The 56,355-nt window shown below is 69.0% G+C and carries 51 protein-coding genes and 1 pseudogene; 27 read left to right on the forward strand and 25 right to left on the reverse strand.

The annotated features are described in order from the left end of the window. Positions 1-549: hypothetical protein (locus AC07N1_RS07565; RefSeq protein WP_494671238.1), on the forward strand; the 549-nt coding region annotated here is incomplete at its 5' end. A gap of 97 nt (positions 550-646) precedes the next feature. On the opposite strand, the gene AC07N1_RS07570 is transcribed toward AC07N1_RS07565, so the two are convergent. Continuing rightward, complete coding sequence (locus AC07N1_RS07570) at positions 647-2,029, reverse strand: aminotransferase-like domain-containing protein (RefSeq protein ID WP_494671239.1); 1,383 nt, start codon at positions 2,027-2,029, stop codon at positions 647-649. Between the two features lie 97 nt (positions 2,030-2,126). Between AC07N1_RS07570 and AC07N1_RS07575 the strand changes: the two genes are divergently transcribed. The 3 genes from AC07N1_RS07575 to AC07N1_RS07585 all read left to right on the forward strand — a co-directional run bounded on the left by AC07N1_RS07575 (position 2,127) and on the right by AC07N1_RS07585 (position 4,248). Next, positions 2,127-2,798: a LysE family translocator gene (locus AC07N1_RS07575; protein ID WP_494671240.1), complete on the forward strand. Its 672-nt coding sequence runs from the start codon at positions 2,127-2,129 to the stop codon at positions 2,796-2,798. A 56-nt stretch (positions 2,799-2,854) separates the two neighbouring features. Next, positions 2,855-3,346 (forward strand): molybdopterin-dependent oxidoreductase, encoded by a 492-nt coding sequence (locus tag AC07N1_RS07580; protein WP_494671241.1) that lies wholly within the window; start codon positions 2,855-2,857, stop codon positions 3,344-3,346. Positions 3,347-3,408: 62 nt separating this feature from the next. Next, positions 3,409-4,248, forward strand: a complete 840-nt coding sequence (locus AC07N1_RS07585; RefSeq protein WP_494671242.1) for an alpha/beta hydrolase family protein — start codon at positions 3,409-3,411, stop codon at positions 4,246-4,248. Positions 4,249-4,255: 7 nt separating this feature from the next. On the opposite strand, the gene AC07N1_RS07590 is transcribed toward AC07N1_RS07585, so the two are convergent. Next, positions 4,256-4,783 (reverse strand): DUF1993 domain-containing protein, encoded by a 528-nt coding sequence (locus AC07N1_RS07590; protein ID WP_494671243.1) that lies wholly within the window; start codon positions 4,781-4,783, stop codon positions 4,256-4,258. Between the two features lie 189 nt (positions 4,784-4,972). Here AC07N1_RS07590 and prfA point away from each other — a divergent pair, with 189 nt between their 5' ends. Then, positions 4,973-6,034, forward strand: coding sequence for a peptide chain release factor 1 (gene prfA / locus AC07N1_RS07595; RefSeq protein ID WP_494671244.1), 1,062 nt, complete (start codon positions 4,973-4,975; stop codon positions 6,032-6,034). A gap of 165 nt (positions 6,035-6,199) precedes the next feature. Here prfA and AC07N1_RS07600 read toward each other — a convergent pair whose 3' ends face one another. Continuing rightward, positions 6,200-6,724, reverse strand: a complete 525-nt coding sequence (locus AC07N1_RS07600) for a GNAT family N-acetyltransferase (protein WP_494671245.1) — start codon at positions 6,722-6,724, stop codon at positions 6,200-6,202. Between the two features lie 47 nt (positions 6,725-6,771). Beyond that, entirely contained in the window at positions 6,772-8,028 is a 1,257-nt protein-coding gene (locus tag AC07N1_RS07605) for a YihY/virulence factor BrkB family protein (protein ID WP_494671246.1), read from the reverse strand. Positions 8,029-8,117: 89 nt separating this feature from the next. Here AC07N1_RS07605 and AC07N1_RS07610 point away from each other — a divergent pair, with 89 nt between their 5' ends. The 9 genes from AC07N1_RS07610 to AC07N1_RS07650 all read left to right on the forward strand — a co-directional run bounded on the left by AC07N1_RS07610 (position 8,118) and on the right by AC07N1_RS07650 (position 18,529). Beyond that, positions 8,118-8,882 (forward strand): MOSC domain-containing protein, encoded by a 765-nt coding sequence (locus AC07N1_RS07610; protein ID WP_494671247.1) that lies wholly within the window; start codon positions 8,118-8,120, stop codon positions 8,880-8,882. 230 nt (positions 8,883-9,112) lie between these two features. After that, the gene (locus tag AC07N1_RS07615) at positions 9,113-10,057 is read left to right on the forward strand and encodes a CPBP family intramembrane glutamic endopeptidase (RefSeq protein WP_494671248.1); all 945 of its coding nucleotides are present in this window, start codon (positions 9,113-9,115) and stop codon (positions 10,055-10,057) included. A 177-nt stretch (positions 10,058-10,234) separates the two neighbouring features. After that, positions 10,235-11,104, forward strand: a complete 870-nt coding sequence (prmC, locus tag AC07N1_RS07620) for a peptide chain release factor N(5)-glutamine methyltransferase (protein WP_494671249.1) — start codon at positions 10,235-10,237, stop codon at positions 11,102-11,104. 254 nt (positions 11,105-11,358) lie between these two features. Beyond that, positions 11,359-12,462: a DUF4167 domain-containing protein gene (locus AC07N1_RS07625; protein WP_494671250.1), complete on the forward strand. Its 1,104-nt coding sequence runs from the start codon at positions 11,359-11,361 to the stop codon at positions 12,460-12,462. Positions 12,463-12,536: 74 nt separating this feature from the next. Beyond that, positions 12,537-13,568, forward strand: a complete 1,032-nt coding sequence (locus AC07N1_RS07630) for a sensor histidine kinase (RefSeq protein WP_494671251.1) — start codon at positions 12,537-12,539, stop codon at positions 13,566-13,568. After that, the gene (locus tag AC07N1_RS07635; RefSeq protein WP_494600894.1) at positions 13,569-13,907 is read left to right on the forward strand and encodes a response regulator; all 339 of its coding nucleotides are present in this window, start codon (positions 13,569-13,571) and stop codon (positions 13,905-13,907) included. 168 nt (positions 13,908-14,075) lie between these two features. Then, a complete protein-coding gene (locus AC07N1_RS07640; RefSeq protein ID WP_494671252.1) occupies positions 14,076-14,825 on the forward strand; it encodes a M48 family metallopeptidase in 750 nt (249 codons plus the stop codon). A gap of 101 nt (positions 14,826-14,926) precedes the next feature. Further along, entirely contained in the window at positions 14,927-17,515 is a 2,589-nt protein-coding gene (gene clpB / locus AC07N1_RS07645; RefSeq protein WP_494671253.1) for an ATP-dependent chaperone ClpB, read from the forward strand. Between the two features lie 435 nt (positions 17,516-17,950). Continuing rightward, positions 17,951-18,529, forward strand: coding sequence for an OmpA family protein (locus AC07N1_RS07650; RefSeq protein ID WP_494671254.1), 579 nt, complete (start codon positions 17,951-17,953; stop codon positions 18,527-18,529). Between the two features lie 133 nt (positions 18,530-18,662). Here AC07N1_RS07650 and AC07N1_RS07655 read toward each other — a convergent pair whose 3' ends face one another. After that, on the reverse strand, positions 18,663-19,127 hold the full coding sequence (locus AC07N1_RS07655) for a tRNA (cytidine(34)-2'-O)-methyltransferase (protein WP_494671255.1): 465 nt from the start codon (positions 19,125-19,127) through the stop codon (positions 18,663-18,665). A 199-nt stretch (positions 19,128-19,326) separates the two neighbouring features. Here AC07N1_RS07655 and petA point away from each other — a divergent pair, with 199 nt between their 5' ends. The 3 genes from petA to AC07N1_RS07670 are packed head-to-tail and all read left to right on the forward strand — an operon-like array spanning position 19,327 to position 22,060. Beyond that, a complete protein-coding gene (gene petA, locus AC07N1_RS07660; RefSeq protein WP_494671256.1) occupies positions 19,327-19,875 on the forward strand; it encodes a ubiquinol-cytochrome c reductase iron-sulfur subunit in 549 nt (182 codons plus the stop codon). Positions 19,876-19,880: 5 nt separating this feature from the next. Then, entirely contained in the window at positions 19,881-21,200 is a 1,320-nt protein-coding gene (locus AC07N1_RS07665; protein ID WP_494671257.1) for a cytochrome b, read from the forward strand. Between the two features lie 5 nt (positions 21,201-21,205). Next, positions 21,206-22,060: a cytochrome c1 gene (locus AC07N1_RS07670; RefSeq protein WP_494671258.1), complete on the forward strand. Its 855-nt coding sequence runs from the start codon at positions 21,206-21,208 to the stop codon at positions 22,058-22,060. 207 nt (positions 22,061-22,267) lie between these two features. Here the strand turns inward: AC07N1_RS07670 and AC07N1_RS07675 are convergent, their stop codons facing one another. From AC07N1_RS07675 to AC07N1_RS07690, 4 genes are all read right to left on the reverse strand, one after another. Continuing rightward, complete coding sequence (locus AC07N1_RS07675; RefSeq protein WP_494671259.1) at positions 22,268-22,669, reverse strand: OsmC family protein; 402 nt, start codon at positions 22,667-22,669, stop codon at positions 22,268-22,270. Positions 22,670-22,701: 32 nt separating this feature from the next. Beyond that, a complete protein-coding gene (locus tag AC07N1_RS07680) occupies positions 22,702-23,445 on the reverse strand; it encodes a hypothetical protein (protein ID WP_494671260.1) in 744 nt (247 codons plus the stop codon). Between the two features lie 223 nt (positions 23,446-23,668). Next, positions 23,669-25,924 carry a beta-glucosidase family protein gene (locus AC07N1_RS07685; protein WP_494671261.1) on the reverse strand — a complete coding sequence of 752 codons (2,256 nt, stop codon included), beginning with the start codon at positions 25,922-25,924 and terminating at the stop codon, positions 23,669-23,671. 66 nt (positions 25,925-25,990) lie between these two features. Further along, positions 25,991-27,028, reverse strand: a complete 1,038-nt coding sequence (locus tag AC07N1_RS07690; RefSeq protein ID WP_494671262.1) for a LacI family DNA-binding transcriptional regulator — start codon at positions 27,026-27,028, stop codon at positions 25,991-25,993. Between the two features lie 665 nt (positions 27,029-27,693). Here AC07N1_RS07690 and AC07N1_RS07695 point away from each other — a divergent pair. The 3 genes from AC07N1_RS07695 (at position 27,694) to AC07N1_RS07705 (ending at position 34,048) form a co-directional block, all read left to right on the forward strand. Continuing rightward, a complete protein-coding gene (locus tag AC07N1_RS07695) occupies positions 27,694-30,816 on the forward strand; it encodes a TonB-dependent receptor (protein ID WP_494671263.1) in 3,123 nt (1,040 codons plus the stop codon). A gap of 126 nt (positions 30,817-30,942) precedes the next feature. Beyond that, entirely contained in the window at positions 30,943-32,481 is a 1,539-nt protein-coding gene (locus tag AC07N1_RS07700) for a tryptophan halogenase family protein (RefSeq protein ID WP_494671264.1), read from the forward strand. Positions 32,482-32,521: 40 nt separating this feature from the next. After that, positions 32,522-34,048 (forward strand): tryptophan halogenase family protein, encoded by a 1,527-nt coding sequence (locus AC07N1_RS07705; RefSeq protein ID WP_494671265.1) that lies wholly within the window; start codon positions 32,522-32,524, stop codon positions 34,046-34,048. Positions 34,049-34,190: 142 nt separating this feature from the next. Here AC07N1_RS07705 and AC07N1_RS07710 read toward each other — a convergent pair whose 3' ends face one another. From AC07N1_RS07710 to groES, 5 genes are all read right to left on the reverse strand, one after another. Beyond that, positions 34,191-34,874 carry a Fe2+-dependent dioxygenase gene (locus tag AC07N1_RS07710; RefSeq protein WP_494671266.1) on the reverse strand — a complete coding sequence of 228 codons (684 nt, stop codon included), beginning with the start codon at positions 34,872-34,874 and terminating at the stop codon, positions 34,191-34,193. Between the two features lie 268 nt (positions 34,875-35,142). Beyond that, the gene (locus AC07N1_RS07715; protein ID WP_494671267.1) at positions 35,143-35,454 is read right to left on the reverse strand and encodes a hypothetical protein; all 312 of its coding nucleotides are present in this window, start codon (positions 35,452-35,454) and stop codon (positions 35,143-35,145) included. Between the two features lie 31 nt (positions 35,455-35,485). Beyond that, on the reverse strand, positions 35,486-36,328 hold the full coding sequence (locus AC07N1_RS07720; protein ID WP_494671268.1) for a TonB family protein: 843 nt from the start codon (positions 36,326-36,328) through the stop codon (positions 35,486-35,488). Positions 36,329-36,573: 245 nt separating this feature from the next. Then, on the reverse strand, positions 36,574-38,217 hold the full coding sequence (gene groL, locus AC07N1_RS07725; protein WP_487288134.1) for a chaperonin GroEL: 1,644 nt from the start codon (positions 38,215-38,217) through the stop codon (positions 36,574-36,576). A 63-nt stretch (positions 38,218-38,280) separates the two neighbouring features. Then, positions 38,281-38,571 (reverse strand): co-chaperone GroES, encoded by a 291-nt coding sequence (gene groES, locus AC07N1_RS07730; protein WP_110119081.1) that lies wholly within the window; start codon positions 38,569-38,571, stop codon positions 38,281-38,283. A gap of 201 nt (positions 38,572-38,772) precedes the next feature. Between groES and AC07N1_RS07735 the strand changes: the two genes are divergently transcribed. After that, positions 38,773-39,156, forward strand: a complete 384-nt coding sequence (locus AC07N1_RS07735; RefSeq protein WP_494671269.1) for a VOC family protein — start codon at positions 38,773-38,775, stop codon at positions 39,154-39,156. 39 nt (positions 39,157-39,195) lie between these two features. Then, a complete protein-coding gene (locus AC07N1_RS07740; protein ID WP_494671270.1) occupies positions 39,196-39,624 on the forward strand; it encodes a DUF4345 family protein in 429 nt (142 codons plus the stop codon). A 36-nt stretch (positions 39,625-39,660) separates the two neighbouring features. Here AC07N1_RS07740 and AC07N1_RS07745 read toward each other — a convergent pair. Together AC07N1_RS07745 and AC07N1_RS07750 are read right to left on the reverse strand one after the other, a co-directional pair. After that, a pseudogene (locus AC07N1_RS07745) lies at positions 39,661-39,855 on the reverse strand (hypothetical protein); the annotation flags it as partial. After that, on the reverse strand, positions 39,816-40,340 hold the full coding sequence (locus AC07N1_RS07750; protein ID WP_494671271.1) for a methylated-DNA--[protein]-cysteine S-methyltransferase: 525 nt from the start codon (positions 40,338-40,340) through the stop codon (positions 39,816-39,818). The gene AC07N1_RS07750 and the pseudogene AC07N1_RS07745, both read right to left, overlap by 40 nt. Positions 40,341-40,642: 302 nt before the next feature. Here AC07N1_RS07750 and AC07N1_RS07755 point away from each other — a divergent pair, with 302 nt between their 5' ends. Both AC07N1_RS07755 and AC07N1_RS07760 read left to right on the forward strand, forming a co-directional pair. Further along, positions 40,643-41,677, forward strand: coding sequence for a hypothetical protein (locus AC07N1_RS07755; protein WP_494671272.1), 1,035 nt, complete (start codon positions 40,643-40,645; stop codon positions 41,675-41,677). Between the two features lie 79 nt (positions 41,678-41,756). After that, positions 41,757-42,836, forward strand: coding sequence for a S1C family serine protease (locus AC07N1_RS07760; RefSeq protein ID WP_494671273.1), 1,080 nt, complete (start codon positions 41,757-41,759; stop codon positions 42,834-42,836). An 8-nt stretch (positions 42,837-42,844) separates the two neighbouring features. On the opposite strand, the gene AC07N1_RS07765 is transcribed toward AC07N1_RS07760, so the two are convergent. Continuing rightward, on the reverse strand, positions 42,845-43,819 hold the full coding sequence (locus AC07N1_RS07765) for a TraB/GumN family protein (protein WP_494671274.1): 975 nt from the start codon (positions 43,817-43,819) through the stop codon (positions 42,845-42,847). 35 nt (positions 43,820-43,854) lie between these two features. Then, complete coding sequence (locus tag AC07N1_RS07770; RefSeq protein ID WP_494671275.1) at positions 43,855-44,853, reverse strand: TraB/GumN family protein; 999 nt, start codon at positions 44,851-44,853, stop codon at positions 43,855-43,857. Positions 44,854-44,982: 129 nt separating this feature from the next. On the opposite strand from AC07N1_RS07770, the gene mutL reads away from it, so the two are divergent. Next, on the forward strand, positions 44,983-46,926 hold the full coding sequence (gene mutL / locus AC07N1_RS07775; protein WP_494671276.1) for a DNA mismatch repair endonuclease MutL: 1,944 nt from the start codon (positions 44,983-44,985) through the stop codon (positions 46,924-46,926). 110 nt (positions 46,927-47,036) lie between these two features. On the opposite strand, the gene AC07N1_RS07780 is transcribed toward mutL, so the two are convergent. Beyond that, positions 47,037-48,245, reverse strand: coding sequence for a hypothetical protein (locus tag AC07N1_RS07780; protein ID WP_494671277.1), 1,209 nt, complete (start codon positions 48,243-48,245; stop codon positions 47,037-47,039). Positions 48,246-48,373: 128 nt separating this feature from the next. Here AC07N1_RS07780 and AC07N1_RS07785 point away from each other — a divergent pair, with 128 nt between their 5' ends. Then, positions 48,374-48,775, forward strand: coding sequence for a VOC family protein (locus tag AC07N1_RS07785; protein ID WP_494671278.1), 402 nt, complete (start codon positions 48,374-48,376; stop codon positions 48,773-48,775). 135 nt (positions 48,776-48,910) lie between these two features. Here AC07N1_RS07785 and AC07N1_RS07790 read toward each other — a convergent pair whose 3' ends face one another. The 3 genes from AC07N1_RS07790 to AC07N1_RS07800 form a co-directional block, all read right to left on the reverse strand. Further along, a complete protein-coding gene (locus AC07N1_RS07790; RefSeq protein WP_494671279.1) occupies positions 48,911-50,104 on the reverse strand; it encodes a hypothetical protein in 1,194 nt (397 codons plus the stop codon). A gap of 85 nt (positions 50,105-50,189) precedes the next feature. Next, the gene (locus tag AC07N1_RS07795; RefSeq protein ID WP_494671280.1) at positions 50,190-51,407 is read right to left on the reverse strand and encodes a hypothetical protein; all 1,218 of its coding nucleotides are present in this window, start codon (positions 51,405-51,407) and stop codon (positions 50,190-50,192) included. Between the two features lie 144 nt (positions 51,408-51,551). Continuing rightward, positions 51,552-52,142, reverse strand: a complete 591-nt coding sequence (locus tag AC07N1_RS07800; RefSeq protein ID WP_494671281.1) for a GNAT family N-acetyltransferase — start codon at positions 52,140-52,142, stop codon at positions 51,552-51,554. A 168-nt stretch (positions 52,143-52,310) separates the two neighbouring features. Between AC07N1_RS07800 and AC07N1_RS07805 the strand changes: the two genes are divergently transcribed. Further along, positions 52,311-53,615: an acyl-CoA dehydrogenase family protein gene (locus AC07N1_RS07805; protein WP_494671282.1), complete on the forward strand. Its 1,305-nt coding sequence runs from the start codon at positions 52,311-52,313 to the stop codon at positions 53,613-53,615. Positions 53,616-53,754: 139 nt separating this feature from the next. On the opposite strand, the gene AC07N1_RS07810 is transcribed toward AC07N1_RS07805, so the two are convergent. The 3 genes from AC07N1_RS07810 to AC07N1_RS07820 form a co-directional block, all read right to left on the reverse strand. Then, entirely contained in the window at positions 53,755-54,696 is a 942-nt protein-coding gene (locus AC07N1_RS07810; RefSeq protein ID WP_494671393.1) for a bifunctional riboflavin kinase/FAD synthetase, read from the reverse strand. Positions 54,697-54,710: 14 nt separating this feature from the next. Beyond that, positions 54,711-55,130 carry a MaoC family dehydratase gene (locus tag AC07N1_RS07815; RefSeq protein ID WP_487288150.1) on the reverse strand — a complete coding sequence of 140 codons (420 nt, stop codon included), beginning with the start codon at positions 55,128-55,130 and terminating at the stop codon, positions 54,711-54,713. A 62-nt stretch (positions 55,131-55,192) separates the two neighbouring features. Then, on the reverse strand, positions 55,193-56,053 hold the full coding sequence (locus tag AC07N1_RS07820; protein ID WP_494671283.1) for a TIGR01459 family HAD-type hydrolase: 861 nt from the start codon (positions 56,051-56,053) through the stop codon (positions 55,193-55,195). Between the last annotated feature and the right edge of the window lie 302 nt (positions 56,054-56,355).

The raw sequence follows: 56,355 nt of genomic DNA on the forward strand, positions 1-56,355 counted from the left end.
GCCCTGGTCGGCGCGGGCCTGCTGACCCTGGCCGCCTGCGCCAGCGCCTCCAAGCCCGAGCAGATGACGATCACCGCCAGCACGGTTCCGGCCGTCGCGCCCGGCGCGCCGGGCTACAAGGCGTTCCGCGTGGCCGCCGTCCAGGGCGGCGGCGAGACCAACCCGCTGTGGATGTCCAACGTCTCTGACAAGGACTTCAAGGTGGCGCTGGAGACCTCGCTGAAGGGGCTGAACTACCTGGCCGACAGCAGCGACAAGGCTTCGCTGGAGCTGAAGGCCAGCATCGTCGACCTGCAGCGGCCGATGGCCGGCATCGACATGTCGGTGACCTCGAAGGTGCGCTACAGCGCCATCCCGGTCGCCGGCGGCGCGCCGGTGTTCGACGACACGGTCGCGGCCACGGGCACGGCTCACTTCGGCGAGTCCCTGCTGGCCGTCGAGCGCCTGCGCAAGGCTAACGAGGCGGCGATGCGGGCCAATATCGAGGCCTTCGTCAAGCGTCTGCAGGAAGGCCTGAAGACCTCCGGCGGCGCCGCCGCCGGCAAGTAGCCTGCGCGATTGGGCCTGTTTTCAGGCTCTTGATCGCTGAGAAACGGACCCCGGCGGCGCCCTGCGTCGTCGGGGTTTTTCGTTCTGGCCTGGCGTTTCAGATCACCGGCCGGGCGCGCTCGTCGACGTCGGCCAGGGCCGCGGCGACGATACGCAGGCCCTCTTCCAGCTCGACCCGGTCGGCCGCCGCGCCCAGCGCCAGGCGCACGCCTGTGACCAGACCCGGCTCGACGATAGGGGCGGCGGGCGGGGTGACCTCGGCGCCGCCGCGAAGGGCGCGGCCGGCCAGGCGCTCGGCCTCCAGTTCGCTCATCGGCAGCCACAGGTGCGGCGCGGTCGGGGTGGCGGGGCCGGCCAGCGCATTGCCCAGGATCGAACGGGCCATGGCGACGCGGGCGGCGGTCTCTTCGCGGATCTCGGCCAGGATGGCGTCGGCCGTGCCGTCCTCGATCCACTGGCCGGCGATCAGCATGCCAAAGCCCGGCGGGGCGTAGGCGATGGCGCGCATGGTCTCGAGGATCCGCTCCAGCGCCGCGTCGTCGGGAGCGATGACGAAGCCGGCCCGCAGGCCCGGGGCCAGGGTCTTGGAGACGCCGGAGACGTGGAACACCCGCTCGGGCGCCAGCATGGCCAGGGGCGGCGGGGCGCTGGGTGCATAGGCGCCGTAGATGTCGTCCTCGATCAGGATCAGGTCGAGGCGCCGGGCCAGAGCGACAATGGCCTCGCGCCGGGCCAGCGACATGATCCGTCCCGTGGGGTTCTGCAGGGTGGGCAGCACGGCGACCACCCGCGCGCCGGTGGCGGCGACGGCGGCCTCCAGCGCGTCGGGCCTCAGGCCCTCGTCGTCCATGGCCACGCCCTTCAGGCGATAGCCGGCGTGGGCGGCCAGGGCGCGGATGCCGTGGAAGGTCGAGGCTTCGCACAGCACCGCGTCGCCCGGCCGCGCCACCGCGCCGAAGGCCAGGGCCAGGCCCTGCTGGGCGCCGGCGCAGCAGGCCAGGCGCGTCCAGTCGGCGGTCTCGAAGCCGGCGCTGCGGGCCAGCCACCCGGCCGCGGCCCGGCGGTGCCGCTCCAGCCCGGCGGCGGGCGAATAGTCCAGGTGGTCGGCGAGGTCGGGCCGCCGGCGCAGGCGCTGCATCGTCTCGCCGATCACCCGCGAGGCCGGCCAGTTGAGGGCGACGTTCTGGGCCAGGTTGATCGGTCCCTCGCGGCGGCGCGGCGAGCCGATCGCGCCCGGCGCATTGACGAAGCTGCCCCTGCCGACATGGGCGCTGACCAGTCCCGCCTTCTCGGCCTCGACATAGGCCCGGGTGACGGTGCCCAGGCCCAGGCCCAGGCGGTGGGCCAGTTCGCGCTGCGGCGGCAGGCGGGTTCCGGCCGGCAGGGCGCCGGAGGCCACATCGGCGCGCAGGGCCTCGACCAGGCGCTCGTAGATCGGCGCGTCGCCGTCGGGCAGGGCGGGGGTCCAGGCGGCGGCCATCAGGCGCTCCAGCTACATTGTCACTGTATCAATATAAGTTTTGACTCATGGATCAATCAAAATCATCACCGTGACATTCCTGTCCAGGGAGGTCCCGATGACCCCGCAACTGATCCTCGCCTTCGTGCTGTTCGCCTTCGCCACCGCCGGCACGCCCGGTCCCAACAACATGATGCTGCTGGCGTCGGGCGCGAACTTCGGGTTCCGCCGCACGATCCTGCACATTCTGGGGATCAGCCTGGGCCTGGGAGCGATGGTGCTGGCCATGGGCTTTGGGCTGTCGGGCGTGTTCAAGGCCTGGCCGGTGCTGCACGAGATCCTGCGCTGGGTGGGCGCGGCCTACATGCTGTGGCTGGCCTGGAAGATCGGTACGGCCAAGGGCGTCTCCGAGCGCGAGGCCGGCGGCAAGCCGATGGGGTTCTGGGCCGCGGCGGCCTTCCAGTGGGTCAATCCCAAGGCCTGGGCCATGGCCCTGGGCGCGGTGACCACCTATGCGCCGGAAGGCGGCTCGATCCTGGTCGTGCCGATGCTGGCGGGCCTGTTCATGCTGGTCGGCGCGCCGTGCAGCGCCGCCTGGGCCGGCTTCGGCATGGCCCTGCGCCGGTTCCTCGACCGGCCGGCGGTCCTGCGCGGCTTCAACATCACCATGGCCGTGCTGCTGGTGATCTCGCTCTATCCGACGATCTTCGGCGGCGGCCATGCGCCCAAGACCGCACCGCGCGACCTCGCGCTGATCAGCAAGCCCCTGGTCTTCGCCTGGCGCGGTTGAGGCTTGCGCGGGGGCGGGCGCCGGCGTCACATCGCGTGGATTTCAAGGAGTCCGCCATGCGCCTCGTCGCCGCCCTCGCCGCAACCGTCCTGGCGCTCGCCCCCGCCGCCTTCGCCTCGTCGGCCTGGGCGCAGGACATCAAGGTCACCGTGCAGGGCCGCGACAGCATCGTGCTGACCCCGGCCGACTTCGCCGCCCTGCCGCGCGGCAAGGCGACCATGGTCGAGGGCGGCAAGAGCGCCGTCTACGAGGGCGTGCTGCTGAACGCCGCCCTGGTCCAGGCAGGCGTGGTGCACGGCGACCGGCTGATGGGCCGCTACCTGAACCAGGTGGTGATCGTGAAGGCCGCCGACGGCTACACCTCGATCCTGTCGTTGGCCGAGACCGACCCGTTCTACCGCGACAATCCGGTGGTCATCGCCGACCGCAAGAACGGCCAGCCGCTGGACGCCCGCGAGGGTCCCTACCGGGTGGTGGTGGACGGCGACAGGAAGCCCTCGCGCTCGGCCAGGCAGGTCAGCGCCATCGAGGTGCGGCCGGCCTACTGAGGCTCGACACCCAGCGTGCATCCGGTCCAGGCTGCGCGCCTGAAGTGTGTAGGGGGATTCCCATGATGATCGATCGTCGCGCCCTGTTGCTGGGCGCCGGCTCGCTGGCCGCCGCGCCGCTGCTCGGGGCGGCCTCGGGGACCGCGAAGGTCGAGACCATCACCCTGAAGGTCCAGGATCGCACGCTGCCCGTCCTGCTGGCGCGACCCGAAAAGCCCAAGGGGCTATTGCTTTTCTCGCACGGCGCCGGCGGCCAGCCGTCCAACTATCAGGCGCTGTTCGACGCCTGGAGCGCGGCCGGCTTCCTCGTGGTCGCGCCGACCCACGTCGACTCCAAGGCCAGTCCCGACAGCGGCAAATACACCCTGCGCCAGGCCTTCGCCCTGCGCCTGCTGGACCTGGCGGCCGCCTCCCTGGAGATCACCGCCGACCTTCCCAGTCTGCCCGTGGCGTCAGCCGGGCACTCCTACGGCAGCCTGATGGCCTTGATGATGGGCGGGGCGCTGGAGACGGTGATCCCGGCGCGCAATCCGGACGTCAAGGCCGTGCTGTGCTTCTCCAGTCCTGGCGTCATCAAGGGCCTGATCGGCCCGACCGCCTACCAGGGCGTCAATGGGCCGATGATGATGATCACCGGCGACAAGGACGTCCTGCCCGGCATGATCGCGGACTGGCATGAGCACCTCTACCCGTTCGACACCAGCGCGCCCGGCGGCAAGTACCTGTGGGTCGGCAAGGGCGTCGGCCACAGCATGTCGTATCATCCCGAGGACCCCGGTTTCGCCGAGGCCTCGGCGCTGAGCACGGCGTTCCTGAAGGCCAAGGTGCTGGGCGACCCGGCCGCCGAGGCGGTGCTGGCCGCCCAGACCTCGACGCCGCTGGCCGACTGGAAGACGCGATAGGGCGGCCCTAAGCCGCCCGCACCCGTTCCGCGCCCAGGTTCAGGTAGTCGCGCTTGCCCAGCGGCACGCCGTGATGGCGCAGGATGTCGTAGGCGGTCACGACGTGGAACTGGAAGTTCGGCAGGGCGAACTCCAGCAGGTAGTCCAGCCCGGAAAAGCCCAGGGTGAGCGGCCCGGCGGGGAACACCACCTCGCGGGTCTCCGCGCCTTCGAAGGCTTCGGCCGGAACGCTTTGCACATAGGCCAGGCTGCGGGCCACGCGATCCTGAAGTTGGGCGAAGGTGGTCTCGTCGTCGGTCATGGGCGGGGCGACGCCGCCGCTTAAGCGGGCCATGCCGCCGCGGGCGGCGTCGGAGGCGCGCTGGATCTGGCCGGCCAGCGGCAGCATGTCTTCGAAAAGGCGGGCCTGGACGAAGGCGTCCGGGTCGGTTCCGGCGGCTTCCGCATGGGCCTTGGCCTTGTCGAGCAGGTTCGACAGCGTGGTCAGGCCGCGCGTGAAGGCGGTGGCCGTGACGTGGTGGATCGAAAAGGACATGGGCGTTTCCCTGGGCAGGCCGCGTAGCGCGGTCGGCTCTTCACCTAGCTAGCCCCAGTCCTGTAAGTTTTCAAACGATACTGATGACGATGGGCGTCAGCAGCCGGCGCCTGGCCGCGCCTCCATTCCCTTCCCCCCGGAAAGGGCCTAGAGAGACCGGCCCATTCTTCAGCCGTGCGATCTCTCCCCTTGCGACTGCCCCAGGCCCGCCTCGACCAGGTTCTCGACCGTTTCCGCGAAGTGGAGGCCCGGATGGGCGCGGCCACCGATGGGACCGAGATCGTCAAGCTCTCCAAGGAGCACGCTGAGCTGCGGCCGGTGGCCGAGGCCGTCGAACGCCTGGCCAAGCTGTCGGCCGAGCGCGCCGAGCTGGACGAGATGGCCGCCGATCCCGAGATGGCCGCCATGGTCCGCGACGAGATCGAGGCCCTCGACGAGCGCCTGCCGATCCTGGAGCGCGAGCTGGCCTTGATGCTGGCCCCGAAGGACAAGGACGAGAACGCTTCGGCCATCCTCGAAGTCCGCGCCGGCACCGGCGGCGACGAGGCGGCCCTGTTCGCCGGCGACCTCTTCCGCATGTACCAGCGCTACGCCGTCACCCAGGGCTGGCGGGTCGAGGTCGACAGCGTCTCCGAAGGCGAGATGGGCGGCTACAAGGAAATCATCGCCTCGATCACCGGCGACGGCGTGTTCGGCCGGCTGAAGTTCGAGAGCGGCGTGCACCGGGTGCAGCGCGTGCCCGAGACCGAGGCCCAAGGCCGCATCCACACCTCGGCCGCCACCGTCGCGGTGCTGCCCGAGGCCGAGGACGTCGAGATCGACATCAAGGAAAGCGATCTGCGGATCGACACCTACCGCTCGTCCGGCGCCGGCGGCCAGCACGTCAACAAGACCGACTCGGCCGTGCGCATCACCCACTTGCCGACGGGCGTGGTGGTGACGTCCTCTGAAAAGAGCCAGCACCAGAACCGCGCCAAGGCGATGAAGAACCTGAAGGCCCGGCTCTACGACATGCAGCGCCAGGCCCTGGACGACGCCCGCTCCGACGCCCGCAAGAGCCAGGTCGGCAGCGGCGATCGGTCGGAACGCATCCGCACCTACAACTTCCCGCAGGGCCGGGTGACGGATCACCGGATCAACCTGACCCTCTACAACCTGGCCAAGGTGATCGAGGGCGAGTCCCTGGACGACGTCATCAATCCGCTGATCGCCGAGGACCAGGCGGCGAGGCTGGCGAGCCTGGAAGACTAAGGCCCTTCTCCCCTTGCGGGAGAAGGTGTCGGCGAAGCCGACGGATGAGGGGTCTCTCAGAAATCAGACGCCGCGACGGCTGATCGGCCGCCGCGGCGTTTCTGTACGTGCGACCCCTCACCCGACCTCCTCCGGAGGCCACCCTCTCCCGCAAGGGGAGAGGGATCAGATGGTTTTCTCCATCACCACGAACGCCAGATCGTCCCGCAGCGGCTTGCCGAAGCGGTCGTCGCCGTGGGGGAAGGGGCGGGTTTCGCCGGTGAGGGCGTAGCCGCGGCGTTCGTACCAGGCGATCAGGGTGTCGCGGATGTGGACCACGGTCATCTGCATGCGGGTCGCGCCGCGCTCGCGGGCGAAGGCCTCGCCGGCCGCCAGCAGGGTGCGGCCCAGCTGCCGGTCCTGCAGGTCGGGGCGGATGGTCAGCATGCCCAGGTACCAGACGCCCGGCTCGGCGGGCTCCAGCCAGACCGAGCCCAGGATCGGCCCGTCTTCGTTGTCGCGGGCGGTCAGGATCACAGCGTCCGGAGCGGCGGCCAGATCGGCCTGCAGGCTTTCCAGGTCGATCCGCTGGCCGTCGATATAGCCGGCCTCGGTGGTCCAGCCGGCCTGGGCGCCTTGTCCGCGATAGGCGGAATTGACCAGGGCGACGAGGGCGTCGTGTTCGGAAGGAAGGGCGGGGGCGAAGATCATGGCGGCGAGCTAAGCCATGGGTCGCGCGCGGCGCCAAGCCTCAGGCTTCAAGTCTCAGATTCGGGTGGCGGCGGCTCCTTGCGGCCCATCCGCGTGGCGTGGCCCCAGTAGCGGCCGCCGATGCGTTTGACCGTGCCGGCCTCGCGCTTGATCATCTCCCAGGGGTGGAAGGCCAGACCGACCGTGTCGGCCATGGCAGCGCCGCGCGCCCCCATCGGTTTTTCGGGGCCGGTGGTGGAGTCGTGGGCGGTCTGGTGCTCGATCTCGGCGTTGAGTTCGGCGCCGACCAGCACGGTCATGATCGAGAACCACACCCAGACCATGAAGGCGATCACCGCCCCCAGTGGTCCGTAGGTGGCGTCGTAGTGGGCGACCTTGTTGACGTAGAGCGAGAAGCCCAGCGAGCCCACCAGCCAGGCGGCCGCGCCGAACAGCGCCCCCAGCACCACCCAGCGCCAGCGCGGCCGCGCCCGGCAGGGGGCGAAGCGGTAGAGCATGGCGAAGGCCAGCGCCGTGACCAGCAGCACCAGCAGCCAGCGCAGCGGAATCCAGAAGGCCGAGATCGCGCCCAGGCCCACGCGTTCCAGCACGATCGGCGCGGCGATCAGCACCGCGGCGATGAACACCGCATAGAGCAGGGCGCACAGGGTGAAGCCGTAGGTCAGCAGGGTCTTGCCGACGAAGTTGCGCTTCTCGTCCTCGTCATAGGCGACGTTCAGGCCGTCGAAGAGCGCCTTCATGCTGGCGTTGGCGCTCCAGATCGACAGCAGCAGGCTGACCACGAAGGCCAGGCCCAGCTTGCCGCCCTCCTGGCCGGCCAGGCGCAGCATCTGCTCGCCGACGATCTGGACGACGCTGGCGGGGAAGACGGTCGCCATCTCCTGCAGCTGCTTCTCCACCGCCCCGACGTCGGCGAACAGGCCGTACAGCGAGACGAAGGCGCCGATGGCCGGGAACAGGGCCAGCAGGGTGTAGAAGGTCACGCCGCCGGCCACCGACGGCAGCTTGTCGACGCTGATCTCGCGAGCTGTGCGCCAGAGGATGTCGCGCCAGCCCAGCAGCGGGATGCCATGGGGGTGGCGAGCGGCGCGGCCGCGCCTGGGCTCGGCGGCGTCGAACTCGTCGGGCGGCATGGTCCGGTCTTCCGACAGGCCGGGCGGCGGGGCGTGGGGTTCCTCGATCGGTTCCAGGCGCTTGGGAAAGGCGAACGGCGCGACCGCCAGCAGCAGGATCCACGGCGCGAGGTGATAGGGCCGCGTGGCCAGCCACGACCGGATGGGGCGTCGCGGCGCGGTGTCGGTCATGAGCGGGCCTCCCTGGTTCGACAAACCATCGGGCGGGCCTTGCGTTCCCCGTCTTGCCAAGCTGGGCGGCCGCGATCACCTTCCGCTTCATGCAAGCCCAGGTCGCCTCGCTCTATCGCCATCCCGTCAAGGGCTTCACGCCCGAGCGCCTGGAGGCCGCGACGCTGAGCGCGGGCGCCTGCTTCCCGTGCGACCGGCTCTATGCGGTCGAGGACGGTCCCAGCGGCTTCGACGCCGACGCGCCGGGGCACCTGTCGAAGATGAAGTTCACCGTGCTGGCCAAGATCCCGCAGGTGGCCAGGGCGCGCACGGCCTATGACGAGGCGACCGGCGTGCTGACCGCCTCGGCCGAAGGGCTGGAAGCCTTCGCCGGCGACCTGCGCGGCGAGGCCGGCCGGCGCGGCTTCGAGGCGTGGTTGGCGGCCCTGCTTGGCGACGAGGCGAGGGGGCCGCTGCGGGTGCTGGAGGGGCCGGGCGCGCACCGGTTCATGGACAGCAAGTCGGGCTTCGTCTCGATCGTGAATCTGGCCAGCGTGCGCGACCTCGCCGAAAAGGTCGGCCGCCCGGTGGATCCCCTGCGCTTCCGCGCCAACCTCTATGTCGAGGGCTGGCCGGCCTGGGCCGAGAACGGCTGGACGGGCCGCACGGTGCGGGTCGGCGCGGCGAGCGCCCAGGTGCTCAAGCCCATCGTCCGCTGCGCGGCCACCCACGTCGACCCGATCACCGCCGAGCGCGACATCGAGGTGGTGAAGGCCCTGTTCGACAACTACGGCCACATGTTCTGCGGCATCTACCTGAACGTCACCGAAGGCGGCGCGGTGGGGCGGGGCGATGCGGTGGTGGTCGAAGGCTAGCCTTTTTCTCGTCATTCCCGCCGCAAGGGCGTGTGTTCGCCGAAATCGACATTTGCTCGATGCGGCCTCGGGGCGGCGACTTGGTCGTCCTGACAAACAATTAATGAAAATTACTGCATCCAAGCGCCTGCCCCGGCGCCTCTACAGCATGTGCCAAAAAATGATCTGCGCATCCCCAATATAGGTGCGCGGCATGTGACCTTGTTTCTTGAGGCAGCCGGAGGGGGAATATGAGTGGAGTCGAGATTTTTGCGCCGCGCGCCGCCAGAAGTCGGCGCACGTGGACCGCTGCGGTACTGATCCTGGTCGTCGTTTTCTTTTTGATCGGGCAGCTGACGACCATCTTCGCCGTATTGAAGCCGATGGGGTACCACAAGGCGGACCTCGATACGCAATGGCAGCCGCTTGCCATCTACTTGGCCGGTGGCGGCGTTACCATACTTCTCATTGTCGCCTGGGCGTTTCTGTTCGAGCGCAGATCACCCGCGGCCTTGGGCTTCAACGCCGGGATGGCCGGCGCCTATTTGCGCGGGCTGCTCGTCGGAGGGCTCTCTCTCGGCGCTGTCGTCGGCGTCATTTTCGCCGCGGGCGGTTACGAGGTCGCCGGGGATTTGTCCTTGGGCTTGCTGGCGCCGGCCGTTCTGACGCCGTTTCTCGCCTTGTTTTGCGGGTATGTGATCCAGGGAGCCGCCGAAGAAACCATGCTGCGTGGTTGGCTGATGCCTCTGGTCGCCTCCAGGCACGGATTGATCGCCGCCGTTCTTCTCAACGCCGGCTTTTTTGCTCTGCTCCATGCGAGCAATATCGATCCATCGAAGGAGCTCGCGCTCGGGCTCTTCAACCTGTTTCTCTTTGCCGTCCTGCTTAGTCTCTACGCCGTCAAGGAAGGATCCTTGTGGGGCGTGTGCGCCTTCCATACGGCCTGGAACGCCCTCCTTAGTACGGGTTTCGGACTGGAGGTCAGCGGCCAGAAGGTCGCCATCACGCCGGTCGTCGTGAGCCTGGCGCCGGTCTCGAGCGCACCGTGGTGGCTTACCGGCGGGGCCTTCGGCCCAGAGGCCAGCGTCGCCACGACGATCGTACTTGCTGGAGGCTCGGCCTATCTGATTGCAACGGGGGCCTTGAAGGCGGCGTCCAAGGCGCAGCCCAAAGCCTTTTCAGAAGCGCTTTCGTAGCCGCGCCCTTGTCGGTTGCGAACACGAAGCGGGCGGGGATGACGGGAGTTGGGTGCGCGCGTCGAGGGTGATCGCGTTGTGATGTCTCATGGCAGCCTCCGACAAGCCGGGGGTAATCGCGATCGGTATCCACCTGCAATCTCGCCCTCGCCGCCGCGACGCGCTATTGGAGCCGCCATGACCCTTACTCTCGTCAAAGCCTGGAACGGCGCCAAGGAGCGCCTGAAGGAAGCCGGCATCGATCAGCCCGCCATCGACGCGCGCCTGATGCTGGAAGTCGCCGCCGGCGTCAGCCGCACCGACATCATCACCGACCCCTATCGCGAGCTGACCGCCGAGCAGGTCGCCACGCTGGACGACTATCTGGAGCGCCGCGCCCGCCGCGAGCCGGTCAGCCACATCATCGGCCGCAAGGGCTTCTGGAAGATCCTGCTGTCGGTGACCAAGGACGTGCTGACCCCGCGTCCCGAGACCGAGGTCATCGTCGACGAGGTGCTGAAGGCCTTCCCCGAGACCATGGCCTTCAACCTGCTGGACCTGGGCGTCGGCTCGGGCTCGATGCTGATGGCCATCCTGGCCGAGCGGCCGGCCGCCAAGGGCCTGGGCATCGACATCTCCGAGGAGGCCCTGGCCGTGGCGCGTGAAAACGCCGCCAACCTGGATCTCGACGGCCGCCTGGCGCTGATGCGCGGCGACTGGACGACGGGCCTGGGCGACGCGTCGTTCGACGTGGTGGTGTCCAACCCGCCCTACATCCCGACCGCCCATATCGACACCCTGGAGCCGGAAGTGCGCGACCACGAGCCGCGCCTGGCGCTGGACGGCGGGACCGACGGCCTGAGCGCCTATCGCGCCCTGGCGCCCGAGATTCTGCGGGTGCTCAAGCCCGGCGGCCTGTTCTGCGTCGAGATCGGTTTCGACCAGTCGGCGGACGTCGAGATCCTGTTCAAGGCGGCCGGCGCGCAGAACGTGCGGACGGTCAAGGACCTCTCCACCCACGACCGCGTTGTCACGGGGTTCAAAAACCCCTTGGAAACGGCGGCGTGAGGCGCTAGACGAATAGGGTCTCCTTCCAAATCGCTGGGTGACGGGAAGAGCGGTCGTTTCGACGGTCGCCAGACGCATCCGGCAGGCGCGAACGGCCGACGAGGCCGAACGCCGCGCCCGATCCGGACGGAGACTCTACGGAAACCCAGGTCTCAAGAACATCGAAGGCGAGCCCTAGACGGGCCCACCCAGTCTCAAGAGACCGAATACCGATCGAGGCAAAGCTTCCCGGTCGGACAGGTTCAGAAGAGAAGATGAGAGATTTCAAGGGCATGAAGCGCCAGCGTGGCCGCAACAACCGCGGGGGCGGTGGTGGCAAGCCACAGCAGCACAACGCCAACCGGGCCTTCGATTCGAACGGTCCCGACGGCGTGAAGGTCCGCGGCGCGGCCCAGAGCGTCTATGAAAAGTACCAGCAGCTGGCCCGCGACGCCTCGTCGTCCGGCGACCGGGTGCTGGCCGAAAACTACCTGCAGCACGCCGAGCACTATTTCCGTGTGCTGCGCGCCATCCAGCCGAATCGGTCGGTCAGCGACATCATCGGCAAGGACGCCTACTCGGCGTACGAGATCGATTTCGAAGCCGAGCCGGAAGAGGTCGTCGAGGCCCCGGCCGCCGTCGAGGCGCCCGCCGAGGGCGCTGAAGGCGGCGAGGGCGGCGAAGGTCAGGGCGAACAACGCCGCGACCGCAACCGCGACCGCTTCGAGAACCGCGACCGTGATCGCAACCGCGACGACCGTCCGCGCGATGGCCAGGGCCAGGGCGAACAGCGCCGCGACCGCTGGCGCGACCGCGACGACCGCGATCGCAACCGCGACGACCGTCCCCGTGACGACCGCCCGCGTGACGACCGGCCTCGCGAAGATCGCTTCCGCGACCGTGACGATCGTCCCCGTGATGATCGGCCGCGCGACGATCGCCCCCGCGAAGAGCGCCAGCCGCGCGAAGAGCGTCCGGCGGCCGAAGGCGGCGAGTTCCAGGGCGAGGCCCGCGAAGGCCGCCGCTCGCGCCGCGACCGGGATCGTGACCGCAATCGCGATCGTGACCGCGGCGAGCGTGATCCGCTGGCCGTAATCGAGCCGGAAGCCGCCCCGCTGGGCGGCGAGGCGCCCGTGAGCGAAAGCTCGCCGGTGCTGCGCGGCCAGGATGGCGCGGTCAGCCACGCCCCGGCGTTCCTCGGCCGCAAGTCCGAGCCGAAGGCCGCCAAGGTCGAGGTCGAAGCCGCTCCGGCGGCCGAAACCCCCGCCGCTCCGGCCCCCGAGGCCGCCGCGGAAGAGGTCAAGAAGCCCCGTCGTCGCCGCGCCCCGCGCAGCTTCGAAGGCGGCGAGGCTCCGGCTTCGGAATCCGAAGAGGCCTGACGCAATCTGCCGTGAGGACTTGGCTAGCGCTAAACCCATAGGCTAGGCTCTTCTGGACCACAGGAGAGCCGGCCATGGGCGGGCGTGGAGCCAAGACCGGCGGCGCGGGCGAAGAGGCCCGCTATCGCGCCATCGTCGATACGGCGGTGGACGCGATCGTCGTGATCGACGAGCACGGCCGCATCGAGGCGTTCAATCCCGCCGCCGAGCGGCTGTTCGGTTATGCCGCCGCCGACATGATCGGGGCCAACGTCAACGCCCTGATGCCCGAGCCGCATCACGCGGGGCACGACGGCTATCTCCAGACCTACCGCGCCACCGGCGAGCGCCGGATCATCGGAATCGGCCGCGAGGTGTTCGGCCGCCGCCAGGACGGCTCGACCTTTCCCCTGGAGCTCTCCATCGCCGAATGGCGCTCGGGCGGGCGGCGGTTCTTCACCGGCGTGATGCGCGACGTCACCGAGCGCAAGCGGACCGAGGAACTGCAGCGCCTTCTGGTCAACGAGCTCAATCACCGGGTCAAGAACACCCTGGCCACCGTGCAGTCGGTGGCCGGCCAGACCCTGCGCAACGCCGCCGACCTGGGCGACGCCCGCGAGTCCCTCACCACCCGCCTGCTGGCCCTGGCCCGCACCCACGACATCCTGACCCGCGAAAGCTGGGAGGGCGCCGACCTGCGCGACATCCTGGCCGGGCTGATCGAATCCCATGGCGACGCCACGCGTTTCGCCCTGGCGGGACCCTCGGTGCGGCTGTCGCCGAAGACGGCCCTGTCGCTGTCGCTGGCCCTGCACGAGCTGACCACCAACGCCACCAAGTACGGCGCCCTGTCCACGTCCGCCGGCCAGGTCACGATCGAGTGGCGCCGGGAAGGCGAGGGCGACGACGAGCGCCTGCGGCTGGGCTGGAAGGAGAGCGGCGGACCGCTGGTCTCGCCGCCCGAGCGCCAGGGCTTCGGCAGCCGCCTGATCACCCGGGGCCTGGCCCTGGAACTCGATGGCGAGGCGACCCTGGACTACCAGCCCGACGGCGTGGCCTGCGCCATCGTCGCCCGGCTTCGTCGCAAACCGGCCGCCAATGCCGTACCGGCCCGAGGAGCCGCCTGAATGCGCGTTCTGATCGTCGAGGACGAGATCATGGTGGCCATGCTGGTCGAGGACCTGCTGACCGACCTGGGCTGCGAGGTCACCGGCCCCGCCGTCTCGGCCGAGACCGCCGTCGAGGCCGCGCGGCGCGAACAGGTCGACTTCGCCCTGCTGGACGTCAACCTGGACGGCGGCACCTCGTTCGCGGCCGCTGACGTGCTGCGCGAGCGCGGGGTACCCTTCGCCTTCGTCACTGGCTATGGCGACCAGGGCGTGCGCGCCGACCTGCGCGACGCTCCGATCCTCAGCAAGCCGGTCGATCCCAGGCACCTGGCGCGGACGATCGCGGCGGCGCGCTGAAGACGGTGCAGAGGGGAAGGGCCGCGAAGTCGGCCAAGGCCCCGGAAGCTGAAACCGCCCCCCCTCCGGCGCTTCGCGCCACCTCCCCCAGAGGGGGAGGATCTTTGTTGCGCGCGGCAGTCTCAGTGACTTAAGTCGAGGCCCCGACAACAATAACGCGTGCCGCCCATGCGCCTTCGCCCGTCGCTTGTCCTGATCGCCGGCCTGATGCTGTCCGGCTGCGCCTACAACGCCGAGCTTGGCCGCGACCAGTTCGCGGTCGTCGACGAGGCGGCCCTGGCCCGTTCGGGCGAGCAGGCGTGGGGCCAGGCGCTGCGCACCGGCAAGATCTCGCAGGACCCGCGCCTGAACGGCCGGGTCGAGCGAGTGGGGCAGCGGGTCGTGACGGCCGCGGGCCTGGCCGACCGGCCGTGGGACTACGTGGTCTTCGACAATCCGACGCCCAACGCCTTCGTACTGCCGGGCGGCCATGTGGGCGTCAATTCGGGGCTGGTGCAGATGGTCGACAACGACGACCAGCTGGCCGCCGTGCTGGGCCACGAGGCCGCGCACGTCGTCGCCCGCCATGCCGCAGAGCGCTATTCGCAGCAGGTGGGCACGCAACTGGTTCTCGCGATCGCCTCGGCGGCGGCCGGAGGCGGCGCCAGCGACGGCGGCAAGGCCGTGGCCTCGCTGGGCGGGGCCGGGGCGCAGGTCGGCTTCCTGCTGCCCTTCTCGCGCAAGCACGAACTGGAGGCCGATCGCCTGGGCGTCGACTTCATGCAGCGCGCCGGCTACCGCCCGCGCGAAGCCGTGGCCCTGTGGCGCAAGATGCAGGCCCAGGGCGGTTCGAACCGCGCCGAGTTCACCTCGACCCACCCGTCGGACGCCACCCGCATCCAGGCCCTGGAAACTTATATCGCCAGCCGGGGCTGGTGACGCCTTGTGTGGCCTGAAGGTCACACTACATCCCCTGACGGACCGGTTCGTGCTTCTCGGAGGCGAGCCGGCCGGATCCGCCTAACAAGGGGACGTTCAGAGTGAAGATCGACATCTATTCCGACCGCGCCAAGCAGGCCGTGCAGTCCGCGCAGAGCCTCGCCCTGGCCCGTGGTCACCAGCAGCTCGGGCCCGAACACCTTCTGAAGGTGCTGCTGGAAGAAAAGGACGGGCTTTCGCGCACCATCATCGCCAACGCCGGCGGTCGCCACGACGCGGCCGACGCCGCCGTGGACGCGATTCTGGCCAAGAACCCGCGCGTCGACGGCGCCGGCGGCCAGCTCTACATGAAGCCCGACACCGCCCGGGTGTTCGCCACCGCCGAGGACGGCGCCAAGAAGGCCGGCGACGCCTTCGTCACCACCGAGCGCCTGCTGGTGGCCATCGCCAAGGACGGGGCGGAAACCGCCAAGGCCCTGAAGGACGCCGGCGTCTCGGCCCAGAGTCTGGAGACCGCCGCCGCCGCCCTGCGCAAGGGCCGCACCGCCGACAGCGCCACGGCCGAGGAAGGCTATGACGCGCTGAAGCGCTACGCCCGCGACCTGACGGCCGCCGCCCGCGACGGCAAGATCGACCCGGTGATCGGCCGCGACGAGGAGATCCGCCGCACCATCCAGGTCCTGTCGCGCCGCACCAAGAACAACCCGGTGCTGATCGGCGAGCCCGGCGTCGGCAAGACCGCCATTGTCGAAGGCCTGGCCCAGCGCATCGTCAACGGCGACGTGCCCGAGAGCCTGAAGGACAAGAAGCTGCTGTCGCTCGACATGGGCAGCCTGATCGCCGGCGCGAAGTATCGCGGCGAGTTCGAGGAGCGGCTGAAGGCCGTGCTCGGCGAGGTCACGGCCGCCGAGGGCTCGATCATCCTGTTCATCGACGAGATGCACACGCTGGTGGGCGCCGGGAAGAGCGACGGGGCGATGGACGCCTCGAACCTGCTCAAGCCCGCCCTGGCGCGCGGCGAGCTGCACTGCGTGGGCGCCACGACGCTGGACGAGTATCGCAAGCACGTCGAGAAGGACGCCGCGCTCGCGCGTCGTTTCCAGCCGGTGTTCGTGCAGGAGCCGACGGTGGAGGACACCGTCTCGATCCTGCGCGGCCTGAAGGAGAAGTACGAGGTCCACCACGGGGTGCGGATCAGCGACAGCGCCATCGTGGCCGCCGCGACCCTGTCCAACCGCTACATCGCCGACCGCTTCCTGCCCGACAAGGCCATCGACCTGGTGGACGAGGCGGCCAGCCGCGTGCGGATGGCGATCGACAGCAAGCCCGAGGAGCTCGACGAGATCGACCGCCGCCTGGTGCAGCTGAAGATCGAGCGCGAGGCCCTGTCCAAGGAAACCGACGCCGCCTCCAAGCAGCGCCTTGAGAACCTGGAGGTCGAGATCGACGACCTGCAGTTCCGCTCGGACGAGATGACCGCCCGCTGGAAGGCCGAGAAGGACAAGGTCGGCGGCGCCGCCCAGGCGCGCGAGGCCCTCGACCGCCTGCGCGCCGACCTGGCCAACGCCCAGCGCGCCGGCGACTTCGCCCGCGCCGGCCAGCTCCAGTACGGCGAGATCCCGGCGCTCGAAAAGCGCCTGGCCGACGCCGAGGCCGGCGAGACCGGCGGGGAGAAGGCCCTGACGCCGGAAGTCGTCGACGCCGAGCAGATCGCCGCCGTCGTCAGCCGTTGGACCGGCGTGCCGGTCGAGAAGATGCTGGAAGGCGAGCGCGAAAAGCTGCTGCAGATGGAGGTCGCCCTGCGCTCGCGCGTGGTCGGCCAGGACGAGGCTCTGGAGGCGGTGTCCGACGCCGTCCGCCGCGCCCGCGCCGGCCTGCACGATCCCACGCGCCCGATCGGCTCGTTCCTGTTCCTTGGCCCGACGGGCGTGGGCAAGACCGAGCTGACCAAGGCCCTGGCCGAGTTCATGTTCGCCGACGAGCATGCGATCACCCGCATGGACATGTCGGAATACATGGAGAAGCACTCGGTCAGCCGCCTGATCGGGGCGCCTCCGGGCTATGTCGGCTACGACGAGGGCGGGGCGCTGACGGAGGCTATCCGTCGCCGTCCGTACCAGGTGGTGCTGTTCGACGAGATCGAGAAGGCCCACCCGGACGTCTTCAACGTGCTGCTGCAGGTGCTGGACGATGGTCGCCTGACCGACGGCCAGGGCCGCACGGTCGACTTCCGCAACACGATCATCATCATGACCTCCAACCTCGGCGCCGAGTTCCTGGCCAACCAGGAGGACGGGGCCGACGTGGAAGAGGTGCGTCCGCTGGTGATGACCACGGTGCGCGGCCACTTCCGTCCGGAGTTCCTGAACCGGATCGACGAGATCATCCTGTTCAAGCGGCTGGACCGCTCGAACATGAGCGACATCGTCCGCATCCAGCTGGCGCGGGTGGAGAAGCTGCTGGCCGATCGCCGCATGACCCTGGCGCTGGACGCCGGCGCCCTGCAGTGGCTGGCCGACAAGGGCTACGACCCGGTCTATGGCGCGCGCCCCCTCAAGCGCGTGATCCAGAAGGAGCTGGTCGATCCGATCGCCCGCCGCCTGCTGGCCGGCGAGCTCGAGGACGGCGGCGTCATCGCCGTCGGGGCCGGTCCGGAAGGGCTGTCCTTCGGCCGGGCGACGCTGCAATAGGCGTCAGTCCATCGCTTGCGACGAAGCGCGCGCTCCGGCCTCCGGGGCGCGCGTTTTTCGTTTGAAGTCGCGCGAAAGCTCCCTACATCTGGAGGACGAGCGATGTGCTCGCCGCGCCGGCTTCCAAGCCGCCTGGCGATTCCGTCCGGCGCCCTTCGATCGGCCGCAAACGGCTCTCGGTCTCGTGCAGACGGCCAAAAAAATCCGCTTCCATTCGAAAATAATTCGCGGAACCAAACCGGCGTTCGCACGATCGCGCGCGGTCTATAAAGTCACCAAGAACATAGGTTCGAAGCGGCGCCAATCACGACAAGAACACGCCCATTTTTCGCCTCTGTCACCTGACGGTTTCGTAATGCGAAAGCTAGACGACCCGGATGAGTGCGTAGATCCAAGGTCAAGCTTTCTTGGATCAATGAAGAGAGAAGGCGAACAATGATCGGCCAAGTCAAAGGCAGCTTGAAGATGGTGACCGTCGTCGCGCTGGTGGCTGGGGGCCTGGCGGTCAGCGGCTGCGCGACCAAGAAGTACGTCAACACCCAGGTCGGCGGGGTCGCCACCCGCGTCGACGGCCATGACACCCAGATCTCGGAACTCGACAAGACCTCGCGCGAGGCCCTGGAACGCGCCACCGCGGCCGGCAAGCTGGCCGAGGGCAAGTTCATGTACTCGATGGTGCTGTCCGACGATTCCGTGAAGTTCCCGACCGACCAGGACGCCCTGTCGCCGGAGGCCGAACAGCGCCTCGCCGACTTCGCGTCGAAGCTCAAGGAAGAGAACAAGAACGTCTACCTGGAGATCCAGGGCTACACCGACGCCACCGGCGAGCTCGACTACAACGAAAAGCTGGGCCAACGCCGCGCCGACGCGGTGCGCAAGTACCTGTCCCGTCAGGGCGTGGCCCTGAACCGGATGGCGACCATCTCGTACGGCTCGGAAGATCCGATCGCCCCGAACGAGACCAAGGAAGGCCGGGCGCAGAACCGCCGGGTCGTGATCATGGTGCTCGCCTAGGCTTAACCGCCTGGGACGCCAAGACCGGCGGGCGGGGACTCCACATCTCGCCTGGCCGGCCCGAGCGCCGGACCAAACCTTGGGCGGTCCCGGAAACGGGACCGCCTTTTTTCGTGGTCGGGCCAGGGAAAGATCAGGGCAGGGCGGGAAAGCCGCCGGTCTGGCGCAGGGCTTCGGCCAGCGCCATGCCCGCGGTCACCGAGACGTTCAGCGATCGGGCCTCGGGGCGCAGCGGAATGACCAGCCGGGCGTCGACGGCGGCGTGCACCTCTTCGGGGGCGCCGCGACTCTCGTTGCCGAACAGCAGCGTGTCGCCGGGCTGGAAGGCGAAGTCGTGGAAGCTTGTGTCACCGCGGGTGGTGAAAAGTACGAGCCGGCCCTCCCTGCGTTGCGGCGCGGCCTGGAACGATTCCCACGAATCATGCCGCGTCAGGTGGGTGAGCGGGCCGTAGTCGAGGGCCGCGCGCTTCAAGCTCTTGTCGTCCAAGGGAAAGCTGCAGGGTTCGATGACGTCCAGCCCGACCGCCAGGCAGGCCGAAAGCCGAATCGCCGCGCCCACGTTCTGGGGAATGCCGGGTTGAAAAAGGGCGAGACGCATTCTAACGAACCAACCATGGGGCCAGTAGGGGCATTGCTGCGCATCGAAAGGGCTTGCGAACTCTGTTCGCCCATCCGATAGGGAGCATGCCCCTTGTGGCGAAGATCCGCTTGCGGGTCGAATAAAAGATACTGCGCCTAAATGGGCGCTTCCTGGTCGGGTCGCTCGCCGGTCCGACGGAAACGAAGGGTGGAACAAGGTGGCCGACACCGCCGTGGGCGCAAAGACCGAGTCTGGGTCCGATCCCAGCCGACGCGATTTCATTTACATTGCGGCCGTCACGGCCGCCGCCGGCGGCGCTGCCGCCATTGCCTGGCCGTTCATCGACCAGATGAATCCCTCTGCCGACACGCTGGCCCTGGCCTCGACCGAGTTCGACCTGACCAAGGTCGCCGACGGCCAGCAGGTCACGCTGAAGTGGCGCGGCAAGCCGCTGTTCGTGCGCAACCGCACGTCGGCCGAGATCGCCCGCGCCGTGAAGGACGACCACGATCCGGGCCTGCGCGACCCGCAGACCGACGCCGAGCGCGTCAAGCCGGGCAAGGCTCAATGGCTGGTGCTGATCGGTTCGTGCACGCACCTGGGCTGCGTGCCCACCTTCGGCGGCGGTGATTACGGCGGCTGGTTCTGCCCGTGCCACGGCTCGCACTACGACACGTCCGGCCGGATCCGTAAGGGCCCCGCTCCGAAGAACCTGGTGGTTCCGGAGTACGCCTTCCTGTCCGACACCAAGGTCAAGATCGGGTAAGCCAGATGAGCGGACATTCGACCTACCAACCCAAGACCGGTATCGAGCGCTGGCTCGACGCCCGTCTGCCGATCGTGCGCCTGGGCTACGACAGCTTCGTCGACTACCCCACCCCGCGTAACCTGAACTACTGGTGGACCTTCGGCGGCATCCTGTCGCTGTGCCTGGCCAGCCAGCTGATCACCGGCATCATCCTGGTGATGCACTACACGCCGAGCGCCGACCACGCCTTCGCCAGCGTCGAGCACATCATGCGCGACGTGAACTACGGCTGGCTGATCCGCTACATGCACGCCAACGGGGCGTCGATGTTCTTCATCGCCGTCTACATCCACATGCTGCGCGGCCTCTACTACGGCTCCTACAAGGCCCCCCGCGAGGTGCTGTGGATCCTGGGCTGCGTGATCTACCTGCTGATGATGGCCACGGCCTTCATGGGCTACGTGCTGCCCTGGGGCCAGATGAGCTTCCACGGCGCCGTCGTGATCACCAACCTGTTCGGCGCCCTGCCGATCGTCGGCCCGTCGATCACCACCTGGCTGTGGGGCGGCTTCGCCGTGGACAACGCCACGCTGAACCGCTTCTTCTCGCTGCACTACCTGCTGCCGTTCATGATCGCGGGGGTCGTGATCCTGCACATCTGGGCTCTGCACGTTGTCGGCCAGAACAACCCGACCGGCGTCGAGCCCAAGTCGAAGGCCGACACCCTGCCCTTCACGCCGTACGCCACGGTGAAGGACGCCTTTGCGATGAGCGTCTTCATGATCCTCTTCGCGGTGTTCGTCTTCTACCTGCCGAACGCCCTGGGTCACGCCGACAACTACGTCGAGGCCAACCCGCTGGTGACGCCGTCGCACATCGTACCCGAATGGTACTTCCTGCCGTTCTACGCGATCCTGCGCGCCGTTCCGGACAAGCTGATGGGCGTGCTGGCCATGTTCGGCGCCATCGCCTGCCTGTTCGCCCTGCCGTGGCTGGACACCTCGAAGGTGCGCTCGATGCGCTACCGCCCGACCGCCAAGCTGTACTTCATCATCTTCGTGGTGGTGTGCTGCATCCTGGGCCTCTGCGGCGCCAAGCTGCCGGACGATCCGGTGCTGGGTCACTTCAAGACCTTCACCCTGATCGACTCCGACCTGAACAGCTTCGTGTGGCTGAGCCGGTTCGCCTCGCTCTACTACTTCGCGTTCTTCCTGGTGATCCTGCCGGTGCTGGGCCTGGTCGAGAAGACCCTGCCCGTGCCGGACTCGATCGCCTCGCCCGCCCTGTCGCACCCGGCCGCCGCGCCGGCCGAAGCGACCGCCGCGCCTGAAATGAAGGGCTGATCCCGATGCTGCGCAAACTCTTCGCCATCGCAGCGGTCGCGGGTCTGCTGACGGTCGGGGCTTCGGCTCCGGCCCTGGCCGCCGGTCACGCGCTGGAACCCGAGAAGATCCACTGGTCGTTCGAGGGACCGTTCGGCAAGTTCGACCAGGCCCAGCTGCAACGCGGCTACAAGGTCTATCGCGAGGTCTGCTCGGCCTGCCACTCCATGAAGCTGGTCAGCTTCCGGAACCTCGGCGACAAGGGCGGCCCGTTCTATAACGAGAAGTACCCGAACTCGAACGACAACCCGTGGGTCAAGGCGATCGCCAAGGAGTTCGAGGTCTCCGACATCGACTCCGAAACCGGCGACGCCATCAAGCGTCCGGCCACCAGCGCCGATCGCTTCCCCTCGCCGTTCCCGAACGAGGCCGCGGCCCGCGCCAGCAACGGCGGGGCCTTCCCGCCGGACATGTCGCTGCTGGCCAAGGCCCGCGAAGGCGGTCCGGACTACATCCACGCCATCGTCACGGGCTACAAGGATCCGCCGGCCGGCCTGAAGGTCGGGGTGGGCCAGCACTACAACCCGTACATGGCCGGCGACCTGACCTCGTACTGGAGCGGCTCGCACGAGCATGTTCCGCCGGGCGGCTTCATCGCCATGGCCCCGCCGCTGAAGGCCGGCCTCGTCACCTTCGACGACGGCACGCCCTCGACGGTCGACCAGCAGGCCAAGGACGTCTCGGCCTTCCTGATGTGGGCCGCCGAGCCCAAGCTGGAAGAGCGCAAGCAGACCGGCTTCGCCGTGCTGATCTACCTGATCCTGTTCGCGGGCCTGCTCTATGCGGCCTACCGCCAGGTCTGGAAGAACGAGTCGCACTGAGCGGCGCGTTCGCACTGAGAATGAAGAAGGGCCCGGCGGCGACGCCGGGCCCTTTTTTACTCCTCCCTCGCGAAGCGGGGGAGGTAGCGCGGCGCTATCAGCGCCGTGACGGAGGGGGCGAGGGACGGAGCGCCGTGCGCGCCGCCGCCCCCTCCACCACTTCGTGGTCCCCCTCCCCCGCAGGCGGGGGAGGAGCAGGCCGGGCCGTCAGGCAGCAGCCTTTTCCAGCACCGTATCGATCGTGAACCCGCCCTTCAGGGCCAGGGTCACCGGCGTGCGCTCGACGACGTCGCGCAGGCGGGCGACGGCGGCTTCGTCCAGATCTCCGGTGGCGGCCACCTTGCGGTCGATCCTGGGCTTGTCGCCGTGCGTGTCGAGCGCCAGGTCGACGGTGATGGTCACTTCGCCCCAGCCCTTGCGGTCGGCGTACATCCGCAGCGTCGTGGCGGTGCAGGCCGCCAGACCGGCCAGCACGAAGCCGAACGGCGGCGGGCCGGCGTCCTGGCCGCCGAGGGCCGGGGGCTCGTCGCCGACCAGCTTGTGGCCGTTCACCTCGAGCAGGATCGTGTGGCGCGGATCGGTGGTGACGGCGTGGGCGCGCGAGGCCATGGGGGAAGCTCCGTACAGGGAAGAAGAAAGGATCAGGGCGTCAGCCATAGGGCGTGGGCGGCCGGGTCCAGTCGCAGGCGGCCGCGGGCCAGCACCTCGACGCCCAGCGCTCCGACCACGCCGGGCGGCAGGTCGCCGGCCTTGACGGCTCGGGCGCGGGGATAGAGGCGGCCGTCGAAGGCCAGGGCCGCCACCGTGCCGGCCGGCTTCTGGCGCGGGCCGTCGGCCGGTCCCCGGGCGCGCAGCGCGCCGCCCGAGGCGGTGTCGAGGGCGAAGGGCCCCTGGACGCTCGTGAAGCCGTCGGAGGCGGTCGCCCGCACCGTCGGCACTCCGCCGATCATCTCGACGGGGAGGGCGCGTCCTGAAGGCCTTGCGAGGCCGTCGGCGGGCGCCAGCGTCAGGCGGCAGGGGGCGAAGTCGATCACCACGGTGTAGCGGGCCAGGACGTCGGCGCCGATGACGCCGGCGATGGGGGCGACGAAGCCGACGCCGCGATAGTCGAGATCGATGACGGTCACCGGCAGGGCGGGCAGGGCCTCGCCGGCGACGCGGATCGGCAGGGAGAGGTCGGTCGCCTCGAAGCCGCCCGCCTGGGCCTTGGTCTCGTGCAGCAGGGTTCGGGGCGCCGACAGGTCGATGACGAAGTCGCCGGTCATGTCGCCGATCGCGGCGGGGGCGACGACCGCGCCGTTCTCGAACCAGCAGGCCGTCTCGCCCGCCCGCGCCGAAGCGGCGGTCGCGAGGGTCAGGGCCAGGGCGAGGAGCGGGGCGCGCATGGAGGGAGACTAGAGCGTGTGCGGCGGCGGTGGGAAGCGCCGGGTGAGAGGATGGGGCATAGCCCGATGCCGCGTGCATGGCTTGAACGAAAGCGGGCGGACGCTGCCGCGTCCGCCCCCCTCCGGCCCTCCGGGCCACCTCCCCCAGAGGGGGAGGATCTATGCATCCAGATGCTCCCCCTCTGGGGGAGCTGTCGCGGAGCGACTGAGGGGGCCTTCCCCCTTACTTCAACAACCCCACCGGCACGCTCTGCGCCGCCACGGTCGCCGTCGCCTTGGCGCTGATCGCCGCCGAGGAGGCCCCCAGCTGCACCTCGTAGTCGCCGGCCGCGACCTTCCAGCCGTGGGCGGCGTCGTCCCAGGTGGCCAGCAGGCGCGGGTCGACGGTCAGGGTGACGACCTGGCTGGCGCCGGGGGCGAGGGTGACCTTCTGGAAGCTGGCCAGGCGGCGCGGGGCTTCCCAGCCGCCGGCCTTGGGCGAGACATAGACCTGCGGCACGTCCTTGCCGGCCCGCTTGCCGGTGTTGGTGACCTTGAACGACACGGTCAGCTTGCCGCCGGCGGTGGCGGTCTTCAGGTCCGAATAGGCGAACGAGGTGTAGGACAGGCCGTGGCCGAACGGGAACAGCGGCTGCAGGCCCTTCTTGTCGAACCACTTGTAGCCGATGGCCGCGCCCTCGATCGAATAGTCGACCGAGAAAAGCGCTTCCGGCGTCTTGGGATCGCCGTCGAGCACGGGGCGGGGCAGCTGGGCCTCGCCGGTCGGGAAGGTCACGGGCAGGCGGCCGGAGGCGTCGACCTCTCCGGTCAGCACGCGGGCGATGGCCTCGCCGCCGTTGGTGCCCGGATACCAGGCCTGCAGCACCGCGCCGACGTCGTTCAGCCACGGCATGGTCACCGGCCCGCCGGTCTCCAGCACCACGACCACTTTCTTGCCGGCCTTGGCGGCCGCCGCGATCGTCGCGTCCTGGTTCTTGGGCAGGGTCAGGGACGGCGCGTCTTCCGACTCGGTGGTCCATTGGTCGGCGAAGACGATGACGAGGTCGCTGTCGGCGGCCAGCTTGGCCACGGCGGCGGCGTCCTTGCCGTCATTGTAGGTGAACTTGGCCTGGGGCGCGCGGGCCTGCAGCGCCTTCAGCGGCGAGGACGGGTAGTAGATCACCGGGCCGGGCCAGGTCTTGGGCTCCAGGCCCTGTACGGCGCGGCCGCCGGCCGGATAGACCTGCGAGGAGCCGCCGCCCGACAGCACGCCGACATTGGCGTAGGCGCCGATCACGGCGATCTTCTGGGCCTTCAGCGCCAGGGGCAGCAGGCCCTTGTCGTTCTTCAGCAGGACCATGCCTTCCTCGGCGTCGGCCTGGCTGACCTTGCCGTTGGCCGCGAGATCGATCGGGGCGATCTTCACTGGGTGGTCGACCGCGCCGCTGGCGAACAGCGAGCGGACGATGCGGCGGGCCATGTCGTCGAGGCGCGCCTGGCTGACCGCGCCGCTGGCCAGGTCGGCCTTCAGCACGCTGGCCAGGAAGGGCTGCTTGTCGAAGGCGTCGCCGGCTGATTCCTGGTCGAGGCCGGCGTTGACCGACTTGGAGCCGGAATGCACCGCGCCCCAGTCGGACATGACGTAGCCCTTGTAGCCCCAGTCCTGCTTGAGCACCTTGTTGAGCAGCCAGTCGTTCTCGCAGGCGTAGTCGCCGTTGACGCGGTTGTAGGCGCACATCACCGAGTGCGGCTCCGACGCCTCGATGGCGATCTGGAAGGCCAGCAGGTCGGAGGTGCGGGCGTCGGCCTGGCCGATCCGGCTGTCGACCACGAAGCGGCCGGTCTCCTGGGCGTTCAGGGCGTAGTGCTTGATCGTCGAGACGATCTTGGCCGACTGGATGCCCTTGATCTGGGCCCCGACCATGACGCCGGCCAGCAGCGGGTCTTCACCGCCATATTCGAAGTTGCGGCCGTTGCGCGGCTCGCGGACCAGGTTGACGCCGCCGGCCAGCATGACGTTGAAACCCGAGTTGCGGGCCTCCGAGCCGATCATCGCGCCGCCCTTTTCTGCCAACTCCGGGTTCCAGGTGGCGGTGGTGGCCATGCCCGAGGGCAGGGCGGTGCGTTCGCGGAACTCGGCGGCGCTGCCTTGCGTGGCCACGCCGACGCCGGCGTCGGTCTCCCACTGGGCCGGGATGCCCAGGCGCGGCAGGCCCGGCACGTAGCCGGCCGAGCCGGGCAGCGAGCCTTCGATGCGCGTGTACTTGGGCTTCATGTCGGCGCCGAAGTAGCCGTAGACCAGGGTCAGCTTCTCGTCCTGGGTCATGGCCTTGAGGACGAGGTCGGCGCGGGTGTCGGCGTCGAGCTTGGGATCGAGCCAGGGCTGGGCGGCCGGAGCGGCGGCGTGGCCGGCATGATCCTGGGCGCAGGCGGGCAGGGCGGAGAGGCCCCCGAGAGCGATCGTCAGGGCCAGGGCGCTGGCGCGGAAACGCGAGTTCATTCTACCTCCCACACGGATATTATTGGCCGGACGCGCCGGCGGTGCTTTCGCGGACGGAGCGCTCCGTCAGCTGGTCTTGGCCGGCGGACCCTTGCGGGCTGGGCCGGTGGATTCGCGGATCACCAGGCTGTGCTGGGCCAGGAACGGCCCGGTGCGCAGGCCCGACTCGCCGCTGTTCCAGGCCGCGAAGGTCTGCAGGGCGCGCAGGGCCATGGGCTCGAACGGCTGGCGGATGGTGGTCAGGGTCGGCCAGATCACCCCGGCGATCGGCGCGTCGTCGAAGCCGACCACCGAGATGTCGTCGGGAATGCGCAGGCCGCGGCGCTGGGCCTCCATGCAGGTGGCGGCGGCCATCTCGTCGTTGGCGGCGAAGATCGCGGTCGGCGGATTGTCGATCTCGAGCAGCAGCCTGGCGGCGTCGAGGCCGGTCTTGAAGGTGAACTCGCCCTGCACGATCAGCTCCGGGGCCGGGCGCGGCAGGCCGGCGGCGGCGTAGGCCTCGAAGAAGCCGTTGCGGCGATGGGTGCTGGCGGCGTGGTCGGGGTGGCCCGAGATATGGCCGATGCGGGTGTGGCCCAGGCTGAACAGGTGCTCGACCACCTCGCGGGCGGCGGCGCGGTCGTCCATGGCGATGGCGGGGAAGTGCGGGTCGGGCGTGGTCGGCGAGATCAGCACGCAGCGCACTTCCAGCTCGCGCAGCAGCGCCTTCAGCGGGCCGAAGTCGCATTCGGGCGGCAGCAGCACGACCTCGCGGATGCCGCCGTCCTCGACGAAGGCGCGGATGCGGTCCTGCCAGCCGGCGATCGGGCCGTCGAACAGCTCGACCGTCAGGTGGCGGCCGGTTTCCAGGCAGGCCAGCAGCAGGGCGTGGTGCGTGCGGGTGTGATAGCCGCCGCTGGGGTCGCCCATCAGGGCGCCGACGGCCGACGAGCCCTGGGCGCGGAACTGGCGCGCCACGGCGCTGGGCTGGTAGCCGAGGGCGGACATCGCCTCGCGCACCTTGTCGCGAGTCTTGGCGGTGACGCTGGCGTGGTCGTTGAGGACCCGCGAGACCGTCTTGGCCGAGACCCCGGCCCGCTCGGCCACATCGTGAATCGTCGACATTGAAGACCCGCACCCGACTCGGCCGTCGCCGCGCGCGCCCGGCAGGGCGGCGGCCGGACGGCTCCCTTGACCAGCCATACCGCAGCTGGATCGGCTTGTCATGCGATGGGACAGGTTCGGGTCAGAAATTGTCTCATCAATGGACATTATGTTGTCCATAAATGTCTTAGCGGACATTTAGGCGTGGCCTTAAGGTCCTTCCCGGTCGCGTCCTCCGGTTTTAATTCCGTCCCAGGCCTCGCTCGCAGATTTTATTGAGCCGTGGCGCGGTAGGCTTGGCAGCGCTGTCTCGCTTGGCGGTTCGGCTTGGTGGAGTGTGCAAAAAAACCATATAAAATAATGATATGAGATGAATTTCCGCTGCGGCTTGAGTGGCGCTCGATGTCCTGGCGGCATGTTGCATCCCGGTGATTTTCAGAAATGACAACGTTGACATTCTTGTTGACTTGCTCGGGACATTTGGGAATGTAGCCACCGTGAGCGGCGACTGAGGGCTGTCTCGCAGCACCGTTCCGGCGCCGGGGGTCGCCGACAGGACATCACCGGGTCAAGGCCGCCAGAAGCAGGTTGGCGTGAAGGTCTCGACCCGGGCTCAAGACCCACCGCGGCGCGCAAAGAGCGTCGCGGCCCGAACGCAAGAACAAAGACATTGGGGAGCGATCGACTTGACCACACCACGTTCGAAGTCCGTCTGGACTCGCGGCTTGACCCTGGCCTTGCTGGCCGGCGCGTCTCAGGCCGTCATCACCACAGCCGCCCTGGCGCAGACCACCGAAGAGACCGCGGTCGAAGAGATCGTCGTCACCGGCGTGCGCGGCTCGCAGCTGAAATCCGTCGACGTCAAGCGCAAGGAGACCGCGATCGTCGACGCGATCTCGGCCGAAGACATCGGCAAGCTGCCTGACGTCACCGTCGCCGACGCGCTGCAGCGCATCTCGGGCGTCCAGATCCAGCGCGACGCCGGCGAAGGCAAGAGCGTCAACATCCGCGGCCTGTCGCAGGTCATCACCCTGCTGAACGGCGAGCAGTACCTGAGCGCGGGCAACATGGGCTCGGCCCAGCCCAACCTGCTGGACGTGCCCTCGCAGTTGATGAACCAGGTGCTGGTCTTCAAGTCGACCGACCCGAACAACGCCCTGTCGGGCATCTCGGGCACCATCGACCTGCGCACCCGCCGTCCCTTCATGATGAAGGAAGGCTTCCAGATCGCCGGCGGCCTCGAAGCCCAGCGCGGCGAGCGCACCAAGGAAGACGACTACCTGGCCAACATCCTGGCCAGCTGGCGCAACGACCGCGTCGGCGTGCTGGTGTCGGGCGTCCAGAGCAAGTCGAACCTGAGCAACAACTTCTCGGGCGCCGTCGTGCTGTCGGGCAACAACGACTGGGGCGGTTCGAACCCGAACAACTTCCTCTCGCCGCACGGCTTCGAAAGCTACAACCGCGTCGTCGAGCGCAAGCGCACCGGCCTCAACGTGTCGTTCGAGGCCGACCTGGGCGAAGGCTTCACCCTGATCGCGGAAGGCTTCTACGCCAAGCTCGACGAGTACAACCGCGCGGTCGGCATCAACATCTCCAACCGCTGGGACGGCGGCGCCTTCGGCACCTGGACCACGCCCACCGACACCCAGGCGACCGGCGTCAGCGCGCCCAGCACCAACGGCGGCAACGGCCGTCCGTGGCTGGCCGTCGACGAGTACGACATCAATGCCTGGTGGATTAACTCCTTCACCGTCAACCGCGTCACCAAGTCCGAGAGCAAGAACTACAATCTCGAACTGAAGTACGACAACGGCGGCAACTTCACCTTCGAGGCCCGGGCCATCCGCGCCGACGGCAGCCGCCTGAGCATGAACGGCCAGGCCCAGGGCGACCTCTCCAACTGGCAGTACGCGGACGGTCGCTTCAACCTGTTCCGCAACGCCGCCGACCGCACCCGCGGCCCGTTCTATCCCAAGGCCATCTGCGACCAGTACCCGGCCAGCCAGCGCAGCAACGCCGTCGCCGGCTCGGCGGGCGGCTGCTACCTGAACCCCAATCCGCTGGGCTACGGCCAGAACCCGCAGCTGCACTACGACATCAGCGGCAATCACCCGGTGTGGAGCGGCTTCGACACGCCGATCTCGGGCGGCCTGGGCGCGGGCAAGTCCCTGCGCGACTACATGGCCAACCGCGACAGCTACGCGATCGCGGCCTTCTCGTCGGAAGGCAACAACGAAGTCGACTCGGACATGAACGTGTTCCGCGCCGACGGCCACTACCGGTTCGACGACAAGTTCCTGGGCTTCATCACCAAGGTCGACGCCGGCGTGCGCCAGAGCGACCGTTCGGTCAGCGTCGAGCAGTTCCACCTGTTCTCGGGCTTCTACGGCGGCACGCCGGGCGCGGTGCAGGCCAACGGTTCGGCCGTGCCGGCCGCCGGCTGCATGGCGCAGTGGAAGGCCATCGACGTGGTCATGAACCAGAACCAGTGCCAGGCCGGCGAGTTCGTGCCGAACCCTGTCACCGGCACGCCTGAGTTCCAGGGCTACACCGTCAACCGCCCGACCAAGCTCTACACCTACAACAACACCCTGTTCGTCACCGACCTGGGCGGCGTCACCTCGGGCATGCCCGGCTTCTGGGCCGTGGATCCGCGCGACTTCGACGACGTGCTGTCATTCCAGAAGAAGGTGTTCGGCGACGCCGTCCGCGTCACCGTTCCGGGCCAGACCTACGACGTCGACCTGAAGGAGCAGAGCGCCTACTTCGCCAGCAACTACGAGATCGGCAGGCTGTCGGGCGACTTCGGCCTTCGCGTCATCCAGACGGAACTGCTGGTGAAGCAGAACCTGACCGGCGACACGATGAACTACGGCGACACCAACGCCGACGACGGCGACACGGTCACGCGCCGCAAGTACACGGACTGGCTGCCGTCGTTCAACGGCTCCTACGACCTGACCGACAACGTCAAGCTGCGCTTCTCGTACTCCAAGACCATGCAGCCGCTCGACCTGGGCAGCTACGGCGGCGGCCTGAAGATCAACACCGCCGACTGCGGCGCCAGCCTGCCGAACGTCCGCTGCGTCACCGGCGCCGAGGCCTCGGGCAACCCGAACCTCGATCCCTGGCGTTCGCAGAACTTCGACGTCGCGGCCGAGTACTACTTCGGCCAGGCCTCGATGGTGAACATCTCGGCCTTCATGCTGAAGATCGACAGCTACGTCACCGGAGGCACCATCAAGGGCAGCTTCCCCGACCAGGACGGCGTGATCCGCCGCGAGGTCGACGTGTCGCTGCCGCTGCAGGGCGACGGCGGCGAGGTGAAGGGTCTCGAAGTGGGCGCCAAGGTCGCCTTCAGCGACGTGATCCCCGACACCCCGGTGCTGAGGAACTTCGGCGTCGACACCAACTACACCTACTCGCCCAGCGAGGAGGCCCGTATCGACCTGTCGGGCGACAAGCTGCCGTTCTTCGACAACTCCAAGCACCAGTTCAACCTGGTCGGCTGGTACCAGGACGACAAGCTGCAGGCGCGGGTGGCCTACAACTTCCGCACCGATCGCCTGTCCGGCACCATGGGCGGCGGCGGCGGCCGGACCATCCCGGTCATGCAGGACGCCACCGGCTACGTCGACGTCAACGTCAGCTACGCGGTCCGCGACAACGTCACGGTCTATTTCAACGGCTCGAACGTGACCGGCGAGATCGAGGACTACTACCTGAAGTTCGCCAAGGGGAAGGAACAGTACTCGTCGCAGAACGAGTTCGAGCCCCGCTACGTGATCGGCGTCCGCGCCAAGTGGTGATCTGACTTTCCTCCTGCGCCCGTCGTGATGGCTCCCCTAGGGCCGCCGCGACGGGTCTTTTTTGTTTGAGCGGGGTGCTTTCCGTTTGCGCTTTCGGGCGCCAGTTTCGGTCGGGGAGGATCGGCCATGAGCCAAGACGTCCGCGAAGGGCGCATCCGCAGCATCGTCATCGTCGGCGGCGGCACCGCCGGCTGGATGGCGGCCGCGGCCCTGCGTCGTCACTTCGGCCAATCGCCGATCGACATCACCTTGGTCGAGAGTTCCGAGATCGGCACGATCGGGGTGGGCGAGGCGACCATCCCCACCATCCGCGCCTTCTACCAGAACCTGGGCCTGGACGATCTGGAGGTGCTGCGCGCCACGCAGGGGACCTGCAAGCTCGGCATCCGGTTCAAGGACTGGATGGCCCCGGGCTCGGCCTTCATCCATCCCTTCGGCCTCTACGGCCAGGACCTGAACGGGGTGGCCTTCCAGCACTACTGGGCCAAGGCCCGCGCCAGCGGCGAGGTCGGGGCGTTCGGCGAATATTGCCTGGGCGCGTCCCTGGCGGCGGCGGGCAAGTTCACCGTGCCGGCGGCCAACCCGCCGTCGAGCCTGTCGGTGTTCGACTGGGCCCTGCATTTCGACGCGAGCCTGTTCGCCCAGCTTATGCGCCGCGTGGCCGAGGCCAACGGCGTCAGGCGCATCGACGCCAAGGTGGTGAAGGTCAACCTGCGGCCCGACGACGGCTTCGTCTCCTCGCTGGACCTGCATACCGGCCAGACCATCGAGGGCGACCTCTTCATCGACTGCTCGGGCTTCCGGGGCCTGCTGATCGAGGAAGCGCTGGAGACCGGTTACGAGGACTGGTCGCACTGGCTGTTCTGCGACCGGGCGCTGGCGGTGCAGAGCCAGCCGCCGGAAGGGGCCGAGCCGCCGCCCTATACCGACGTCACCGCCCACACCGCCGGCTGGCGCTGGCGCATCCCGCTGCAGCACCGCTACGGCAACGGCTATGTCTATTCGAGCCGCCATATCGACGACGAGGCGGCGAAGGCCGAGCTGGTCGCGGCCGTGCCCGACAAGCTGCTGCACGAGCCGCGCCTGATCCGCTTCACGCCGGGCCGCCGCAAGCAGGTGTGGAACCGCAACGTCGTGGCCCTGGGCCTGGCGTCGGGGTTCCTGGAGCCGCTGGAAAGCACCTCGATCGCCCTGATCGAGACCGGGATCGAGAAGCTCAAGCAGCTGTTCCCGGACCGGAGTTTCGACCCGGCGGTGATCGACGAGTTCAATGACTGGTCGCGCCGCGAGATGGAGCGGGTGCGCGACTTCGTGATCCTGCACTACAAGGCCGCCCAGCGCGGTGACACGCCGTTCTGGCGCACCACTCGCGACGCCGATATCCCCGAGACCCTGGCCCGCAAGGTCGAGCTGTTCCGCTCGCGCGGCCACGTGGCCCGCTATCGCTGGGAGATGTTCCAGCCGCCCAGCTGGCTGGCGATCTTCGACGGCTTCGGAATCTGGCCGGAGGGCTGGGATCCGGCGCTGGACGGGATCGACGGCGCGGCCCTGGCCGCCAGCCTCAACCAGATGCGCGCCGGCGTCGCCCGGGCGGTGGCCCAGGCCCCGACCCACGGCGAGTTCCTGCGCCGCTACGTCGCCGCCCAGCCGGCGGCGGCCGAATAGACGACAACGATAAAAGACAGAAGACGACGGGAGAGGCCCGATGGCCAACAATCTGCGGAAGATCGTGATCGTGGGCGGCGGCTCGGCCGGCTGGATCACGGCGGCGATGATCAGCCACTATCTCAAGGACAGCCCCTGCGAGATCGAGCTGATCGAGTCCGAGCAGATCGGCATCATCGGCGTCGGCGAAAGCACCATCCCGCCCTTCCTGCAGCTGATCCGCAGCCTCGGCATCGACGAGGTGGAGTTCATGCAGGAGACCCAGGCCGCCTTCAAGCTGGCCATCCGGTTCGAGAACTGGCGCCAGAAGGGCGACGTCTACTACCACCCGTTCGGCCTGATCGGCGGGCCGGTGGACGTGCACGAATTCTACCAGGTCTGGCTGCGCGGCAAGGCCGAGGGCCATCCGTCGAACCTGCAGGACTTCGCCACCGCCTCGGTGATGGCCGACCGCTGGAAGTTCATGTCGCCGGCCATGGCGCCGCGCACCATGATCGCCAACGCCAACTACGCCGTGCACATCGATGCCGCCCTGCTGGCCAAGTTCCTGCGCAAGTTCGCCGAGGCCCGGGGCGTCAAGCGCACCGAGGGCATCGTCAGCGACGTGGCCACGCGCCCCGACGGCTTCATCGAGAAGGTGATCCTGCAGGATGGCCGCGAGGCCTCGGGCGACCTCTTCATCGACTGTTCGGGCTTCCGCTCGCTGCTGAACGGCAAGGCCCTGGGCACCGAGTTCCTCGACTGGTCGGACGTGCTGCTATGCGACCGCGCCATCGCCGTGCAGACCGCCAACATCCGCGACCCGCATCCCTACACCCTGGCCCAGGCCCAGGACTCCGGCTGGCGCTGGCGCATCCCGCTGCAGCACCGGGCCGGCAACGGCTACGTCTATTGCAGCCAGTTCTGCAGCGACGACGAGGCCCGGGCCACGCTGATGAGCCAGGTCGAGGGCGAGGCCGTGCGCGAGCCCTGGCTGGTGCCGTTCAAGACCGGCATGCGCAAGCAGCTGTTCAACAAGAACTGCGTGGCCATCGGGCTTGCGGGCGGCTTCATCGAGCCGCTGGAGTCGACGGCGCTGCACCTGATCTATCGCGGCGTCGACTACCTGCTGCGGTTCTTCCCCGACCGGGACTGCGACGCCACCCTGGCGGCCGAGTACAATCGGCGCATGCGGGCCGACTACGAGGAGATCCGCGACTTCATCGTGCTGCACTACTTCACGACCAAGCGCGACGACACGCCGTTCTGGCGCGCCTACCAGCAGGTGACCCCGCCGGAAAGCCTTCGCGAGCGGATCGAGCTGTTCAAGGCCAGCGGGGTGCTGCGCGACGGCGTCGACGACATGTTCCGCGCCCCCAGCTGGCAGTCGGTGATGGAAGGCATGGGCATCCGGCCCCAGCGCTACCAGCAGCTGGTGGACACCCTGCCGGCCGGGGTTGTGAAGGGCCTGCTCGACAAGTCCGCCCCGATGCTGAGCGACCTCGTCGACACCCTGCCCAGCCACGGCGACTTCCTGCGCCAGTACTGCCCGGCGCCGGTGCCGGAGGCGCTGAGGAAGGCGGGGTAGAATGCGAGGAACCTCCCCCTCTGGGGGAGGTGATCGCGAAGCGATCGGTGGGGGGGAGCGGTTGCTGACCCGCCGACGCCTCGGAAGCTGAAAACGGCCCCCCACCGGCCTTCGGCCGCCTCCCCCAGAGGGGGAGGTTCTTTTACACCTCGGCCCACATCCGCAGCAGGTTGTGGTAGGTCCCCGTCAGCGACAGCACTGATGCGTCGCCCTGGCCGACCTGACCGGCCAGGCGCTGGATCGAGACGTCCATGTCGAGCAGCAGGCTGCGCTTGGCGTCGTCGCGCACCAGGCTCTGGATCCAGAAGAAGCTGGCGCTGCGGGTTCCGCGCGTGATCGTGGTCACGTGGTGCAGGCTGGAGGCCGGATAGAGGATCAGCGAGCCGGCCGGCAGTTTGACGAGGTGGCTGCCATAGGTGTCCTCGACCACCAGCTCGCCGCCGTCGTAGTCGTCGGGATCGGTCAGGAACAGGGTGGCCGACAGGTCGGTGCGGATCTGGGCGCCCGTGGCGGGGTTTCGGCGGATCGAGTTGTCGACGTGGTCGCCGAAGCCCATGCCCTCGCCGTAGCGGTTGAAAAGCGGCGGCAGGATGGTGTGGGGCAGGGCGGCCGAGACGAACAGCGGGTTGCTCTGCAGGGCCTGGACGATGATCGCCCCGACCTCGCGGGCGGCCGCGCCGTCCTGCGGCAGCTGCTGGTTGTTCTTGGCCATGGCCGCCTGGAAGCCCGAGGTGGCGTTGCCGTCGACCCACGGGGCGGCGTCGATGATCGCGCGGCAGCGGGCCACTTCGTCGGGGCTCAGCACGTCGGGGATCTGCAGCATCATGGCGGGTCGGCCTTCGTCGTCTCGTGCTCAGGCTTTAGGGCCTGGAGCGGTCGCGGGCAATGCGAACGGCTCGCAGCAGATTGCGTAAGGGGACAGGGCGCGATCGCGCGCTCTCAACGGAGGTGGCCGCTCCCATCCTCCGTAAAATCCCCGCGAAAGCGGGGACCCAGGCTTTTTCTGCAATCCGCCGCGCTCGACGATAAAACACCTGGGTCCCCGCTTTCGCGGGGATTTTACGGGGATAATGAAGCGCTGTGCTCCCTGGCCTCTAGAACAACCACCGCCTCGGATACTTGTCGCCCAGGGCCCGCGCTTCGCCGGTCTTCAGGCCGAGTTCGCGCATGCGGTAGGCCAGGAGCTGGTGCATGGCGTCGACCGGTTCGCGGCCGTCGAACGGGCTGGAGGCGATGCCGCCGGCCTGCTGGGCCAGGTCGACCGCCGCCCATTCGGCCAGGGCCCGGTCGGCCTTGCCGACGGCGAAGTAGTGCGGGACGGGCGTGCGCTCGCCGGCGACCTCGACCATCACGGCGATCACCCAGCCAAGGGGGATCATGTCGGCGTCGGGGCGCTGTCGGAACATGGGCCGGATGTAGCGGTCCGGCGGCCCAGGTTCAATGCAGAGCCTTGATCGCCTTCTGAACCTCGCAGTTCTTGAGGATCTCGCAGTAGCGGTCGTCGAACGTCTTCTGGATCTTGTCCTGAAGGGCGGTCATGTCGGCGCCGACGGCCTCCTCAAGCTTTTCGGAGCGGGCGCGCAGGGCCGAGCCCAGGGGGCCCTCGAAGAAGGCGACGCTGCCCTTCAGCTCTTCAATCGACAGTTCGCGCGCCAGGGACTGGCCGGCGCTTTCGATCACGGCCTCGCGGATGATCGGCTTGGTGGCCTGCACGGCTTCGTAATAGGCGCGGCGCTCCTCTGGCGAGGGATCGGCCGACTGGTCCTGAACCCGCTGCTGGATCGCCATCTCCATCATCCCCTCGACGGTCTCGGAGATGCCCATGGCGATGGCCAGGCGGCGGCCCAGGTCCAGGGCCTCGGCGGGCGGCGCCGGCAGGTTGGGATCGCGCGCGGCGGCCTTGGGCATGTCCTCGGGAACGGAGAAGGTGATCGGGATCGTCACCTCCGAGGTCGTCGGCTTGCCGCAGCGGGTGGCGGGGATGAACAGCATGTCGTGGCGCAGGCTGATCGCCGCGTCGCCGAAGCCGAACTCGGGCGGGGTCTCGGACACCACGTCGCAGGCCGTCGTGCGGCCCTCGGCGTCGATGTCGCAATGGATGATCGCCTTGCCGCCCTTGTTGGCCGCCGCCGCCGCGGGCGGATAGGCCCACCAGATGCGGTCGGCCGACAACGGGACCTTCCAGTTGGGCCGGGTCGGCGGGATCGAGGGATCGCCGCCCTCGGGACAAGGCGTCGCCGCCGTCGCGGCGGCCATCATGGCCGCGATCCAGAAACCCATCTCGAAACTCCCCCGACACCAACAAGCTTGAGCTAGGGGAGTGCAATGCGTCTTGCAACCAGATTGCGAGCGAGGGTCGCGCCGCGAGGCTTCCGGCAAGGAAAAAGGGCGGAGCCTCGCGGCCCCGCCCTTCTCTTTATTCAGTCTAGGTGACTGGATTTCTAGATTAGAAGTCCATGTCGCCGCTCGGGATCGGCGCGCCGATCCCGATCCCTTTCGAGAATGGGCGACTTTATGGATTTCTCTTAGAAGTCCATGTCGCCCATGCCGCCCGGCATGCCGCCGCCGGCCGGAGCGCCGCCGCCCTTCTTGGGGGCTTCGACGATCGCGGCTTCCGTGGTGATCAGCAGGCCGGCCACCGAGGCGGCGTTCTGCAGGGCGGTGCGCACGACCTTGGCCGGGTCGATGACGCCGTCGGTCACCAGGTCGACATACTGCTCGGTCTGGGCGTTGAAGCCGAACGAGGGGCTGTCGTTTTCCAGGATCTTGCCGACCACGATCGAACCTTCGACGCCGGCGTTCTCGGCGATCTGGCGGATCGGCGATTGCAGGGCGCGACGGACGATGGCGATGCCGGCCGTCTGGTCGTCGTTGTCGCCGGTCACGCCGGCCAGGGCCTTGGAGGCCTTCAGCAGGGCGGTGCCGCCGCCGGGGACGATGCCTTCATCGGCGGCCGCGCGGGTCGCGTTGAGGGCGTCGTCGACGCGGTCCTTCTTTTCCTTCACTTCGACTTCGGTCGAGCCGCCGACGCGGATGACCGCGACGCCGCCGGCCAGCTTGGCCAGACGCTCTTGCAGCTTTTCCTTGTCGTAGTCCGAGGTGGTGTCTTCGATCTGGCGCTTGATCTGGGCGATGCGGGCCTCGATCGCGTCCTTCTCACCGACGCCGTCCACGATGGTGGTGTCGTCCTTGGTGATCGAGACCTTCTTGGCGCGGCCGAGCATGTCGAGCGACACGTTCTCGAGCTTGATGCCCAGGTCTTCCGACACCACTTGGGCACCGGTCAGGATGGCGATGTCTTCCAGCATGGCCTTGCGGCGGTCGCCGAAGCCCGGAGCCTTGACGGCGGCGACGCGCAGGCCGCCACGCAGCTTGTTGACGACCAGCGTGGCCAGGGCCTCGCCTTCGACGTCTTCGGCGATGATCACCAGCGGGCGGCCCGACTGGACGACGGCTTCCAGCACCGGCAGCAGCGGCTGCAGCGACGACAGCTTCTTTTCGAACAGCAGGATGAGCGGCTCTTCGAGCTGAACTTCCATCTTGTCGGCGTTGGTGATGAAGTACGGCGACAGGTAGCCGCGGTCGAACTGCATGCCTTCGACGACGTCGAGTTCGGTTTCGGCGGTCTTGGCTTCTTCGACGGTGATGACGCCTTCGTTGCCGACCTTGTCCATGGCCTTGGCGATCATCTCGCCGACTTCCTTGTCGCCGTTGGCCGAGATGGTGCCGACCTGGGCGATTTCGCCGTTGGTGGTGACCTTCTTGGAGGACTTCTTGATGTCCTCGACGGCGATGGCGACGGCCTTGTCGATGCCGCGCTTCAGGTCCATCGGGTTCATGCCGGCGGCGACCGACTTGAGGCCTTCCTGGACGATGGCTTGAGCCAGCACGGTGGCGGTGGTGGTGCCATCGCCGGCCTTGTCGTTGGTCTTCGAAGCCACTTCGCGGATCATCTGCGCGCCGAGGTTCTCGAACTTGTCAGACAGTTCGATTTCCTTGGCGACCGAGACGCCGTCCTTGGTGGTGCGCGGGGCGCCGAACGACTTTTCGATGACGACGTTGCGGCCCTTCGGACCGAGCGTCACCTTCACGGCGTTGGCGAGCACGTTGACGCCGCGCAGCATCTTGTCGCGCGCGTCGGAGCCGAAATAAACGTCTTTAGCGGCCATGGTGGGCGCCTTTCTAATCTTGGGAATTTCGTGAGGAAGGAAGCCGTCGGGAAGGGAAGCCGATTAGGCTTCGACCACGCCCAGAACGTCGCTTTCCTTCATGATCAGCAGGTCCTTGCCGTCGACCTTCACTTCGGTGCCCGACCACTTGCCGAACAGGATGCGGTCGCCGGCCTTCAGGTCGAGAGCGACCAGGTCGCCCTTGTCGTTGCGGGCGCCGGGGCCGACGGCGACGACTTCGCCTTCTTGCGGCTTTTCCTTGGCGGTGTCGGGGATGATGATCCCGCCCTTGGTGGTGGTTTCTTCTTCGACGCGCTTCACGAGGACGCGGTCGCCCAGGGGACGAAATTTCATGTGTCTTCTCCGTCGGAACGGTTTCTGTAAAAGGCTTCGTTAGGCCGAGGGAGCGTCGCTGTTAGCAGTCGCTCCCATCGAGTGCCAACGCCAGGCACGAGTTAGGCGCCGGCCCTTGGGGAGTCAAGGACGACGCCGGCGAACTTTTTACGATCGCGGTAAACGGCCCTGGAAAACGGGGCGCAAACGGGAGGGTCTTCGATGTTCGATCATCTGGGGTTCGGGGTCGCCGATTTCGAGCGCTCGGCCGCTTTTTATGACGAGGCCCTGGCGCCGCTGGGGATCAAGCGGCTCTACACCGTGCCCAAGGAGCACACCGGCGGCATCGACGTGGTCGGCTATGGCGCGCAGCGTCCGCAGTTCTGGATCTCGGGCGGCGGCGGGACGAGCGGCAAGCTGCACGTCTGCTTCGCGGCCAGAACCCGCGCGGAGGTCGACGCCTTCTACGAAGCGGCGATCAAGGCCGGCGGGACCGACAACGGCGCGCCCGGACTTCGCCCTCATTACCACGAACATTATTACGGCGGCTTCGTTCTGGACCCGGACGGGTTCAATGTCGAAGCCGTCTGCCACGCGCCCGCCTGAGTCCCGCCCGCCTGAGTCCTTTTCCGGAGACCGTCCCTGATGTCGAGCTACGCCCTGTCGCTGATCCTGGCCGTGGTCGCTTGCGTGATCGGAGGCGTGCTGGGCGGGCTGGTGCTGGCGCGACCGGATTCGATGCTGGGCCTGGCGGGGCTGAAGAGCGAGGAAGAGAGCGCCGCCGTCACCGAGGGGCGAGCCTTCGGCGGCCTGCTGATCGCCTCGCACGGCGCGGCGGCGTTGTTCCTGGGCTGGCAGTCCAGCGCCGGCGCGGCCATGGCGCTGGTGCTGGCGGTGGCCTGGTTCGGCGCGGCCTTCGGGCGCTTCGTCTCCATGCTGATGCAGAAGGCCGGCGGTCGCTTCAACTACGGCAGCATCGTCCTGGACCTGCTGATGGGCGTCACCCTGGCCCTGCCGTTCTTCAACCAGGGCGCCCTGCCTCTGCACCGCATCGGCGGGAGCATGCTGGTTTAGCGGGGGGGCGGGCCAACGCCGCTCGCACCCCTTTTCTCCCGTCATTCCCGCCCTTGTGGCGGGAACCCCTGGTTCCGCTGACACGTGAGATGCAAGCGGATCGCCAGCGATCCGCCCCATCTGCACCTGCGGCTGACAGAGGGGTTCCCGCCACAAGGGCGGGAATGACGGGAAGTAGGGGGATGGCGACGCTACCGCCCCGGCCGCGCGCCCTCGTGCGCCAGCAGCCAGGCCTTGCGTTCGATCCCGCCGCCGTAGCCGGTCAGGGTTCCGTCCGCGCCGACCAGGCGATGGCAGGGCACGACGATGCTGAGCGGGTTGGCGCCGTTGGCCGCGCCGACGGCGCGCACGGCCGCGGGGCGTCCGATGCGGGCGGCGAGGCCGGCATAGGTCAGGGTCGTTCCCGCCTTCACCTCGCCCAGGGCTCGCCACACGCTTTGCTGGAAGGCCGTGCCGCCTGTCGCCCAGGGGATGGCCGACAGGGCGGCGAGCTCGCCTCCGAAATAGGCCGTCAGCGCCTGGCGGATCGCGGCGGGCGCCGGGCCGCTCGCCAGCGGCGCCTGGCCGTAGTGCAGCCGCAGCAGGCGGTGCAGGCGATCCTCGTGGTCGTGGAAGTCGGCCGCCCGCAGCCGGCCGTCCTGGTCGGTGACCAGCAGCATCTCGCCGATCGGGCTCGGCGCGCGGTCGAGAATGAGGCGAGGGCTCAGCGTCGGCATGGCGACATTATGGCCGGGCCAGCCTTCGCCGTCCGCCCGTTTCTTGCGGCGTCGCGTTTCTCTTGCGTCGGTTGAATGGACGGTCGTGTTGCGTCGTATTTGTGGAATGTCGGATCGCTGACATTGGGCGCTATGATTTGTCGTGTCTCTGACTTACTGAAAACTGGACCGTTCGGGTGCGACATTATGCGCACGAAAACTGATCGAATACATGTCGGTTAAAGGTCGATTCACCACGCCGATTACGACCTCGTCAACCGCGCCGGCCGCCCAATGCCCTCGAAGTCGGGAGGCCTTTGGGCATGGCGTGGAACAAGCATTGGATGGTGGCCGGCGCGGCGGTGGTCGCCCTGGCCGTGGGAGGGCTCTCCATGGGAGGGCTGGCGACGGCGCGCCAGGAGCGTGAGGCGCCGGGCGTCAGCCTGGCCCAGGACGTGGTGGCCGCGGCCAGCGCCTTCGAGACCTACACCCGAGGCGCCGGCGCGATCTCGCCCGCGGCCTTCACCGACGGCGAAGGCGTCGCCGGCGCCCTGAAGGCCGGCGCGGCCTACAAGGCCGAGCAGTTCGAAGCCGGCATGATCGCCTACGGCGCCATCGCCGCCCTGCAGGAGCCGGCCTTCCTGGAGGGCGTGCGCCGCGCCGCCCGCGAGACCTCGCGCGAAGCCCTGGTCGAGCGCCTGCTGGCCTCGCCCGAGAGCGTCGTCGAGATCGAGGGCGTTGGCCTGGCCGCCGCCCGCGCCCAGGTCGCCCTGCAAGGCCGGGGCGCGCCGCTGGCCATCGCCGGCCGGTCGGTCAAGCAGTCGGCCTATGACATCCAGCGCCAGACCTGGTCCAAGGGCGCGGTCGCCGACAACGCCGGCCGCCTGGCGCGGGTCAAGCAGCTTTCGGCCACGGTGTTCACCCCGGGACGCGACGACGCGGGCCGGCTGATCCAGGCGGCGACCGGCGCGGGCGGCGGCTTCGCCGAGGGCGGCGCGGTGTTCACGCCGGTGACCGTGCGCTCAGCGGCCCTTGCGGCCCTGGCCGTGCTCGACGCCGCCGGCGACGCCGACGTGGCGCGCCTGGCCCCGGTGCTCAGCGAGAGGAAGGCCAACTTCTGCATGAAGATCGCCAAGCTGAACCTCTACCAGTGCCTGGCCGTCGCCGGTCCGCACTACGAGGACGTCTTCTGCCTGGGCCAGCATGCGCTGATCGACACGGCCCAGTGCGTCAACGACGCGGCGGGCGCCGGAGCGGTCGCGTCGTCCGCGGCCCCGCCGCCGCCGCCCCGTCCGCAGGGTTTCGTGATCCCGGTCGCCAGCGTCTCGCCGGCGGTGCTGGCCGAAGGCTCGCGCTGAGCCGGGCGTGAAGAAGGCTTGATCGCCGAACGCCGTCATCGTTAACCTTTCCCTCGACGACGACCGTCGGGGGGCGGGGATGAAGGCTCGGAAGTACGAACTGTTCGCGAGGGCCAGGCGCCCGCGCCCCAGCCGGGCGCGGGAAATCCTGGCCTATCCGGCCGAGGCCCAGTTCGTGTTCGACGCGGGGACGCCGCCGGCGCGTCCGGCCCGCGTCGACGAGGGCGACCTGCTGGACGCCTATTCGAACGCCGTGGTCCGGGCCGTCGAGACGGTCGGCCCCAGCGTGGTGCGCATCCACCCGATGCTCGACGACCCCAACCTGCAGGGCGTGGGTTCGGGCTTCGCCGTGGCCGGGGGCGGGGTGCTGCTGACCAACAGCCACGTGGTGCAGGGCGCGCGTCGCTTCGTGGTCATCACCGCCGACGGCCGCAGCCTGACGGCGCGCTGCATCGGCGACGATCCCGACACCGACCTGGCCCTGCTGAAGATCGACCAGCCGGTCGACCTGCCGCCGGTGCGGCTGGGCGATTCCAAGGCCCTGCGGCGCGGCCAGCTGGTCATCGCTATCGGCGCGCCGCTAGGCTTCGAGGCGACGGTGACCACCGGGGTGGTCTCGGCCCTGGGCCGGTCCCTGCGCGGCGAGCGCGGGCGGCTGATCGAGGACCTGATCCAGACCGACGCCGCCCTCAATCCCGGCAACAGCGGCGGGCCGCTGGTGGCCTCCAACGGCGAGGTGATCGGCGTCGCGACCGCCGTCATCGTCGGCTATCCGGGGCTGTGCTTCGCCGTGGCCGCCAACACCGCCCGCTTCGTGATCGGCGAGCTGCTGGCCCACGGCCAGGTGCGGCGGGCCTCGATCGGCGTCGTCGCCCAGCAGGCGCCGGTGCCGCCGCTGCTGGCCCGCTCGACCGGCGTCACCCAGGGCTATGCGGTGTTCGTCGCCCAGGCCGACCCGGGCGGCCCCGCAGCCAAGGCTGGCGTGCGGGCCGGCGACCTGCTGATCAAGGCCGGCGAGCGTCCGCTGACGGGTCTCGACGACATGCTGCGGGTGCTCGACCACGCCTGCATCGACGTGGCGACGCCCTTCGTGCTGATCCGCGAGGGCCGGCTGATGACCACGACGATCACGCCGAGGCTCAGGCGCCGAGGCGGCTAAGGGGGCGACTAGTTCACGCCGTCGGGCGTGGTCACCTTGAAGCCCCGGGCCTTCAGCTGCTCCAGCACGCCGCCCTCGGCGACCAGGCCGCGCAGGGGAAAGGCGGCGACCGCCTTGCCGGGCTTCTTCATCGCCTCGGCGACCGCGTCGGCCTGCGCGGCGGTCATGCGTCGGATGCTCTCGGAGATGCCCGGCATGGCCATGTTGCAGCGGTCGGCCTCGCGCGGCTTCAGCAAGGCGTTGCGCACGTCGCCGTCCGCCCAGGCGCGGGCCGCGCGGCGCGCGGGTTCGGGGCCGGCCTCGACCTCTTCGATCACCCCTTCCAGGCAGGCCAGGCCGCCGGCCTCCGTTTGCTCGCGGACCAGGGTCTTGAGCATCGGCATCGCCTTGAGGCTGGCGGCGGGGCGCGCCTTGACCCTGTGCTTGCGGGCCAGGCGATCGACGGTCTTCTCCGGCTCCTGGCTGTTCATCCCGCTCTTGCGGCCGGCCCCGATGGCCAGGAAGACGCCCGCGCCCAGCGGTTTCCACAGGCGCCACTCGCCCTCCTTCAGCCCGGCCGATCTCCAGGCCTTGTCCAGGCGCGGGGCGAGCTGCGGAGCGACCTGGTCGAGCGGACGCTCCGCCTTCATCTTGTTGCGCAGCTTCAGCAGGGCTGGGATGTCGGTCAGGCCGGCATGGGCCTGGGCGGGCAGGATCACCGCGAAGGCGCCGTCCAGCCGCCGTTCCAGCACCGAGGTGTCCCAGGTCATGCCCTTGGGCAGGCTGTCGGCCATGCCCAGCACATAGACCGTGGTGTCGCCGTCGCTGACCTTCCACCAGGCCGGACCCGGCAGCTTGGCGTTGACCACCAACTCCTCGACCACGTTGGCCTCGGGATCGTCGATCGCCCGGGCGTCGCGCCGAAGACCGGTGTCCTGGGCGTAGGCGAGCGGAGCGGCTGACAGGGCCGCCAGGGCGGTCAAGGCCGCGAAACGTCTGAGCACGATGTGACTTTCCTGTTCGCGTTGGCGGCCGACGTTCACTCGTCCGGCGTCGAGACCTTCAGGCCCTTGGCCCGCAGTTGGTCGAGCACCCCGTCCTGGGCCAGCAGCGAGCGCAGCTCGATGACGGCGACGGCCTTGCCGGGCTTCTTCAGGGCCGCCTCGATCGCCTTGACGGCGTCGTCGCGGCCCTCGCGCAGCTCGCGGGCGATGGACGGGGTGGAGTCCAGGCAGCGCTGGAAGCCGCGATCGGCCGCGACCACCTCGCGCACCTGGCCTTCCGCCCAGCGCCGGGCGGTGGGCTTGATCCCGCCTTCGCCGCTTTCGGCCTGGCGCAGGCCGGCGTCCAGGCACAGCAGCTGCAGGGGCTGCGGCGCCGTCGCCAGGGCCTTGATGGCGTCGGCGAGACTGTAGTTCGAGAGGTTCTGGATGCGGGGACGCTTGGCCAGGTCCCGGCTCCTGGCGATGTCGCGGATGCGGTCGGTGACGCCGCCGACGCTGATCGAGACGTTGCCGTCCTGGCTGTTGGCGACCAGGAAGCCGGCGAAGGCGGGCTTGGTGTCGTCCATCGAGCTCGGCTGCTGCTTCGTCGCCTTCAGCCGCGCTTCAAGACGCGCGCGCAGGTCCGGCGGCAGGGTCTGGCGCATCGGCTGTTCGGAGAGAAACAGCTTGCGGCCGCCCATGACCAGGGCGATCAGGCGCACGACGCTGATGTCGGCCTCCTGGCCCATGATCAGCACGTTGGCACCGTCGAGGCGGCGGCGCAGCACCGACTCGTCGGCCTTGGTGTCGGTGGGGACCATCGCCGGGACGCCCAGCACGTAGACGGTGGTGTCGCCGTCGCTGACCTTCCACCAGGCCGGCCCGGGCAGGCGGGCGTTGACGATCAGTTCCTCGACCAGGTTCTCGTTGGGATCCACCCGTTGGAGGTCGATCGGCCCGGAGGCGTCGACCGCCTGTTGCGCTAGGGCGGGACCGGCGCAGAGGGCCAGGATGAAAGCCGCGAGGGCGGGGGCTGCGGCGACGCGATGGATCACTATCTCTCGTCCTCGGCTTGTTCGGAATCGTTCTAGGATGGCGGTTCGTCGCAAGCTGAACCGTTCTCAACCGAGGCGGTCAAATTAAGTCGCCGCAATGCAGGCCCGTCCTGCGCCGAAAGTCCGTCCATGCCGATCCGTCGCCTGCCGCCCGAGACCGTCAACCGCATCGCCGCCGGCGAGGTGGTCGAGCGGCCCGCGAGCGCCATCAAGGAGCTGGTCGACAACGCCATCGACGCCGGCGCCACCCGCATCGAGGTGGAAGCCCACGGCGGCGGCCTGACCCGGATCCTGGTCGCCGACGACGGCTGCGGCATGAGCGCCGAGGAACTGCCCGTCGCCATCGAGCGCCACGCCACCTCCAAGCTGGCCCCCGACGACGAGGGGCTGTGGGACCTGCTGCGCATCCACACCATGGGCTTCCGGGGCGAGGCCCTGCCGTCGATCGGCTCGGTGGCGCGGCTGCAGATCAGCTCGCGGGCCAAGGGCCAGCGCGAGGCCTGGTCGATCCTGGTCGAGGGCGGCCGGGTGGACGACGTGGCCCCCGCCGCCTTCGCCGGCGACAACGGCACCCGCATCGAGGTGCGCGACCTGTTCTACGCCACCCCGGCGCGGCTGAAGTTCATGAAGTCCGAGCGGGCCGAGGCCCAGGCGATAACCGAGGAGCTGAAGCGCCAGGCCATGGCCCACGAGTCGGTGGGCTTCAGCTTGGACATCGACGGCCGCCGCATCCTGCGCCTGCCGCCCGAGCATCCTGGCCCGCAAGGCCGCCTGGCGCGCCTGGCCGCCGTGCTGGGCCGCGACTTCCAGGACAATGCGCTGGAGATCGACCAGACCCGCGACGGCGTGCGGCTGTCGGGGTTCGCGGGCCTGCCGACCTACAACCGCGGCAACGCCGCCCACCAGTACCTGTTCGTCAACGGCCGGCCGGTGCGCGACCGGTTGCTGCAAGGCGCCCTGCGCGCGGCCTATGCCGACTTTCTGGCCCGCGACCGCCATCCCAGCGCGGCGCTCTACGTCACGCTCGACACCTCGGAGGTCGACGTCAACGTCCACCCGGCCAAGGCCGAGGTGCGCTTCCGCGATCCGGCCCTGGTGCGCGGCCTGATCGTCGGGGCCCTGCGCCACGCGCTGGCCGGGGCCGGCCACCGCGCCTCGACCACCACGGCCGCCCAGGCGCTGGACAGCATCCGCGCCCAGAACGTCTATCCGGGTTACCAGCCGGGTCCTTCCCCCGCGGGCTTCTCGGCCTGGCGCGAGGGCGGCTGGACGCCGCCGACCCAGCGACCCATGGACCTGCCGGGCCTGTCCGACGTCTCGGCCCGTCACGAGGCGCGGCCGGAGGAGGCGTACCAGACGCTCGGCGGTGGCTTTTCCGGCGGCGGCGTGGCTGAAGCCGTGCGCGAGGCGGCCTATGGCGGATACGACGCCCCGCTGGCGGTGGCCTATCCCTCGCAGGACCACGCCCCGGCCCAGCCTTTCGACCCGATCGACTTTCCGCTGGGCGCGGCCCGGGCCCAGGTGCATGAGACCTACATCGTGGCCCAGACCCGCGACGGCGTGGTCATCGTCGACCAGCACGCCGCCCACGAGCGCCTGGTCTACGAGCGCATGAAGCACGAGATGGACGCCGGCGGCGTCGCCCGCCAGGCGCTGCTGCTGCCCGAGGTGGTCGAGTTGGATCCTGCCGAGGCCGAGCGGGTGGTGGCGCGCGCCGAGGAGCTCTCTTCGCTCGGCTTGGTGCTCGAAGGCTTCGGTCCCGGCGCGGTGCTGGTGCGCGAGACGCCGGCCCTGCTGGGCAGGACCGACGCGGCCGGCCTGGTGCGCGACATCGCCGACGACCTGGCCGAGAACGGCCAGGCCCTGGCCCTGAAGGAGCGGCTGGAAGAGGTCTGCTCGACCATGGCCTGCCACGGCAGCGTCCGCGCCGGCCGCCGCCTCAACGCCGCCGAGATGAACGCCCTGCTGCGCGAAATGGAGGCCACGCCCCACTCGGGCCAGTGCAACCACGGCCGTCCGACCTATGTGGAGCTGAAGCTGTCCGACATCGAGAAGCTGTTCGGGCGGCGCTGACGTCCTCCGGCGCTCCGGGGGCCACCTTCCCCGGAGGAGGCGGATCTTTTTCTCCTCCCCCGTGCAACGGGGGAGGAGCAGGGCCTTATCGCGAAGCGACTGAGTGGGTCTCAAGCCATCTGCGGATCGAGCGACTGCACGTCGTGCCAGTCGTGCAGCGGCAGCATCGGCCGGGCGAAGGGCGAGACGACAGCCGGGGCGTGCAGCAGGTCGGTGACCTCGGGGCCGGTGACGAACGGCACCTCGTGGTCGACGCAGGCCAACAGTTCGCGCCGGCGCGAGACGCCGGTGACGCCCTGCCAGATGCGCTTGCGGCGATAGGTCGGGCCTTCGCGCATGAAGCGGTCGATGGCCGCCAGCCGTTCGCCCTCCGCCGCGTCGGGCAGGTCGAGGGTGACGCTGCTGGCGAAGTCGGGCGGCAGGTCCTCGACCCGGAAGGCCGGATCGCGCACCCGCAGGTCCAGCCGCGAGACATAGGGCGCCAGGAACGACTTGATCTGAGACAGGGCCGAGAAGGACGGCACGCGCGGGGTGTCGTAGATCCCCGCCGCCAGGCGGCCGCGCGCCGAGGCCGGCAGGGCCGGCAGGGCCGACAGCCCGACCGTCAGCAGGTTGCGCCCGCTCGGCTTGACCAGGCTGGAAAAGCAGATCGGCACGAAGATCACCCCGGCCTCGTCGGCCTTCAGCAGGCCGGGCAGGGCCGCCAGGGCCGCCGCGTCGGCGTCCTCGGCCTCGGCGTGGATGTCGTGGTCGAAGGCGCGGCGCTCGACGAGGGCGTGCACGACGACGCTGCCGACGAACAGTTCGCGTTGCAGGTGATAGACGCCGCGGAAGCCCAGCGGGCCGGTCGGTTCGGGGCGCGAGACGATCTTGGGCAGGGCCTCCATCGGCGGCTCGCCGGCCACCGGTCCGCCGGGCGGGGCCAGGGAGGCCACGCCGTCGGGCGTGACCTTGCAGACCCGACCCAGGCCCTCGGGATAGGCGCCATCGACCATCAGGGCCCGCACGGCTGCCAGCGACATGCCGCCGAAGCGCATGACCTCGGCCTGGTCACCCTCGACCAGCAGCAGGCTGACCTCGCCGTCGCCCTCGACGCCGAACAGCTTGCGCTGCATGTCGCGGGCCATGGCCTGCAGTTCGCGGGCGTCGAGCCGCGTGGCGCGCGGGTCGGCCAGCACAAAGGTGAACGGGGCCACCAGCCCGTAACGGCGCGGATGCAGCCAGGTGGTTTCCAGATAGGCCCCGGCCACCTTGGCCACGAGGGCGGCCATGGCGTCGTTGTCCGCGAACCGCAGTTCGTCGCCCACGAAGATCTTCAAGCACGCTACAGCAGTCATGAGAGCAACCTTCGCGCGCGTAGGTTACCGACTGGCGCCTATGCGGTTGCGGCCAGCTGTCGCACGAACCGCGATGCGGCCGCGCGCGTTGTGGGGCGAAGGAGATCGTCATGCAGATCCATCGCGGCCGGCTGATCGACCATGTCCACCTGCGCGCCCAGGACCTGGAGGCGAGCAAGCGCTTCTATCGGGCGGTGCTGGAGGTGCTGGGCGTTCCCTATGACGACGCCGAGGATCACCTGTCGGCCGACGAGCTGTGGATCGACGCCGGCGAGCCGGCGACCCACGTGCACCTGGCGTTCCAGGCGGACGACCAGGAGACCGTGCGGCGCTTCCACGCGGCGGGCCTGGCGGCCGGCGGGCGCGACAACGGCGGTCCGGGCGAGCGGCCCTACCACCCCGGCTACTACGCCGCCTTCCTGTGGGATCCGGACGGCAACAACATCGAGGCGGTGTTCCACGGCCCGGCCCAGCGCTCGGCCGACAGCGTGGTGTTCACGTTCCAGGGGTGATCGTCATTCAGGCCCGGTGCGTGGTCCTCGTCCTTCGACAGGCTCAGGATGAGGACCATTTTACAGGCCCGGGAAGCAGAAAAACCTCATCCTGAGCCTGTCGAAGGACGAGGTTTTCGTCTCAAACGCCGGACCCTAGGCGGCCGCCTCGGCGGTCCAGCCGTAGAGCGGCAGCTGGGTGCGGGCGTAGGGCGCGACGGTGGTCGGCGCCTCCAGGAGTTCGGTGACCATGCCGCCGCTGACGAAGGACGCGCCTTGCAGAGCGGCGGCCAGTTCGCGCGGGCTGCGCAGGTCGCTGACGCCCTGCCAGACCTGGCGGCGGCGATAGAGCGGGGCGTCCTTCAGGAAGCGGGCGATGGCGGCCAGGCGGTTGGCCTCGGTTTCGCCCTCGGGCTGGAAGGTGATGCTGGCGGCCAGGGTCGGGGGCAGGTCGTCGACCTGGAAGGCCGGATCGCTGACCCGCAGGTCCAGCCGGCTGAAATAGGGATCGAGGAACGCTTTCAGCTGCCCCAGGGCGGCCAGGGACGGCGCGCGGGGCACGCCGTAGACGCCCGCCGCCAGCCGTCCGCGCAGGTCGCCGGGCAGGGCGCGCAGGCGGCTTTCCAGCTCGCCCCGCAGGCCGGGTTTCAGCACCGACGAGAAGCCGATCGGCACGTAAGCGACGCCGGTGTTGGGACCGAGCGCGGCGATCGCGCCCTTGAGGATGGCCAGGTCGTGCAGGGTGCGCTGGCCGTCGACATAGGTCTCGTAGGCGACGCCGGCATGGCCGCCTTCGCGCCAGACGGCGACGTTGCCGACGAAGAGCTGGCGGCCCGTGTGATAGACGCCGCGCCAGGCGACGCGGGCCGGCAGCGGGCGCGGGCACAGGCGGGCCAGGGCCTCCATGGTCGGCACGCCGGTGACGGGGCCGCCCATCGGCATCACCGAGCGCACCTCGCGCGGGGTGATGCGGCAGACGCGGCCGGCCAGGGAGGCGTCCTCCTCGCCGGCCAGCAGCAGGGTGAGCTGGCGGGCGGGCAGGCCGGCGAAGCGCATGACCTCGTGCTGGTCGCCCTCGAACATCAGCATGACGATCTCGCCGGCGTCGTCGTCGCCGAACAGACGGTGCTGGAGGGCGCGGGCCAGGGCCTGGAGCTCGCGGGCGTCCAGCCGCGTGGCGCGCGGGTCGGCCAGCACGAACGAGAACGGGGCCACCAGTCCATGGCGGCGCGGCGCCGTCCAGGCGGTCTTGAGGTGCTCGGCGGCGATCTTGGCCACGAGGGCGGCGTTACGCTCGGTTTCGGCGGGATCGTCCCCGACGAAGACCTTCAGGCAGGCGATGGCGGTCATGTCGCGCAGGTTGCGCGAACGAGGTTATAACCCGTTATAGGTCAGCTGCGACCCAGCGTCGCGAACGCCGGTTTCCGAGTGCGCCTCAGGCGGCCCGGAGCGGCAGTTCCTGGGTCGCGCCCAGGGTCGGCGGCCGGTCGAGCAGGGCGCTGACGGCGGGACCGGCGGCGAAGCGCAGGCCGGCGGCCCGGCAGGCGTCCAGCTCCTTGGCGCTGCGCACGCCCAGCACCGCCTGGCGCACGCCCTTGCCGCGATAGATCGACTGGCGCGAGGCGAAAAGGGCGATGGCCTTGATCCGCTCGCCGTCGGACTCGTCGCGCAGCTCCAGCGAGATGCTCGAGGCGATGTCGCCCGGCAGGGTGTTCACCGGGAAATTCGGGTCGGAGATGCAGAGGTCGATATAGGCGAACGAGCCCTGCAGGAAGCCGCGGATCTGCTGCAGCAGGCCCATCGAGGGCTCGCGCGGGGTGTCGTAGACGCTGGCCCCCAGGCGCGGCTGCAGGTCGAGCGGGAAGCGCGACAGCCGGCGCTTGTAGGCCTCCTGCGAGGCTGGGGTGGTCAGGTTCCAGAAGCTGAGCGGCAGGAACAGCGCGCCGTCGCCGTTCTTGACGGTCGGAAAGCCGAACTGGGCGTCGTTGAGACCGGTGAGGTCGCGGGCCAGCAGATCGGAATCCTCGGTCGGACGCGGCGCGGCGAGATCGGCCTTGTGGCCCAGCAGCGCGCCGACCACGGTTTCGCCGGGCAGGTGGTAGATGGCGCTCCAGCCGGTGGTCAGCGGCGCGGCGGCCTTGGCCGGGGCGACGGGCGTGATGGGGCGGATCGGGGCGGCCGACTTGGCGGCGGCTTTCGTGGGGACGGGCGCCGGCTCGGGCGCGGCGGCGGGGGCGCTGGGCACTGCGCGGATCTCGTCGGCGGTGATCACCTGCACGTGGCCCGGAGCGCCGGAATAGCCGCGGCCGGCCATCAGGCCCGCCAGCTCGCCCTGCGACAGGCTGGCGAACTGCAGAACGGCGTTCTCGTCGCCCTCGAAGGTCATGAGACAGACCTGGCCGCTCTTGCGGCCGGGGAACAGCGAGGTCTCCAGCTCGATGGCCAGGGCCTGCATCTCCTCGGGATCGAGATGCTCGGCCTTGGTGTCGGCCAGCACGAAGGCGAGGGGCGCGACGACCCCGTAGCGGCGCGGGGCCTTCCAGCGGTGCTTGAGATAAAGGTCGGCCGCGACCTCTACCTGGGCAGGAGGAACGCTGGCGCCCGCCGTCTCCGCGGCGGTAAGCAGGATACGCAGGCAGGCAATGGCCGTCATGATCGGCAATCTGACGGCGAATGCTTGGCGAAATCCTTACAAATCAAGGATAACGACGGTTTTTGTTGTTTCGCCCAGGTATAGGTGCGGCAGGTTGTCGCGATCGCCGGAAGCTCTACCTGGCGACGACCCGCCGCCGTAGCCTCAGACGAAGTCCTCGCTGAGGCGGAATTCGAGGCGCTGCTTGACGCCCGGCCAGTCGAAATCGGTGATCGAGAACACGGCCGTGTCGCGCACGTGGCCGGTCCAGGTGATCTTGTGGCTGCGCAGCACGCCTTCCTTGCTGGCGCCCAGCTTCTCGACCGCGGCCTGGCTGCGGGCGTTGCGGACGTCGATGTTGAACTCGACGCGGATGACGCCGGCGTCGAAGGCGTGGCCCAGCAGCAGGCGCTTGGATTCCGGGTTCACCGGACCCGAGCGGGCGCTGGGGTGCAGGAAGGTCGAGCCGATCTCCAGGCCCTTGTGCAGGCGGCGGATGTTCAGATAGCTCGAGGTGCCGACGATCTTGCCGTCAGACAGCCGACGGATGGCGAAGCCGACGCGCTCGCCGCGATCGCTTTCGCCCAGCAGGGCGCCCCACCAGTCCTCGAAGCCTTCGCCGCAGCCGTTGACCGACATGATCTCCCAGCTGTCGGGATCGCAGTCGATGGCGCCGCGCAGCTCGTCGCGCAGGTCCTGGGTGATCGGTTCCAGCCGGACGTAGCGGCCTTCGAGGGGCGTGATGGTCAGGTTCATGCCGGTGTTTTCCGCCAGGAGCGGGCGGCTGACAAGCCGCCAGTCGGAGATCCGGGGCCGAAGCGGCGGGATCGTTCAAAATGGCCCCGCATCGCCCGCTTGCCGCGCCCGTAAACTCGGTGTTACAACACCTTCAAACAAGTGTTTGAACCAGGGATCGGGAACGCCATGGACTTCGACATCTCTCCCCGTCAGCGGGAATTCCTCGACCGGGTGAACGCCTTCATCGAGGACCACGTGCGGCCGGCGATCCCGACCTACGAAGCCGAGATGGACGTTCCCGCCGACCAGCGCTGGAAGGTCATCCAGGTGCTGGAGGAGCTGAAGGCCAAGGCCAAGGCCGCTGGCCTGTGGAACTTCTTCATGCCGCCGCACAGCGGCCAGGTGCACGTCGACGACACCTTCGAGTTCGAGGGCGTGCAGCTGACCAACCTCGAATACAGCCTGATCGCCGAACAGCTGGGCAAGATCGGCTTCGCTTCCGAGGTCTTCAACTGCTCGGCGCCCGACACCGGCAACATGGAAGTGCTGATGCGCTACGGCACGCTGGCGCAGAAGGAGCGCTGGCTGCGGCCGCTGATGAACGGCCAGATCCGCTCGGCCTTCCTGATGACCGAGCCGGAGGTGGCCAGCTCCGACGCCACCAACATCGAGACCCGCATCGAGCGCGACGGCGACGACTACGTGATCAACGGCCGCAAGTGGTGGTCCTCGGGCGTGGGCGATCCGCGCTGCAAGGTCGCCATCGTCATGGGCAAGACCGATCCGACCGCCTCCACCCACCAGCAGCAGAGCCAGATCCTGGTGCCGCTGGACGCGCCGGGCATCGAGGTGGTGCGCATGCTGCCGGTGTTCGGCTTCGACGACGCCCCGCACGGCCACGCCGAGGTGATCCTGAAGGACGTCCGCGTGCCGGTCGAGGACGGGCTGATCCTGGGCGAGGGCCGCGGCTTCGAGATCGCGCAAGGCCGCCTTGGCCCCGGCCGCATCCACCACTGCATGCGCACCATCGGCGCGGCGGAAGTGGCGCTGGAGAAGATGGTCAAGCGCCTGATGACCCGGAAGGCCTTCGGCAAGTACATCTCCGAGCAGTCGGTGTGGGAGCAGCGCATCGCCGAGGCCCGCATCGACATCGAGATGTGTCGCCTGCTGTGCCTGAAGGCCGCCGACATGATGGACAAGGCCGGTAACAAGGCCGCCAGGCTCGAGATCGCCATGATCAAGGTCGCCGCGCCCCGCATCGCCCTGAAGGTGATCGACGACGCCATCCAGGCCCACGGCGGCGGCGGCGTCACCACCGACTTCGGCCTGGCCAAGCTCTATGCCGGCATCCGCACCCTGCGCCTGGCCGACGGCCCCGACGAGGTCCACTGCCGCACGATCGCGCGGATGGAGTACGGCAAGCACGGGGATCTCGCCTTCAAGCAGAAGGCCGAACGCGAGGCGGCGCTGCACGTGCCGGGGATTCGCTAGCGTTGGGGGAGGACCCCCTCAGTCGCTCCGCGACAGCTCCCCCAGAGGGGGAGCATCTGTTCAGCAAAATCCTCCCCCTCTGGGGGAGGTGGCCCAGAGGGCCGGAGGGGGAGGCCGCCGTGAGGCGGCCTTCTCTGCTTTAAAAAGTCGGCGCCACGATCGCCCGCGCCTGGGTCTCGTCGCAGCGGATCTGGTCGATCATCAGCTCGATGCTGTCGAACTTCAGCTCCGGGCGCAGGAAGGCGATCAGCTGGGTTTCGATGACCTGGCCGTAGAGGTCCTCGTCGAAGTCGAACAGCCAGGTCTCCAGCCGGGTCTCGACCTCGCCGGTGGTCGGGTTGTTGCCGAGGTTGGCCACGCCCGGCACCACTCGGCCGTCGGGCAGGCGGGTGCGGGTGGCGTAGACGCCGAGCTTGGGCACCACGTAGTCGACGATCTCGACATTGGCGGTGGGGAAGCCCAGCTGGCGGCCCAGCTGCTGGCCGCGCCGCACCACGCCCTCGATGGCGAAGGGGCGGCCCAGGATGCGGGCGGCTTCCTCGGGCTTGCCGGCGCGCAGGGCCTCGCGCACGCCGGTGGACGAGAACTTCTCGCCGTCGCGGTTGGCCACGGGTTCTGCGACCGAGACCGAGAAGCCCAGCTCCTCGCCATAGGCCTTCATGGCCTCGGGGCTGCCGGTGCGGCCCTTGCCGAACGAGATGTCGAAGCCGACGGCCACGTGGCGGATGCCCAGCCCGTCGTGCAGCACGCGCTTGGCGAAGTCGCGATCGTCCAGCGTGGCCATCTCGAAGTCGAACGGCAGCAGGTAGAGGAAGTCGACGCCGAGGTCGCTGAGCAGGCGGGCCTGCTGCTCGACCGTCATCAGCCGGAAGGCCGGTTCGGTGGGGCGGAACAGGCGGCGGGGGTGCGGGTCGAAGGTGACCACGCCCAGCGGCACCTTCAGTTCGCGCGCGGCCCGGGCGGCCTCGGCGATCACCTGCTGGTGGCCGCGATGGACGCCGTCGAAATTGCCCAGGGCCACGGCCGCGCCCTTCTCCTCGGGGGAGACGTCTTTCCAGCCGTGAACGATCTTCAGGCGCACGCGCGAATCCATGCTCAGGCGCCCTTCTTCGGAACCAGGACCACGGCCTCGCCGTCGACCACGGCCTTCTTGCCGACGATGCAGGTGGTGGAGAGGGTGACGCGGCCCTTGGCCTCGTCGATGGCGGTGACCGCCACCTTGACCACGACGGTGTCGCCGATGCGCACCGGTCGCTTGAAGTTCAGCGATTGCGACAGATAGACCGCGCCCGGACCGGGCAGGCTGGTGCCCAGGGCCGCCGAGATGTAGCCGGCCGACAGCATGCCGTGGGCGATGCGCTCGCCGAAGCTGGTGCTCGCCGCATAGTCGGCGTCGAGGTGGACGGGGTTGGTGTCGCCGGTGACGTCGGCGAAGGCCTGGATGTCGGCTTCGCCCACCGTGCGGCTGAGTTCGGCGCTCTGGCCGACGCTCAAATCCTCGAGAAAGAGACCCATGCGATCCCCGATCCTGCGTTCTTATTGCTCTTAGACGGGCTTTGTAGCGCGCCGGGCGGGGTTCACCAGACCAGATCGGCGATGGCGTGGGTCGCGCCGACGCTTTCGGCGGCCAGCAGCTGGGCCACGGCCTCGGGCGACAGCAGGCCGTCGGCGCCGATGGCCTTCTCGCCGTGGATGCCCTTGGCGATGAACAGGCAGGCCAGCTTCTGGTTCTCGGCGCCGAGCACGTCGGTGATGACGCCGTCGCCGATGCACAGCACCCGCGAGCGATCCACCGGGCCGCCCTTCAGGCGCTCGGCTTCGGCGAGGGCCAGGTCGTAGATCGCCGCGAACGGCTTGCCGGCCATCACCACCTTGCCGCCGAGCTCCTCATAGAGGTCGGCCAGGGCGCCGGCGCAGAAGATCAGCTTGTCGCCGCGCTGCACCACCCGGTCGGGATTGGCGCAGATGAACAGCAGGCCGCGGTCGGCGGCGATCTTCAGACGCTCGCGATAGTCTTCGGGGACTTCCGTCTCGTCGTCGTAGAGACCCGAGCACAGGATGAAGTCGGCGTCCTCGCAGCCGGCGAGCGTCAGGTCGAGGCCCGCCCACAGCGGCGCGTCGCGGTCGGGGCCGACCTTCCAGACCTTCTTGCCGGCCTGGGGCGTCAGCAGCGAGCGGGTGGCGTCGCCGCTGGTGACGAAGGCGCTCCAGGCCTCGCGCTGCACCTTCAGGCCGTCGAGCTGCGACAGCACGTCGGCCGAGGGGCGGGGGGCGTTGGAGATCAGCACCACCGGGCCGTGGTCGCGGTTGAAGCGCTCCAGGGCGTCGCAGGCTTCCGGGAAGTTGCGCACGCCGTTGTGGATCACGCCCCAGACGTCGCAGAGCACCACGTCGTAGCGGTCGGTCAGGGCGGAAAGGCCGGCGGGAAAGTCGATCATGGCAGGGCGGGTACCGGGCGAGAGTCCGAGCGTCAATGGCGGGCGAGCGGCGGGTCGGGACGCGCCCGGCCGCGCTTCGCATGTGGTGATCGCGCGCGAGAATATCAACAGGACCTGTTGATAGGTATTTCTCTCAAAATGAGAAGTAACGACGTTCGTTATTCTATGTAATGTGTTCATGGAATTTAATATTTTGCGGTTAAGCTTGCAATAAGAACTGGCAACTATTTCCTATCGGCAGGGGGCGGCGGAAAAGTTCCGAGCCTGTATGTGTAAGTGAGTTTAGTATAGTGCGTAGCGTT

Source organism: Caulobacter sp. GW821-FHT09B11 (assembly GCF_059418205.1).

Excerpts from the sequence above, each read along its gene's own strand:
- AC07N1_RS07805 (WP_494671282.1), top strand. The coding sequence starts at position 52,311 with ATGGACTTCGACATCTCTCCCCGTCAGCGGGAATTCCTCGACCGGGTG.
- AC07N1_RS07680 (WP_494671260.1), bottom strand. The coding sequence starts at position 23,445 with ATGCGCGCCCCGCTCCTCGCCCTGGCCCTGACCCTCGCGACCGCCGCT.
- AC07N1_RS07710 (WP_494671266.1), bottom strand. The coding sequence starts at position 34,874 with ATGATGCTGCAGATCCCCGACGTGCTGAGCCCCGACGAAGTGGCCCGC.
- AC07N1_RS07735 (WP_494671269.1), top strand. The coding sequence starts at position 38,773 with ATGTTCGATCATCTGGGGTTCGGGGTCGCCGATTTCGAGCGCTCGGCC.
- AC07N1_RS07755 (WP_494671272.1), top strand. The coding sequence starts at position 40,643 with ATGGCGTGGAACAAGCATTGGATGGTGGCCGGCGCGGCGGTGGTCGCC.
- AC07N1_RS07740 (WP_494671270.1), top strand. The coding sequence starts at position 39,196 with ATGTCGAGCTACGCCCTGTCGCTGATCCTGGCCGTGGTCGCTTGCGTG.
- AC07N1_RS07795 (WP_494671280.1), bottom strand. The coding sequence starts at position 51,407 with ATGACGGCCATTGCCTGCCTGCGTATCCTGCTTACCGCCGCGGAGACG.
- AC07N1_RS07635 (WP_494600894.1), top strand. The coding sequence starts at position 13,569 with ATGCGCGTTCTGATCGTCGAGGACGAGATCATGGTGGCCATGCTGGTC.
- AC07N1_RS07580 (WP_494671241.1), top strand. The coding sequence starts at position 2,855 with ATGCGCCTCGTCGCCGCCCTCGCCGCAACCGTCCTGGCGCTCGCCCCC.
- AC07N1_RS07760 (WP_494671273.1), top strand. The coding sequence starts at position 41,757 with ATGAAGGCTCGGAAGTACGAACTGTTCGCGAGGGCCAGGCGCCCGCGC.
- AC07N1_RS07685 (WP_494671261.1), bottom strand. The coding sequence starts at position 25,924 with ATGAACTCGCGTTTCCGCGCCAGCGCCCTGGCCCTGACGATCGCTCTC.
- AC07N1_RS07640 (WP_494671252.1), top strand. The coding sequence starts at position 14,076 with ATGCGCCTTCGCCCGTCGCTTGTCCTGATCGCCGGCCTGATGCTGTCC.
- AC07N1_RS07665 (WP_494671257.1), top strand. The coding sequence starts at position 19,881 with ATGAGCGGACATTCGACCTACCAACCCAAGACCGGTATCGAGCGCTGG.
- mutL (WP_494671276.1), top strand. The coding sequence starts at position 44,983 with ATGCCGATCCGTCGCCTGCCGCCCGAGACCGTCAACCGCATCGCCGCC.
- AC07N1_RS07610 (WP_494671247.1), top strand. The coding sequence starts at position 8,118 with ATGCAAGCCCAGGTCGCCTCGCTCTATCGCCATCCCGTCAAGGGCTTC.
- AC07N1_RS07670 (WP_494671258.1), top strand. The coding sequence starts at position 21,206 with ATGCTGCGCAAACTCTTCGCCATCGCAGCGGTCGCGGGTCTGCTGACG.
- AC07N1_RS07785 (WP_494671278.1), top strand. The coding sequence starts at position 48,374 with ATGCAGATCCATCGCGGCCGGCTGATCGACCATGTCCACCTGCGCGCC.
- AC07N1_RS07675 (WP_494671259.1), bottom strand. The coding sequence starts at position 22,669 with ATGGCCTCGCGCGCCCACGCCGTCACCACCGATCCGCGCCACACGATC.
- AC07N1_RS07585 (WP_494671242.1), top strand. The coding sequence starts at position 3,409 with ATGATGATCGATCGTCGCGCCCTGTTGCTGGGCGCCGGCTCGCTGGCC.
- AC07N1_RS07605 (WP_494671246.1), bottom strand. The coding sequence starts at position 8,028 with ATGACCGACACCGCGCCGCGACGCCCCATCCGGTCGTGGCTGGCCACG.
- AC07N1_RS07790 (WP_494671279.1), bottom strand. The coding sequence starts at position 50,104 with ATGACCGCCATCGCCTGCCTGAAGGTCTTCGTCGGGGACGATCCCGCC.
- AC07N1_RS07650 (WP_494671254.1), top strand. The coding sequence starts at position 17,951 with ATGATCGGCCAAGTCAAAGGCAGCTTGAAGATGGTGACCGTCGTCGCG.
- AC07N1_RS07720 (WP_494671268.1), bottom strand. The coding sequence starts at position 36,328 with ATGGGTTTCTGGATCGCGGCCATGATGGCCGCCGCGACGGCGGCGACG.
- AC07N1_RS07690 (WP_494671262.1), bottom strand. The coding sequence starts at position 27,028 with ATGTCGACGATTCACGATGTGGCCGAGCGGGCCGGGGTCTCGGCCAAG.
- prmC (WP_494671249.1), top strand. The coding sequence starts at position 10,235 with ATGACCCTTACTCTCGTCAAAGCCTGGAACGGCGCCAAGGAGCGCCTG.
- AC07N1_RS07570 (WP_494671239.1), bottom strand. The coding sequence starts at position 2,029 with ATGGCCGCCGCCTGGACCCCCGCCCTGCCCGACGGCGACGCGCCGATC.
- AC07N1_RS07615 (WP_494671248.1), top strand. The coding sequence starts at position 9,113 with ATGAGTGGAGTCGAGATTTTTGCGCCGCGCGCCGCCAGAAGTCGGCGC.
- AC07N1_RS07715 (WP_494671267.1), bottom strand. The coding sequence starts at position 35,454 with ATGTTCCGACAGCGCCCCGACGCCGACATGATCCCCCTTGGCTGGGTG.
- AC07N1_RS07800 (WP_494671281.1), bottom strand. The coding sequence starts at position 52,142 with ATGAACCTGACCATCACGCCCCTCGAAGGCCGCTACGTCCGGCTGGAA.
- AC07N1_RS07820 (WP_494671283.1), bottom strand. The coding sequence starts at position 56,053 with ATGATCGACTTTCCCGCCGGCCTTTCCGCCCTGACCGACCGCTACGAC.
- AC07N1_RS07590 (WP_494671243.1), bottom strand. The coding sequence starts at position 4,783 with ATGTCCTTTTCGATCCACCACGTCACGGCCACCGCCTTCACGCGCGGC.
- AC07N1_RS07700 (WP_494671264.1), top strand. The coding sequence starts at position 30,943 with ATGAGCCAAGACGTCCGCGAAGGGCGCATCCGCAGCATCGTCATCGTC.
- AC07N1_RS07655 (WP_494671255.1), bottom strand. The coding sequence starts at position 19,127 with ATGCGTCTCGCCCTTTTTCAACCCGGCATTCCCCAGAACGTGGGCGCG.
- AC07N1_RS07625 (WP_494671250.1), top strand. The coding sequence starts at position 11,359 with ATGAGAGATTTCAAGGGCATGAAGCGCCAGCGTGGCCGCAACAACCGC.
- AC07N1_RS07575 (WP_494671240.1), top strand. The coding sequence starts at position 2,127 with ATGACCCCGCAACTGATCCTCGCCTTCGTGCTGTTCGCCTTCGCCACC.
- AC07N1_RS07705 (WP_494671265.1), top strand. The coding sequence starts at position 32,522 with ATGGCCAACAATCTGCGGAAGATCGTGATCGTGGGCGGCGGCTCGGCC.
- AC07N1_RS07600 (WP_494671245.1), bottom strand. The coding sequence starts at position 6,724 with ATGATCTTCGCCCCCGCCCTTCCTTCCGAACACGACGCCCTCGTCGCC.
- AC07N1_RS07630 (WP_494671251.1), top strand. The coding sequence starts at position 12,537 with ATGGGCGGGCGTGGAGCCAAGACCGGCGGCGCGGGCGAAGAGGCCCGC.
- groL (WP_487288134.1), bottom strand. The coding sequence starts at position 38,217 with ATGGCCGCTAAAGACGTTTATTTCGGCTCCGACGCGCGCGACAAGATG.
- AC07N1_RS07750 (WP_494671271.1), bottom strand. The coding sequence starts at position 40,340 with ATGCCGACGCTGAGCCCTCGCCTCATTCTCGACCGCGCGCCGAGCCCG.
- AC07N1_RS07815 (WP_487288150.1), bottom strand. The coding sequence starts at position 55,130 with ATGGGTCTCTTTCTCGAGGATTTGAGCGTCGGCCAGAGCGCCGAACTC.
- groES (WP_110119081.1), bottom strand. The coding sequence starts at position 38,571 with ATGAAATTTCGTCCCCTGGGCGACCGCGTCCTCGTGAAGCGCGTCGAA.